Source organism: Kluyvera sp. Awk 3, assembly GCF_028069715.1.
Lineage (GTDB): Bacteria > Pseudomonadota > Gammaproteobacteria > Enterobacterales > Enterobacteriaceae > Kluyvera > Kluyvera georgiana_A.
This window is the reverse complement of sequence record NZ_JANEWH010000025.1, coordinates 1-45,114: the sequence shown is the minus strand read 5'-3', so window position 1 is coordinate 45,114 and position 45,114 is coordinate 1. Positions and strand designations below refer to the sequence as shown.

At 56.6% G+C, this 45,114-nt stretch carries 42 protein-coding genes and 1 pseudogene; 5 read left to right on the top strand and 38 right to left on the bottom strand.

What is annotated here, in order from left to right:
- Positions 1 to 272: 272 nt before the first annotated feature.
- The gene (locus NNN71_RS07825; RefSeq protein ID WP_271458238.1) at positions 273 to 1,154 is read left to right on the top strand and encodes a hypothetical protein; all 882 of its coding nucleotides are present in this window, start codon (positions 273 to 275) and stop codon (positions 1,152 to 1,154) included.
- A gap of 80 nt (positions 1,155 to 1,234) precedes the next feature.
- Positions 1,235 to 1,675, top strand: coding sequence for a GNAT family N-acetyltransferase (locus tag NNN71_RS07820; protein WP_167577254.1), 441 nt, complete (start codon positions 1,235 to 1,237; stop codon positions 1,673 to 1,675).
- Between the two features lie 197 nt (positions 1,676 to 1,872).
- On the opposite strand, the gene NNN71_RS07815 is transcribed toward NNN71_RS07820, so the two are convergent.
- The 20 genes and pseudogenes from NNN71_RS07815 to NNN71_RS07720 all read right to left on the bottom strand — a co-directional run bounded on the left by NNN71_RS07815 (position 1,873) and on the right by NNN71_RS07720 (position 19,764).
- Positions 1,873 to 2,238: a VOC family protein gene (locus tag NNN71_RS07815; protein ID WP_271458237.1), complete on the bottom strand. Its 366-nt coding sequence runs from the start codon at positions 2,236 to 2,238 to the stop codon at positions 1,873 to 1,875.
- A 184-nt stretch (positions 2,239 to 2,422) separates the two neighbouring features.
- Positions 2,423 to 2,905 (bottom strand): glutathione peroxidase, encoded by a 483-nt coding sequence (locus NNN71_RS07810; protein WP_163449056.1) that lies wholly within the window; start codon positions 2,903 to 2,905, stop codon positions 2,423 to 2,425.
- Positions 2,906 to 3,009: 104 nt separating this feature from the next.
- Entirely contained in the window at positions 3,010 to 4,254 is a 1,245-nt protein-coding gene (locus NNN71_RS07805; protein ID WP_271458236.1) for an MDR family MFS transporter, read from the bottom strand.
- 14 nt (positions 4,255 to 4,268) lie between these two features.
- Positions 4,269 to 5,030: an ABC transporter ATP-binding protein gene (locus NNN71_RS07800; protein WP_163449058.1), complete on the bottom strand. Its 762-nt coding sequence runs from the start codon at positions 5,028 to 5,030 to the stop codon at positions 4,269 to 4,271.
- The gene (locus NNN71_RS07795) at positions 5,030 to 6,067 is read right to left on the bottom strand and encodes a FecCD family ABC transporter permease (protein ID WP_163449059.1); all 1,038 of its coding nucleotides are present in this window, start codon (positions 6,065 to 6,067) and stop codon (positions 5,030 to 5,032) included. Before NNN71_RS07795 ends, NNN71_RS07800 begins: the two co-directional genes overlap by 1 nt.
- On the bottom strand, positions 6,067 to 7,065 hold the full coding sequence (locus tag NNN71_RS07790) for an ABC transporter substrate-binding protein (RefSeq protein WP_163449060.1): 999 nt from the start codon (positions 7,063 to 7,065) through the stop codon (positions 6,067 to 6,069). Before NNN71_RS07790 ends, NNN71_RS07795 begins: the two co-directional genes overlap by 1 nt.
- Positions 7,066 to 7,231: 166 nt before the next feature.
- Positions 7,232 to 7,576 (bottom strand): DUF1294 domain-containing protein, encoded by a 345-nt coding sequence (locus tag NNN71_RS07785; RefSeq protein WP_167575363.1) that lies wholly within the window; start codon positions 7,574 to 7,576, stop codon positions 7,232 to 7,234.
- Between the two features lie 91 nt (positions 7,577 to 7,667).
- On the bottom strand, positions 7,668 to 8,627 hold the full coding sequence (locus tag NNN71_RS07780; protein WP_271458235.1) for a YbgA family protein: 960 nt from the start codon (positions 8,625 to 8,627) through the stop codon (positions 7,668 to 7,670).
- A 13-nt stretch (positions 8,628 to 8,640) separates the two neighbouring features.
- Positions 8,641 to 9,171, bottom strand: coding sequence for a DUF3833 domain-containing protein (locus NNN71_RS07775; protein WP_167575361.1), 531 nt, complete (start codon positions 9,169 to 9,171; stop codon positions 8,641 to 8,643).
- Positions 9,168 to 9,695: a hypothetical protein gene (locus tag NNN71_RS07770; protein WP_223803040.1), complete on the bottom strand. Its 528-nt coding sequence runs from the start codon at positions 9,693 to 9,695 to the stop codon at positions 9,168 to 9,170. The genes NNN71_RS07775 and NNN71_RS07770 overlap by 4 nt, the downstream gene beginning before the upstream one ends.
- The gene (locus tag NNN71_RS07765) at positions 9,692 to 10,177 is read right to left on the bottom strand and encodes a DUF2878 domain-containing protein (protein ID WP_163449064.1); all 486 of its coding nucleotides are present in this window, start codon (positions 10,175 to 10,177) and stop codon (positions 9,692 to 9,694) included. Before NNN71_RS07765 ends, NNN71_RS07770 begins: the two co-directional genes overlap by 4 nt.
- A complete protein-coding gene (locus tag NNN71_RS07760) occupies positions 10,174 to 11,394 on the bottom strand; it encodes an SAM-dependent methyltransferase (RefSeq protein WP_223803041.1) in 1,221 nt (406 codons plus the stop codon). The genes NNN71_RS07765 and NNN71_RS07760 overlap by 4 nt, the downstream gene beginning before the upstream one ends.
- Positions 11,391 to 12,112, bottom strand: a pseudogene (locus NNN71_RS07755) (DUF1365 domain-containing protein). Before NNN71_RS07755 ends, NNN71_RS07760 begins: the two are co-directional and overlap by 4 nt.
- The gene (locus tag NNN71_RS07750; RefSeq protein WP_271458234.1) at positions 12,109 to 13,359 is read right to left on the bottom strand and encodes an NAD(P)/FAD-dependent oxidoreductase; all 1,251 of its coding nucleotides are present in this window, start codon (positions 13,357 to 13,359) and stop codon (positions 12,109 to 12,111) included. The pseudogene NNN71_RS07755 and the gene NNN71_RS07750 overlap by 4 nt, the downstream one beginning before the upstream one ends.
- A complete protein-coding gene (locus tag NNN71_RS07745) occupies positions 13,356 to 14,075 on the bottom strand; it encodes an SDR family NAD(P)-dependent oxidoreductase (RefSeq protein ID WP_271458233.1) in 720 nt (239 codons plus the stop codon). The genes NNN71_RS07750 and NNN71_RS07745 overlap by 4 nt, the downstream gene beginning before the upstream one ends.
- Positions 14,072 to 14,506 (bottom strand): nuclear transport factor 2 family protein, encoded by a 435-nt coding sequence (locus tag NNN71_RS07740; protein WP_163449069.1) that lies wholly within the window; start codon positions 14,504 to 14,506, stop codon positions 14,072 to 14,074. The genes NNN71_RS07745 and NNN71_RS07740 overlap by 4 nt, the downstream gene beginning before the upstream one ends.
- 215 nt (positions 14,507 to 14,721) lie before the next feature.
- Positions 14,722 to 15,450, bottom strand: coding sequence for a MerR family transcriptional regulator (locus NNN71_RS07735; protein ID WP_163449070.1), 729 nt, complete (start codon positions 15,448 to 15,450; stop codon positions 14,722 to 14,724).
- 193 nt (positions 15,451 to 15,643) lie between these two features.
- Positions 15,644 to 17,431 carry an aryl-sulfate sulfotransferase gene (locus NNN71_RS07730; protein ID WP_271458232.1) on the bottom strand — a complete coding sequence of 596 codons (1,788 nt, stop codon included), beginning with the start codon at positions 17,429 to 17,431 and terminating at the stop codon, positions 15,644 to 15,646.
- A gap of 24 nt (positions 17,432 to 17,455) precedes the next feature.
- Positions 17,456 to 18,199, bottom strand: coding sequence for an ABC transporter ATP-binding protein (locus NNN71_RS07725; protein WP_271458231.1), 744 nt, complete (start codon positions 18,197 to 18,199; stop codon positions 17,456 to 17,458).
- Positions 18,196 to 19,764: an ABC transporter permease gene (locus NNN71_RS07720; protein ID WP_271458230.1), complete on the bottom strand. Its 1,569-nt coding sequence runs from the start codon at positions 19,762 to 19,764 to the stop codon at positions 18,196 to 18,198. The genes NNN71_RS07725 and NNN71_RS07720 overlap by 4 nt, the downstream gene beginning before the upstream one ends.
- A 223-nt stretch (positions 19,765 to 19,987) precedes the next feature.
- On the opposite strand from NNN71_RS07720, the gene NNN71_RS07715 reads away from it, so the two are divergent.
- On the top strand, positions 19,988 to 21,055 hold the full coding sequence (locus NNN71_RS07715; RefSeq protein ID WP_167575353.1) for an ABC transporter substrate-binding protein: 1,068 nt from the start codon (positions 19,988 to 19,990) through the stop codon (positions 21,053 to 21,055).
- Here the strand turns inward: NNN71_RS07715 and NNN71_RS07710 are convergent.
- The 3 genes from NNN71_RS07710 to NNN71_RS07700 all read right to left on the bottom strand — a co-directional run bounded on the left by NNN71_RS07710 (position 21,052) and on the right by NNN71_RS07700 (position 25,070).
- A complete protein-coding gene (locus NNN71_RS07710) occupies positions 21,052 to 21,990 on the bottom strand; it encodes a LysR family transcriptional regulator (RefSeq protein ID WP_163449075.1) in 939 nt (312 codons plus the stop codon). The genes NNN71_RS07715 and NNN71_RS07710 overlap by 4 nt on opposite strands.
- 68 nt (positions 21,991 to 22,058) lie before the next feature.
- Positions 22,059 to 23,843, bottom strand: a complete 1,785-nt coding sequence (locus tag NNN71_RS07705) for a diguanylate cyclase (RefSeq protein ID WP_271458229.1) — start codon at positions 23,841 to 23,843, stop codon at positions 22,059 to 22,061.
- A 117-nt stretch (positions 23,844 to 23,960) separates the two neighbouring features.
- Positions 23,961 to 25,070: an AI-2E family transporter gene (locus tag NNN71_RS07700; RefSeq protein ID WP_064543904.1), complete on the bottom strand. Its 1,110-nt coding sequence runs from the start codon at positions 25,068 to 25,070 to the stop codon at positions 23,961 to 23,963.
- Between the two features lie 310 nt (positions 25,071 to 25,380).
- Between NNN71_RS07700 and NNN71_RS07695 the strand changes: the two genes are divergently transcribed.
- Positions 25,381 to 26,352 carry a DUF1852 domain-containing protein gene (locus NNN71_RS07695; RefSeq protein ID WP_271458228.1) on the top strand — a complete coding sequence of 324 codons (972 nt, stop codon included), beginning with the start codon at positions 25,381 to 25,383 and terminating at the stop codon, positions 26,350 to 26,352.
- Positions 26,353 to 26,379: 27 nt separating this feature from the next.
- Entirely contained in the window at positions 26,380 to 27,411 is a 1,032-nt protein-coding gene (locus NNN71_RS07690) for a methionine synthase (RefSeq protein WP_163449078.1), read from the top strand.
- Between the two features lie 47 nt (positions 27,412 to 27,458).
- On the opposite strand, the gene NNN71_RS07685 is transcribed toward NNN71_RS07690, so the two are convergent.
- From NNN71_RS07685 to lrhA, 15 genes are all read right to left on the bottom strand, one after another.
- Positions 27,459 to 27,854: a VOC family protein gene (locus NNN71_RS07685; protein WP_163449079.1), complete on the bottom strand. Its 396-nt coding sequence runs from the start codon at positions 27,852 to 27,854 to the stop codon at positions 27,459 to 27,461.
- 98 nt (positions 27,855 to 27,952) lie between these two features.
- On the bottom strand, positions 27,953 to 29,410 hold the full coding sequence (nuoN, locus tag NNN71_RS07680; RefSeq protein ID WP_163449080.1) for an NADH-quinone oxidoreductase subunit NuoN: 1,458 nt from the start codon (positions 29,408 to 29,410) through the stop codon (positions 27,953 to 27,955).
- Between the two features lie 6 nt (positions 29,411 to 29,416).
- On the bottom strand, positions 29,417 to 30,946 hold the full coding sequence (nuoM, locus tag NNN71_RS07675; protein WP_167575349.1) for an NADH-quinone oxidoreductase subunit M: 1,530 nt from the start codon (positions 30,944 to 30,946) through the stop codon (positions 29,417 to 29,419).
- Positions 30,947 to 31,047: 101 nt separating this feature from the next.
- Positions 31,048 to 32,889 carry an NADH-quinone oxidoreductase subunit L gene (gene nuoL / locus NNN71_RS07670; RefSeq protein ID WP_065355791.1) on the bottom strand — a complete coding sequence of 614 codons (1,842 nt, stop codon included), beginning with the start codon at positions 32,887 to 32,889 and terminating at the stop codon, positions 31,048 to 31,050.
- A complete protein-coding gene (nuoK, locus tag NNN71_RS07665) occupies positions 32,886 to 33,188 on the bottom strand; it encodes an NADH-quinone oxidoreductase subunit NuoK (protein WP_271458227.1) in 303 nt (100 codons plus the stop codon). The genes nuoL and nuoK overlap by 4 nt, the downstream gene beginning before the upstream one ends.
- Positions 33,185 to 33,739, bottom strand: a complete 555-nt coding sequence (gene nuoJ / locus NNN71_RS07660) for an NADH-quinone oxidoreductase subunit J (RefSeq protein WP_163449082.1) — start codon at positions 33,737 to 33,739, stop codon at positions 33,185 to 33,187. Before nuoJ ends, nuoK begins: the two co-directional genes overlap by 4 nt.
- An 11-nt stretch (positions 33,740 to 33,750) precedes the next feature.
- Complete coding sequence (gene nuoI / locus NNN71_RS07655; RefSeq protein WP_000172742.1) at positions 33,751 to 34,293, bottom strand: NADH-quinone oxidoreductase subunit NuoI; 543 nt, start codon at positions 34,291 to 34,293, stop codon at positions 33,751 to 33,753.
- A gap of 14 nt (positions 34,294 to 34,307) precedes the next feature.
- Positions 34,308 to 35,285 carry an NADH-quinone oxidoreductase subunit NuoH gene (gene nuoH, locus NNN71_RS07650; protein ID WP_064543888.1) on the bottom strand — a complete coding sequence of 326 codons (978 nt, stop codon included), beginning with the start codon at positions 35,283 to 35,285 and terminating at the stop codon, positions 34,308 to 34,310.
- On the bottom strand, positions 35,282 to 38,008 hold the full coding sequence (gene nuoG / locus NNN71_RS07645; protein WP_271458226.1) for an NADH-quinone oxidoreductase subunit NuoG: 2,727 nt from the start codon (positions 38,006 to 38,008) through the stop codon (positions 35,282 to 35,284). The genes nuoH and nuoG overlap by 4 nt, the downstream gene beginning before the upstream one ends.
- A gap of 32 nt (positions 38,009 to 38,040) precedes the next feature.
- Positions 38,041 to 39,378, bottom strand: coding sequence for an NADH-quinone oxidoreductase subunit NuoF (gene nuoF, locus NNN71_RS07640; protein ID WP_065355793.1), 1,338 nt, complete (start codon positions 39,376 to 39,378; stop codon positions 38,041 to 38,043).
- Positions 39,378 to 39,878 (bottom strand): NADH-quinone oxidoreductase subunit NuoE, encoded by a 501-nt coding sequence (gene nuoE / locus NNN71_RS07635; RefSeq protein WP_002913160.1) that lies wholly within the window; start codon positions 39,876 to 39,878, stop codon positions 39,378 to 39,380. The genes nuoF and nuoE overlap by 1 nt, the downstream gene beginning before the upstream one ends.
- A gap of 2 nt (positions 39,879 to 39,880) precedes the next feature.
- Positions 39,881 to 41,686 (bottom strand): NADH-quinone oxidoreductase subunit C/D, encoded by a 1,806-nt coding sequence (gene nuoC / locus NNN71_RS07630; RefSeq protein ID WP_163449085.1) that lies wholly within the window; start codon positions 41,684 to 41,686, stop codon positions 39,881 to 39,883.
- 91 nt (positions 41,687 to 41,777) lie between these two features.
- A complete protein-coding gene (gene nuoB / locus NNN71_RS07625) occupies positions 41,778 to 42,452 on the bottom strand; it encodes an NADH-quinone oxidoreductase subunit NuoB (protein WP_003861482.1) in 675 nt (224 codons plus the stop codon).
- Positions 42,453 to 42,467: 15 nt separating this feature from the next.
- Positions 42,468 to 42,914 carry an NADH-quinone oxidoreductase subunit NuoA gene (gene nuoA / locus NNN71_RS07620; protein ID WP_064543881.1) on the bottom strand — a complete coding sequence of 149 codons (447 nt, stop codon included), beginning with the start codon at positions 42,912 to 42,914 and terminating at the stop codon, positions 42,468 to 42,470.
- Between the two features lie 626 nt (positions 42,915 to 43,540).
- Positions 43,541 to 44,482, bottom strand: coding sequence for a transcriptional regulator LrhA (gene lrhA, locus NNN71_RS07615; protein ID WP_271458225.1), 942 nt, complete (start codon positions 44,480 to 44,482; stop codon positions 43,541 to 43,543).
- Between the last annotated feature and the right edge of the window lie 632 nt (positions 44,483 to 45,114).

Genomic DNA, 45,114 nt, shown 5'->3' with positions numbered 1-45,114 from the left:
AAAATCATCTGTACGCATCATTATCGGCAATCAGTCAATAAACATGATGCTCCAAAACAAAACGGTTCGCTTTTGGCACTGAGCGGACAAGCTAACAGAACTGAAGGTTCGCTATGAGCGAGGAGCAGACCTGATTGTACAAAGCATGTAGCCAGATTACGGTGAATTCACTGATTGACAAGTGAGTCAAATCTGACGAGCATCCAAGGAAACAAAACTGCGCTAACGTAACCAAATCTGAATAACTGATCGGTTCACGAGGACAACACATAGTGTCATTTAATAATAAAAACCTGTTTATTACTTTCTTATCCCTCTGCACATTTCAGGCTTATGCAGCACAATGCACTGGGGAAACCTTCGCTAAAAACAAACTGAACAACTTCATCCTTCTGAGCCAGCAGACAAGAACTGAAATTCCCAAATCTGTATCAATGACTATTGATAGTCCTGATGGGTATCTCCGCACATCGGTTCAAAGCAACTTCAGTCAATGCGGTGAGCTAATTGGCGGCCATATGAAAGAGGTCAAAACCTCAACAGGCCAGGAAACCGTTTTCACGGCAACCTCTGAAATTCAGTTGAATAAAACAGAATTTGGCTGGAGCATCCAGGGAGACTCAAACGGGGTCATAACCGATAAAAAAAGCCAGAAAACCACACAGGTATATCAGCAGACTTTTGAGGGAATGTACCAGCTTAACAATAAAGGAATTATCAGCCGCGCGATTAATCGATCAATTATCGCGGCCACAAAACCGGAAGATAAAGACAAAACCACAGTGAGCACAATCGACTACGCCTTCAATTCGTCAGGATTACTGGCAAGCGCAACAAGCAAAGGAAGTATGGTGATAGATAATAATACGATTGTATACAGTTATGATGACCATCATCGCCTGATCAAAACCCAGTCACCCTCAACCATAGAAGAGTATGGCTATGATAACCAGGGCCGCGAGTTGACCCTGAGCAAGACCCAAACCTATTTCACCATCGAAAAAAATCTGACCACCTGCGAGGAGTGGAACACACATGGAGAGTGCACTCATGCCAATATGGATATTACGATCACCCCAACCGATCGGACAGGTAAACAATATGTCGACAAACATAACGCCGTAATGACGGCGAAATATGAATACTGGAACTGACCATTTCACCTACTACTGTAAGTATCCCTACAAAAGAACCACCAACTTTTTCACTAAACGATTATGAAGGAGGTTATGGCATGGTCTTAATCAGGACGCCAAAGTTAAAAGATATACCCTCTCTAAGTAAGTTGTTTCTGCAACTGGGATATCAAACAGAGGGAGAACGCTTAGAAAAGCACATTGCGCAGGAGCATACCGGTCTTAGCATATTGGTTGCCGAATCAGAAAAAGAACTTTGCGGGGTTATTGTGATGAATTTTATCACGCCTCTGCATGAAAATAGCTTATGGGCATTAATTTCAGCTCTGGTCATAGATGAATCATTGCGAGGGGCAGGGATCGGGCGGAAGCTCCTCATCGCCGCTGAGCAAATCGCCCTGGAGAAAGGATGTTCTCAAATTGAGCTTTCAAGCAGTGAAAGACGAGTCAGGGCACACAAGTTTTATGAAGATAATGGTTATCAGGAAGTGAGGAAGCGTTTTGTTAAACACCTCGACGACGTTCCCGTTGTAAATTAACGCCCTCGCAAGGTTTGCATTGTTCGCTCCTGGCGCAAACTGCGAAGCATGGTATCCCGTAGCATCCGCCGTTTCCCGGATGCACAGTTTCTTTACCTGCCGGTATGAGGTAAACAGCCAGACGACGTTTACCCGACATTTTTCACAGACAAAAAATGCCCCTCCCCGTCCCAATCCCTCGGATAGCTGGCCTTTAATCATCCCGGCGCATGGCAGACCGCCTCAATATTATGGCCATCAGGGGCAATGACAAATGCCGCATAGTAGTTTTCGCCGTAGGAACGTAAGCCTGGCGCTCCGTTATCCTGGGCGCCCGCACGCAAAGCGGCATTGTAAAACTCATCAACTTGCTGCCGGGTTTTAGCGACAAACGCCAGATGCAGAGGAGCCGGTTTGTCATTCGTGTGGAACAGGCAAAGTGAAACATTGTCGGAACTCATTTCAACACCGTAGTCCGGTGTGCCTTCATCGATGAGAGTCACGCCAAGCGGCTGAAGCGCATTGAGGAAGAACGTCTTACTTTTTTCATAATCACTTACGCCGAATTTCACATGATCGAACATTATTTATTCCTCGGAAAAGATGAACAAATAAAGAGTATAGAAAGAGATTTAAGTTAAATTCATTTAAGAACGCGTCAATGTGATGAGCATCAATTTTAAAGATCGCGATATCGACAGCATCAGTCCTGTTTGTTTTTTTAAGCTCCGCCCGAGCATCCTGAAATAAAATCAAATAACAGGAAACTCAGATATCAAGCGCGGCCTTAATTGCAGCTTCCATTTTCTCCGGGGTCGTCAACGGCGCAAAACGTTTAAGCGGTTTGCCGTCGCGGCCAATCAGAAACTTGGTGAAGTTCCACTTGATTCGCCCACCCAGCACGCCGGGCAACGCATCCTTCAGATAACAAAACACCGGGTGCGCCGCCGCACCGTTGACTTCCACTTTCTCGAACATCGGGAAACTCACACCATAGTTGATGTGGCAGGTCTGCGCGATGTCATCTGCATTTCCGGGTTCCTGCTGACCAAACTGGTTGCAGGGAAAACCCAGCACCACCAGCCCCTGGTCGGCATACTTCTTGTAGAGCGCTTCAAGACCTGCATATTGCGGCGTGAAGCCACAATGGCTGGCGGTATTGACTACCAGAACCAGCTTACCGGCGTAGTCGGCCATCGGGATAAGCTGACCATCCAGACTCGTCGCGGTGAGTTGATAAAAACGATTCATATCGGGATCCTTATGGCAAAACATTGTCGTCATCGAAGCAATTCCGATTTCCCACCACGCAGCCGGTTAACAGCAATACACCTGCGAAGGCCTGGGCAGCTTCCTTAACCAAATCGGGTTTTGGTGAGCAACGGGCGGCAAATCAGCACCATCGCCACGGCGCTACACAGGGGAAACAGCGCCAGCAATAGCCAGGGATAGATGGCCTGCGTTGAAGGGGTCAGCGCCTCGTCAAGCAGCCCGCCAAACGCTGAATTCCCCGCCAGCACCGCGACGCCGCCGGCAGTGGCGAGCGCGCCATAGTGCGCACCAAGCGTCGACTCCTCAGCAAAACGGGGGATCAGATCCTTAGCCGACGGCACCAGCAGCATTTGCCCTAAGGTCAGCAGCGTCACAAAACATATCGATGGAATTAACCGCTGCCAGCCTTCTGCCGGCGGCGTCGAGGCGAACAGCGCCACGCTGGCGAAAGCGGCGGAGAGCAGTAAAAACCCCACCGGCAGGATCCGGACGGCCCCCACGCGATGGGCAAGCCGCGCCAGCGGCAGCTGCAACGCCACAATCAGCAGCGAGGCGAGCATAAACAGCGGCCCGAGATCCTTTTCACTGCCGCCCGCGCGCTGGATCTCAACGGGCAGCGCCAGATAGAGTTGGTTATAGCTTAGCAGCCACGAACTGTAGGCGATAATAAACGCCACGAAACGCGGCTGACGAAACGTCGTCCACCACGGCAGAATGTTGATCTTCTGCGTGCGTCGCGGCGCGGCGGGCAAAGCGAAGGAGAGTAGGATCAGCGCAACGATAAAAACCCCTGCCCCCGCCAGCGCAACCTGACGAAAACCAAAGCCCGTCAGCAGCGCGCCCAACGCGGGCCCCAGCACGGCACCAAGCTCACCGCAAACCGCAAACAGCGCGAACCACTCCGCGCGGCTGCGCTTGCCGCTCGCCTGACTTTGTGTTCCCGCTTTGGCCAGCAAGGCTTCAATGGAGGGTGAAAACAGCGCCCCGCCGATCCCCGTCAGGCAGGCTCCCAGAATAATCGGCCACAGCGATTGGCCCAGCGCCAACAGCAGATATCCCACAACCCGGATAACACAGCCAATCAGGATAATCGCACGCGCGCCAAACCGGTCGGAGAGCGCTCCACCGATAATAAACATCCCCTGCTGTGAGAAAGTACGCAGCCCCAGAATCAGGCCAATCAGCCCCCCGGAAAGCAGCATGTCGTCACGCAGAAATATCGCCAGAAACGGCACTACCGCATAGAAGCCGATATTAAAGACAAACTGGCTACCCAGTAATACCGGCGGCCAGAGCGTCCTGGCGGGGCGCAGGGGAAAACGCAGCATGCAATTATCCGGCCTTAAACAATAAAGTGGATATGTTTTTTACCATGGAAGCGGGAAATCTCAATTTTGGTCTTCACGCGAAAAACATCCCACAGCAGTTCCTCACTGAGAATATCCTGCGGCGTTCCGCTGGCGATAATTTGCCCTTTTTGCATCACAATCAGCGAATCGCAGAACATGGCGGCATGGTTAAGATCGTGAATAGCCACAATGCTGGTCACCGGCAGTTCGCTAATCAGCTGCATTAACTGCATCTGGTGATGAATATCGAGGTGGTTGGTCGGTTCATCAAGCAAAATCTCCGTCGGCGTCTGCGCCAAAGCACGGGCGATATGCACCCGCTGACGCTCCCCGCCGGACAAACTCAGCCACCCCTGCTCACTTTTATCCAGCATATCGACGCGCTGCAGCGCCGCGGTGACGGTTTCGTCATCGTGCGTGCTCCAGTTAGAAAACGGCGTATGATGCGGAATTCGCCCCAGTTTGACCACGTCGCGAACGCGCATATTGGCTTCGGTCATACCGTGCTGCTCAACAAACGCCACCCGGCGAGCAAGCTGCTTTTTCGCCATCTTCGCAATGTCTTTACCGTCGAGCGTCACGCAGCCCGCATCCGGGCGACGCAGGCCTGCAAGAATGCGCAGCAGCGACGATTTGCCGCAGCCGTTAGGGCCAAGCAGCCCCACGGTTTCACCGCGCGCAACCTGTAGCGAAACGTCGTTGACGATGACCTTTTTACCGACCTTCCAGGTAATATGTTCAGCGCAGATACTCATCACTTATTCCTTGAACGGTAGATAATGATGGCAAAGAATGGCACGCCGACCAGCGCCGTCACCACGCCTACCGGCAGGCTTTGCGGCGCAATCAGCAGGCGAGAGGCGATATCCGCCAGCACCATTAAAATCGCCCCGGCCAGCGCGCAGGCAATCAGCAACGTGCGGTGTAGCGGGCCAAAGAAGAAGCGCATCACGTGGGGCACCACCAGCCCAACGAAACCAATCGAGCCGGCCATGCTGACGATGGTCGCGGTGATAAGCGCGGTGGTGGTAAAGAGGATGAGGCGCACCCAGGGGACCGCGATCCCCAGCGAGGCGGCGGCATCGTCGCCAAAGGTGAATGCATCCAGCGCCCGGGAATAATACAAACAAACGGCCAGGCCAATCACCACCACCACCAGCACCAGCTGGAATTCCGGCCAGCGCACGCCGCTAAAACTGCCCAGCAGCCAGAACATCACGTCACGCGCCTGCTGCGCGCTGGCGGAGGTGCTGATGGTGTAAGCGGTAATAGCGTTGAACAACTGAGAAGCGGCAACGCCCGCCAGAATAGTGCGTTCGTTCCCCCCACGGGCGCCGTTGGTCAGAAAAGCCACGAAGGCAAAGGCGGCAAAGGCCCCGGCAAACGCCCCGGCGGACAGCGATACCGCGCCGGTGCCGATACCCAGCACGACCACGGAAACCGCCCCCGTCGACGCCCCGGCAGAAACGCCGAGGACATAGGGTTCCGCCAGCGCATTCTTCAGCAGGCTCTGTAACACCGCGCCGCAGATAGCCAGCCCCGCGCCACAGCAAGCCGCCACCAGCGCGCGGCTCAGGCGAAAGTCCCAAATCACGCTTTCATAGATACGATTAAGCGGAACGTCGGTCAGCCCCATCTTATTACCGATGGCGTAAAAGACGTTTTGCAGCGGGATGGCAAGCTCTCCCACGCTGACGCCAACCGCAATCACCAGCAATAACAAGATGATAGATAGCAGGCACGAGGTGGTCAGAAACAGCCCCTGTCGCGACGCAATAGCGGCAGCCGTCATCAGTTGAGCCCCAGTTTTCTGAGCTGTTCGCCCACCTGTTCAGCGCCGTAGAGGGTGCGGATGGTCGGGTTCATCGCCTGCCCGTCCATCACCACGATATGGCCTTTCTTCACCGCATCCAGCTGGCTGACCGCCGGATCGGTTTTCAGGAATTTGATTTTTTCTTCTGCGTTATCCAGCGCCCAGCGGTTACGGTCGAGGCTGGAGACCACAATCACATCCGGGTTTGCCGCGATAATGCTTTCCCAGCTTACCGTCGGCCATTCGGTTTCAGACGTAATGGCGTTATGGCCGCCCAGCACGTTGGCGATAAAGCCAGAGGCGCTATTTTTTCCCCCAACGTAGGCATCAGCTGAAGGCGATGCGCTGGAGAACCAGAAGACGAAGGAGAGATCTTTTTTATTCTTGCTGAACTCCGCGCGCAGCGCATTTTCACGCTTTTTGAAATCCGCCACCAGCGCGGTGCCCCGGTCCTGCACATTAAAAATGGTGGCGAAGTCTTCAATCTCTTTATACAGCCAGGTCATGTCCCAGAGCTGCTGGCGGCTGCCGTACATATCGCCCGTGCCTTTTTTGGTGGCGCACATGCCGGGTGAAACATAGCTGTTTACGCCGAGGGTCGCGAAGTCTTCGCGTTTAGCGACCTTACTTTCCGGGCCTAATAAGAGGGGGTTTTGTGACGGAACAAAATCAGGGTTTTGCGCCAGAATAGATTCAAGCGTAGGAATCTCCACCGTCAACAGTTTGATTTTTTCATTCTGCTTCGCCAGCTGCGGCAGCACCTTCGTTGGCCAGAAGGCGCTGGCGACCACGTTATTTTGCAGGCCGAGCAGCAGCAAAATCTCCACCGTATTTTGCCCCAGCGCCACAACGCGCTCCGGCGGTTTGCTGAACGTCTCTTGATAGCCGCAGTTTTCAATGGTCAGAGGATAGGTCGTGGCCATAGCCGAGCTGACCGACGCCAACACCAGGCCCAACGCGCAGAGGGTCTTTTTCATTTAAACGCTATCCTTCATCAAAAGGGTTATCGAAAACCGGGTGGTCTTTTTTTAATGTAAATGAAACTCATTACTGAGGCGGAGTTTTATACAATGACCCATTTAGGGTGTCAATGAGAGATAACGCCCGCGGGTTAGCATGACCGCGGGCAGAATGCGTTGAGGGTCAGAAAGCGCGAAACGGCGAGAAATAATAGATGGCGATGGTGGCAGAGATACTGACGATGACGCTGATCATAAAATAGGTTTTAAAGGGCTGCTTTTGGGTTTTATGGCGAAAAACTTGCTGCCCGATCATCGCGCCAACCCATCCCCCTACCACGCCAAAGAACAGCAACGTCGCTTCAGGCACTCTTCGCCAGTCCTTGCGTGCCGCCATCTTATCGACCCCGTAAATCACCAGCGTCAGCAGGTTCGCCAACAGCAGCCACATCATCACAGGATGCGCGGTAAACAGGCTCGCGATCGCCGCGAGGGCCAGCAGCAAATAACACCAGCGGTTGAGATTCATAGAATTAACGGCAGTCCTGTTTAAACGATTTCGACGCCGCATTATACGCAGTGTCGGCGGCGGGAAGATACCGACGCCGACTCTCCCAACGCTAATTCACCGCCAGACGCAGCGCCAGGTCTTGCGGATACGGGTCGAAATAATTCTGCGTCAACAGATAGCCATCCGGGTATTCCGCAAGATAGTGTTTCAGTAGCGTCATCGGCGCAAGAATGGGCAGCACCCCCGCACGATAATGAAGAATCACATCCCGCAGCTCCGTACGCTGCCGCGTGTTGAGCTGATTACGGAAGTAGCCCTGGATGTGCATCAACACGTTGGTATGGTTTTTACGCGAAGCCGGTTTCTTGAGGATGGCCATCAGCTTATCGCGATACGCCTCAAAGAATGCGTCCAGATCCTCCCACGTATGCAGTGAGGCGACAAACGGCCCGATCTCCCGATACCCGGCCTGGTGATGCGCCAGCAGCTGCAGTTTATAGCGACTATGAAAATCAAGCAGCGCCCGCCGCGTCAGGCCATTTTTACGCAGTTGCTGTAGCTCATGCAGCGCAAAGACCCGCTCAACAAAGTTTTCTCGCAGCAGCGGATCGTGCAGCCGCCCGTCTTCCTCAACCGGCAGCCACGGGTACTTCGCCATCAGCGCAGCGGTAAACAGACCCGTCCCCTCTTTACGTCCGCGATTGCCCTTCTCGTCATACAGCCGCACCCGCTCCATCCCGCAGCTGGGTGATTTGGCGCAGACGATAAAACCGGATAGCTCGCCTAATCCGGCCAGATACCCGGCGCTAAAGTCGGCCATTTTTTCACTGACGTCTTCGTGAGGCGCATGGCTGAACCGCATACGGATATCGCCTGCGGTGGTTTGCACCAGCCGCAGCGCCGGGCGGGGGGTCGGCAGGCCAATCGCCATTTCCGGGCAAATGGGCCGGAATGATACCCACTGCGCCAGCCGGTCCATCACAAAGTCCGTCCGTTTATGGCCGCCGTCGAAGCGCACGGCCGCGCCGGTTAAACAGCTGCTGATTCCAATCACCGGTTGCGTTTTCATGGCGTCCTCCTCGTTATGGCGCTTTACGGGAGAAGAACAGCGTCACCGTACCGACGGTGAAACCGAATTTCTTCATCTCGGTTTTATTAAACAGATGGTTGCCATCCTGCAGATACATCCAGTCGTCAAAATGCAGTAGCCAGGTTTTGCCGTTGGCTTTCACATTCATGCTGTAATGCCAGTTGAACGCGTTTCCCGCCGCCTGCCCTTTGGCGACCCCTTCGATGTCTCCGGCGGTTCCCTCATAACGATCGTCGCCAAGCCGCCTGATGTGCCACACCCGCTGCTGCTTCTCGCCATCGTCATAAACAAACCGTTCATTCAGGGTTAAGGTATTGCCCACCACGTCGCCATTGATAGCCACGTGGAAACGTCGCAGCTGTTTGCCGCTGCGATCCTGAACCATCCCCCATGCCTGAGTTTCCCCCTGGAAATACTGGAAAATATCCAGCCGAGGTTGCTGCTGGCGGTAGTCGGCGATGTCGGCGCTACAGCCCGTCAGTTGCATCATTAAGGGCAGACTTAAAGCCAGTAAACGTTTCATTTTTGACCTCCTGTGAGCTGCTGACGCAGCTCCGGGTATTGAGTACGCGGATCGAGCCAGATGGCGAGAAAGTTTTGGCTGAAATCCGCCGACTGTCGGGGCCCCAGCGGCATAAAGCGCGTTTGCGCCGCCGAGGCGCGGTACCAGAATTGCCCCTGTTTATCGTTCAGCACGAAGGCCAGCTGCGTACCCGGTTCGACGTCCGGCCATAATTCCGCCAGCATGCGCAGCCAGGCCTGGCTCTGTGCCTCACGCGCCAGAATCCCCTGCGCCTGCCACTGCTCGCGGGTGGCGTTAACCAGATCCTCCCGCTCAATATGCCGGGCGTAGGTGATGATCAGCGCCTGATCCTGGGTTAAACCATGATATTGCCCGTCCGGCGCGCGAAGCTGGGAGGTATAGACCGTGAACGGCCCCCAGGTCAGCGTCGCGTCGCCGACTTTCCGCCAGCTCAACCAGTCCGCGGCAACGGCCGATGGCGCAGCGACGGCCAGACACAACAGCATCAGTAGCGCAGATTTCATTGCCGTCTCCCCAACAGAATGTGAAATAACAGCATTAACACCAGCCAGCCTGTCGTCAGCGCGCCGACGACGACAATCGTCGGTTGCAAAAAGGTGATGGCGCCCAGACGTTGTCCCAGCCAGTAGGCGATCGGTCCGCCGCAAACCGCCATCAGCGCCAGTATCCATCCCGGCAGCGTGGTTGAACTGGCGAGCTGCGTCCAGACCGTCGCGAACATCAGCCATAGCGCAATCATCCAGAGCGGCAGTACGCCTTCGCCATGAAAATCAATCAGCCCCGTCAGCGCCCAGAGCGCATCCAGGCAGCTGCCCGCCACCGCCAGCAGTAACGCGTATAAACGGCGCGCGGTGGGCAGCAGCATCAGGGCCAGAATGGCTATCCCGAGCCACAACACCAGTCCTTGCTCCCGAAAGAACACCACCAGAAACCAGTAAAGGTCGAAGCCGACGGCTAACAGAAAAATCTGCAGATAGCGTTTCATACGCGCTCTGCCGTCAGTTGCACCACGCTTATCGTGCGGGCGTTGAAACCGGCCTCGCAGTAGCCGAAGTAGTACAGCCACATCCGGCGAAAGCGTTCGTCGAAGCCCAGTTTCTCGATATCCTGCCAGGCGTGGGTAAAACGCTGCCGCCAGTGCGCCAGCGTGCGGGCATAGTCCGGCCCCATATCAAACAGGTTGCGCACCACGAAATCGGTATGCCGCGTCATCAGTTCGCTCATCACCGTGATGCTGGGCAAAAAACCGCCGGGGAAGATATAACGCTGAATAAAATCAACGCTTTTGCTGTAGTCGCGATAGCGCTGATCCTGAATGGTGATCGCCTGAATCGCCATTTTTCCCCCCGGACGCAGGCGCGCCTGGCAGGTGCGGAAGAAGGTGGGTAGATAGCGTTGGCCGACGGCCTCAATCATCTCCACCGAGACCAGTTTGTCGAACTCCCCGGTGAGATCGCGATAGTCACACAGCAACACCTGCACCCGATCCTCAAGCCCGGCGCGGGCAATGCGCGCTTTCGCCCACAGGAACTGCTCCTGCGAAAGCGTGGTGGTGGTGACGCGGCAGCCATAATGTCGCGCGGCGTATTCCGCCATCGCGCCCCACCCCGTACCAATCTCCAGCAGATGATCGCTGGCGGTCAGCGCCAGCTGCTCGCAAAGACGCGCCATTTTGGCCTGCTGAGCCTGCGTCAACGCCTGCTCATCGTCAGTAAACAGCGCGCTGGAATAGAGCAGCTCTTCATCGAGAAAGTGCGCATAAAATTCATTACCGAGGTCGTAATGCGCGGCGATATTTTCTCGCGCCTGCTGGCGATGGTTGCGACGCGTCCAGTGGCGCAGGCGTTCGATGGGCCTGCCCAGCAGACGAAAGCCGTTCTCCAGCTTTCCTAGCGTGCTGCCGTTGAGCGCAAAGATCTCCAGCAATGACGTTAAGTCATGCGTTTGCCACTCGCCGTCAATCCAGGCTTCCGCCGCCGCCAGGCTTCCTCCGGTCAGCGCCCGCCAGTACACCCGGGGGGAGAGAATATGCACTTCGGCGCGCAATGCGGCAGACGCGTCGCCAAACTGAAAGGCTTGCGCCCCTTCCCGCACCGTCAGCGAGCCGTGGCGAATGCCGCTCAGCAGCCGGAAAAGCAACCAGCGCGCGATGCGGACGTTGCGCGGAATATCGGGTTCAAGCGCAAAGACGGGATCGGTCATGATCGTTTACTCCTGCTCACGGATGGGTGTATAGCGGCACGCGCTTGAGCCACAGCTTCAGCGCCTGCCAGTAAATAGCGAGTACGGTTTTCAGCGTCATCAACGGGATGCGCAGCAGCAGTGAACGCAGGTTTGTTCGCGTCAGCGGCTCGCGTTTCAGCGTCAAGGTGGCATCAAATATCTTCGCCGTCTGATGATTTTCGATGTGCATATGCAGCGTTTTGCCTGGCGGGTTAAACCGCCAGTGATAGATCATGTCCATCGGGTTAAACGGCGAGACATGGAAGGCTTTTTCCACCGGCCGCAGCGCCTGGGCGTCGACGGCATAGTAGTGGCGCTCATTCCACGGCGTATTACGGACTTCGGCAAGCACCCACCGCAGGCTGTCTGAACGGTCATAGCAGTAGTAAAAATTGACCGGATTAAAATGGAAGCCGAGGTAGCGCAACTGCGTCAGCAGCATAACGCGGCCGTCAGGCTGCTCGCCGGTCAGCAGGGCAAGCTGCTCCAGCACGCGCGCTTTTAACGGCGTTCCCAGCGGATAATCCGCATCATAGAACGCCGCCGCCGCGAAGCGATTGCGCTTCACCCCCACGCCGGGAAGCTGTGGCAGTTCATCCAGATCGAGCCAGGCCATAAACACGTGGTAGCAAAACTGGTGCGCTTTGGGTTGAAAACGACGATGGCGTAATACGCCCTGGTAAAGGCAACTGTTCATTTGAGCGCCCCTATTCCGTGCACGACATCCAGCGCGCTGCGAACCCCGTCCTCGTGAAAACCGTTATACCAGTAAGCGCCGCAGAACCAGCTGCGATGTAACCCGTTGATCTCGCTGCGACGCGCCTGCGCGCGCCAGCTTTCCGGGTTAAACAACGGGTGCTCGTAAACAAAGCGTCGCCAGACGTAGCGGTCGTCAATCGAGGCGTCGGGATTGAGCGTGACGCAGAACAGCGGGCTGCCTGCGGGCAACCCCTGCAGAATATTCATGTTGTAGGTGACACAGGCGCTGTCCCGCTCCTGTTCGCTCAGCCGATAGTTCCAGCTTGCCCAGGCGCGTTCACGCACCGGCAGCCAGCGGCGGTCGCCGTGTAACACCACTTCATTGCGTTGCCAGCCGATAGCGCCCAGAACGTCTCGCTCGGCAGGCGTGGGTTCCTCCAGCATCGCCAGCGCCTGTCGGGAGTGGCAGGCGAAAATCACCTGATCGAAGGCGTGGACGGCGTCTTCAAGCTGGATTTTCACCCCGCCCTCGTAGCGAATCACCTGCTGTACCGGCGCGTTGAGGCGCAGCGTCAGGCGAGCGCCTAGCTGTTCCAGCATCGCGCGAATGTACTCACGCGAGCCGCCGGGAACCACATACCACTGTGGGCGGTCACGGATATCCAGCAGACCGTGATGCTCAAAGAAGCGTAAAAACAGCGGCAACGGAAAACGGCGCATTTCGTGTAGCGATGATGACCAGATTGCCGCGCCCATCGGCAGAATGTAATGACGGGCAAAAAAGGCGTCAAAACGGTGCTCTTCGAGGAACATCTGTAAAGTGGCGCACGGGTCGGCATCGTTTAACGCCTGTTTGGCCAGACGATTAAAACGGACAATCTCCTTCAGTAGCCGCCAGAATGCCGGGTTCACGAGGTTACGCCGCTGGGCGAACAGCGAGGTGAGCGTGTGGCCGTTATATTCAAGGCCGCTTTGCGGGTTATGCACCGAGAAACTCATCTGCGTTTTCTGGCCGTGGATACCCAGTTCGCTCAGCAGCCCCATAAAACGCGGATAGGTGCGGTCGTTGTAGACGATAAAGCCGGTATCAATGGCGTAGTGTCCCTGCGGCGTAGCGACATCAACCGTCGCGGTATGGCCGCCCGGCGTCGCTTCCGCTTCAAAAACGGTGACCTGATGATGGCCGGCGAGCCGCCAGGCGCAGGTCAGCCCGGCGATGCCGCTGCCAATAATCGCGATCTTCATGAGCGCACCATCCTGCGTAACAATAAGCGCTGCAGACATGCGGGAAGCCCGGCCAACGCGCGTAGCGCGATGCCAAAAGCGGTCGGGAAGGCGATATGGTTTTTCCCTTTCGCAATCCCGCGGCGAATGGCTTTCACCGCATATTCCACGCTCACCTGAGCGGGCATGGGGAAATCGTTTTTGCGGGTCAGCGGCGTATCGACAAATCCCGGAGAAACCACGGTAACGGCAACGCCTTTCGGCTCCCAGTCCAGACGCAGACAGTCGGCAAACCAGCTTAACGCCGCTTTCGACGCGCCATAGGCTTCCGCCCGAGGGAAGTGCAGCCAGTGCGCCATTGAACTCACCAGCACCACGCGGCTGCCGCTAATCAGCTGCGACTGCAAGGCTTCCAGACAATTGACCGGCCCCATGAAGTTGGTGGTCATCACCCGCGCGACCCGCTCAGCGTCGATGACGCCGCGTTCGAGATACTCGCAGGTTCCGGCACAGAGAATGACCAGATCGGCGTAGCACCCCTGAAGCGCCTGGCGACAGGCATCCAGGTCGGTCATGTCGAACTGCAGCGCGGTGATGTTGGGGCTGTACAGGCGCAGCGTTTCCAGGCGCAGGGCATCGCGGCCGCAGGCAATGACGTGATAACCGTCATCGGCCCACGATTTTGCCAGCCCTGCGCCAATACCGGAGGTTGCGCCGGTGATGAGGACAGTCATCATGAGCGCACCCTCCGTTTGACGCCACGCACCGCCCAGCCCAGCACCGGCAGGTGTTCGTAGAGCATCTCGCCGGCATCGTAGTAATCGCGCTGGTGAACGATCCGGTCATCCTGAATCTTAACCATCGAGCACCCTTTCAGGGCCAGCGATGCGCCTGCGGCAATGCGGGGATGCGACCAGTGCATGGTCCACGCCACGGCACAACGCGGCGCGTCATACAGCGGCGTCTCAATGGCAAAGCGGCAGGCGTTGACGTTAGCCAGCAGGTGCGTGAAATAACGCTGGATCGTCAGCAACCCGCGATGGGTGCCGAAAGGATCGACAAGCGTGGCATCCGCATCATAGATCGCGGCAAGCGCCGAAGCGGGCTGGCTGTCCAGCCCGGAGTAGTAATCAACAAACCTGTCGATGACGGATGGCAATGCGCTCATAGATCCTACCTTGTCGTGCAACAACATCGTGTGATGGCATATTTAAAACTTACACAATTAATAATATTTGTCCAAGTTTTGGATGAAATAATTTTTTAATCCTTTTAAATTCAATTTGATAAAAAGCATTCTGTGATGGGTTTAAAATGACAAAAATCAGCCCTGCCACCTGAACAGCGGCAAGGAAAAACGTCAGGATGGTGGAGAGGGAGGTGTTACAGCGGGATCACATCAAGAGAATCGACCTGCTGCTGCCAGAGGTCTATCTGTTTTTTTCGCGCGACGGTGAGTTTGCCGGAAGTGACCAGCAGCCATTTGCGCTGCGGGAAAATCTCCGGGGCCAGCGCGGCGGGCGCCGCGGGAAGTACATCAATGCGATGCCCCTGCCCGGTACGTTTCAGCGCTTCAAGCCAGATTTCGCAAGGGTCGCTAAGGTGCCAGCCGGTAATCAGGTAATTATCACCCGGCGCGCGTTTATCCCCTTCCAGACAAAACGAGGTGTAGGAGATGATGATGCCGTCGAGAATTTCCCGCAGCGTCATCATTGCCGCGACGTTGGCCGAGACTTTACTGCGCAGCGGGCGCAGCACTTCCGTCACCAGTTCAGGACGGGGATATTCGCGACCGGCGTCGTAAATCAGCTGGCGCAGGGACTCAATTTTGCCTTCTTTCAGGCGTTGCAGCATGCTCTCCTGCAAGGTGAGCCAGTTATTGGTTTGCCGTGCCCCCGGGCGGGACAGCAACGGTTTCACCTGGCTGACCGGCACGCCCTTTTTCACCCAGTCGAGAATTTTGAGCGCCTGCTGGATATCATCATCGCTGTACTGACGGTGCCCGCCATCGGTGCGCTCTGGCTTGAGCAGGCCGTAGCGACGCTGCCAGGCGCGAAGCGTCGTGGCATTAATGCCGCAAAGCCGGGAAAATTCACCAATGGAGTAGGACATAAAGCGCACCTGATAACCAACAATACACTCAATATACTACGAATCACGGCGGGTTGAAGGAAGTGCGAAATTTAGGGTAAGGCTTTCAGGATGTGCGCGCCTGTTGTTGATGGCTATCAGAACGTCATTTACGTCGCCCTGCTGAGATAAAAACCACTTAGCGTAAATACGGGCTTCCCTGCCCTTATTCAACTCACGCCGCGTTCTCATCCAGCCATGCCAGCAGCCCTTCCAGAGAGAGCTGCGCAGGCCCGCGTGCCGTGGGCTGGTCCTGTTTCAGCACCAGTAACGTCGGCAAACCGCGTACGCCGAGGGCCGCGGCGAGTTCCTGATGCTGGTCCGCATCAAGATAGCGGCTGTCGAGCGCGGCAACCCGCTGGCTGAGTTTTTCATGCGCCAGCAGCTGCCAGAGTTTGCGGCAATGTACGCAGCGCTCCGCGCCCACGAACAGCAGAATCGGTCGTCCACTCTCCAGCTCGCTTGCCGTAGCGATGGGTCTGAAGGCACTTTCCACGACGCGGAACAGCTTCGGACTGCGGCGCAGCGTGTCATTATCCGTCGCCACGCACAGCGCGTCGGCGCTTTTGCTGTAGGGCTGCACGCCCGCCACCCGCACCACGCTCTGCGCGGGACCTGCCGCTGCCGCACCGGGCTGGCGCAAGGTGCGAACATCGACGGCGGCAATCGGCGTCTCCTGCGGCTGCGCCAGCTGTGGGATCCAGCCATACGGTATACGGTAAGCGCGGTAAACCATATTGTTATTCAGCGTCTTACCCCAGAACGGCGAAATGTATTCCCAGACGATTTCATGGTCACGGGTGACCTCGAAAATACGCCCGTTTGAGCCTTCGTTAATTAAGGTGTTGCCGTTTTCCAGACGCTGCATATTGCTGATGTACGGGCTGTAGAAACGGTAAGAATCGGTCGGCTGCGGCAGGTCCGCCTCATACGGCGAGTAGCGCCACTCGATATCAAGGGTAATCGGGTTAATCTCGAGGATCCGCGAATGATCGCGCCAGGCGTTTTTCACGCCGTCCGCCGACGCGGGGTTCGGTGCGCCATATCCGGCCCAGCCGCCGTTATCGAAAATCAGGATATTGCCCGCTCCCGGTAGCCCCTGCGGAATCATATGCGCGTGGTGCTGGCCGATAATCCAGCCGATATGCTTCAGCTCCGGCTTGCTGTAATCGGGCCCAAGCTGCCAGACAATCTTGCCGCTCTGTTTATCGATAATGGCGATAATATTCGATTCGCGGGCGTCCCAGATAATATTGTCCGGATGGAAGCGTTGATCGCCCGCGTCATACCATTTGTTCGGCCCCAGCGCCGACATAGAGTTGATATGCATCCAGTCGCCCATGCCGCCGCCGCTGGCGCGCATGTTCGGATTGTTATACAGCGCCGTACGCGCCGCGTCGTCAAACCCCAGCTCCTCAAAATGGTCGCTGCAGCGCCATTCCCATACCACGTTGCCCTGCCAGTCGACCTCAATAATGGTGTCGTCCAGCAGCAGCTTGTCGGAAATGGCCTCGTTCACCAGGTTGGTGTGGGCCAGAATCAGCGTATTGCCCCCTTCCACCTGCGGCTCCAGCCCCGGCGCATAGTAGCCTACCGGGTTACCCGCTCGCTGATAATCATGGTGCGCGCGCGCCATCCAGCGGGTTTCATTACCGGGATCGCTCACCTGTTCGTAGCGGTCGAATTTCCAGGTAACGTTACCTTCCCAGTCCACCTGAATCAGGTCGAGCATATCCTGCATGCCGTAGCGCGGGTCGCGCTCGCCGCTGTGGCCAAGAATCGCGCCGCCGGGCAGGATTTTATTGGGAAACCCGTGTAGTTCAGGCCATTCACGCACCACGTGGCCGTTCATATCCACCAGCACCGCACCGTGTTCGGTGGCCTGGAAAAGGGTGTAACCGCTCCACGCCCGCTGTGGATCGTAGAGGGTGGCGCCGGTTGGGTAGACGGAAGGATGTCCCATATATTTGCTCCTTAAAGAAAAGAATCAGGCTGAAGTAATCAATTGGCGAATATGCCGGCAGGCGGCGGTAAACGACGCGTCGTCGCGTAGACGCGGGTGCGGCAGCGCGAGGCTCACCACTTCGCGAATCCGTCCCGGGCGCGGTGAAAGCACCACCACCCGGTCGGCAAGCGCCACCGCCTCTTCCACATCGTGCGTCACCAACAGCGTGGTGGTGCCGGTGTTTTGGTGAATCTGTAACAGTTCCTGCTGGAGCGTGTGGCGCGTCAGGGCATCCAGCGCGCCGAACGGTTCGTCGAGCATCAGGATCTGCGGACGGGCAACCAGGCCGCGAGCAATCGCTACGCGCTGCGCCATACCGCCGGAAAGCTGGGCGGGCAGCGCGCTGGCGAACTCGGTCAACTGCACGCGCGCCAGCATCGCCTGCGCTCGCTGGCGCTTCTCGGCCCGGCTAAGTTTTTCATCCGCGAGGCCAAGCATCACGTTGTCGATAACGTTCAGCCACGGGAACAGGCGGGGTTCCTGAAAGACGATGCCGCGCTCTTTACCCACGCCGGTCACCCGCTCGCCGTTGATCCGAATCTCGCCCTGAGTGGTCGGCTCCAGGCCCACCAGCATTCGCAGCAGCGTCGATTTCCCGCAGCCGCTGCTGCCCACCAGCGCCACCAGCTCGCCGGCGGCAATATCCAGGCTAAAGTTCTGTAGCGCCGTCACCTGTTGCCAGGATTTACGCACATGCTGAAAAGAGACCAGCGTCGAAGAGGTCATAGTTGCTCCTGTTGGCGCCAACGGGTGGCGCGAATTTCCAGTAAACGCCCGGCTTTATCCAGCGCCGCGCCGGTAACACCGACCAGCACCATGCCGCACAGAATGGTCGGCATATCCAGCAACTGCTGGGCGTTGATCATCAGACTGCCGATACCCACGCCGGAGGACATGAAATACTCCGCGCCGATATTGCCAAGCCAGGCATAAATCAGCGCCAATCGCAGACCGGCGAAGATACCCGGCGCCGCGCCGGGGAGAATCAGAGAGCGCAAACGTGCGAAGCCACTTAAACGCAGGACGTCAGCGACCTCGTCCAGCTGCGGGCTGCGCTGGGTGACAGCCTGTAAAGTGCTGAAGAACATCGGGAAGAAGGAGGCCAGGGCGATAAAGACAATTTTGCCGCCGTTATCGTTACCCACCCATGCGGTCAGCAGCGGCAGCCAGGCGAACAGCGCAATATGGCGTAGAACGTTGAGCGTTGGCGTGAAGATGTGCCCCGCGCGCGGTCGTAGCGCTAACAGCAGCCCGCAAAGCAGGCCGCTCGCGATCCCCAGCGCGCCGCCGATCAGCGCGCGACCAAGGCTTGCCAGCATCGCCGCGGTTAGCTCACCGTTCACCATCCCCAACACAAAGCGATCGGCCACCGCCAGCGGCGAGGAGAACAACGCGCCGTCGATCCAGCCCCACTGGCTCGCCAGTTGCCACAACACCAGCAGCAGCGCCGGCAGCTGCAACGCGCGCCAGCTGGCCTGCGGTTTCCAGGCCAGGCGACCTGTCGCGGGCTGCGGCCAGAACACCAGCCGCGAGTAGGCGCGATTCGCCGCCCACTCCATCAGCATGCCGCTAATCCCCACCACGGCGATGGTGACGAAGACGATATCCAGTTGAAACAGCTGACGTCCCCAGACCATCAGGTAGCCAATGCCTTCCGAAGAAGCCAGCAGTTCGACAACAATCAGCGACACCCAGGCCTGTGAAAGCGCCAGCCGCAGGCCGGTAAACCAACCCGGCAGACTCGCCGGGATCACCAGCCAGCGCAGGCGCTGCCAGCGGGAAAAATTCATCACCCTGCCCGCTTCACTCAGCGTCAGCGGTACGCTGGTCACCGCCTGCTGGGTATTCAGCGTCATCGGCACGACGGTGGTTTTCACAATCACCGCCAGCTTCAAACCGTTATCAATGCCGAACAGCACCATAAACAGCGGGATCCAGCCCAGCGTGGGAATCTGCGCCAGCGCGTAAAACAGCGGCTCCACTCGCTGCGCCGCCGTAGGGACTAAACCAAACAGCGCGCCAAGCAGCGTTCCGGCCAGGGTGCCTAACAGCAGCCCCAGCGCCAGATGCTGGAGGCTGAATCCCCACTGCGCCAGCAGGTCGCCGCCGAATAACGACAGTGCGGTATCGGCAACCACCGACGGTGGCGGCAGGATCTGCTCCGGCATCCAGCCTTCGCGAGCGGCGATGAACCACAGGACAAACAGCAGCGCGGGCAACAGCCACGGCCAGCCGTTCAGCCGGAATATGGGCCTTCCGGGAAGGCGGGTTCTGATGAGTATCTGCGACATAGCGGTCCACTTTTCGTGAAGTTATGCCGCTATAAAAACGTGACTTTTCGCACGCCGCCATTGCGTTACGTGAATAATCCCGATGCAACAAATGCATTTCAGCCTGCCGGGTACGCGGCCTTTGCTTTAGCTTTTTTTTGCCTTTGCTTTGCCAATAAAAGTATTTAACAGCGGGGCGGGCGGCTCTTTAGGGTGAGAAAAAAACTCAGGGGAGCAAGACGTTATGATGAAAGCACTTTTTCGCCGCACCATACTGGCACTGACGGCAACGGTCGGTCTGATGACCAGCCTTCACGCCGAAGAGCTGCGTACCATTCGTATCGGCGTACCGGATCAAAGCGCGGGTAGTCAGCCGTTTATCGAGGGGCCGGTGGGGATGGCGTATATTCGCCATCAGCTTGAAGACGTGTTCAAGCCGCAGGGCGTCGAGGTTCAATGGCAGTTCTTTAAAGGCGCGGGCCCGGCGGTGAATGAAGCGCTGGCCAACCGACAGCTTGATTTCGTTTACCTTGGCGACCTGGCCGCCATTATTGGCAAGGCCAACGGTCTGCCGACGCGCCTGCTGTTAGGCAGCCGCGGTTCAGAATCGTACCTGGCCGCCACAAAAGCCTCGGGCATCAAAACGCTGGCCGACCTGAAGGGTAAGCGCGTGGCGGTCTATCGTGGCACGGCTGACCAGTTGGCCTTTGACCGCGCGTTACAAAGCGCAGGTTTGACCGAGCGTCAACTGCAGGTGATCAATCTCGACTGGAACGCGGGCAAAGCGGCGCTGGCCGCCGGACGCGTCGATGCGGTGTGGGGCGGCGTCTCGCTGCTGGCGCTGCGCGGCGATAAGATAGACGTGGTGGTGAAAAGCGGCGATTCCGGCCGTCAGAACACCACCCAGGCGGGCTTCCTGGGCACCCAGAGCTTTATCGAAGCCTGGCCGCAGGCCACCCAGCAGATTATCGACGTGCTGGTAAAAAATGCGGCGGAAATCAGCAACGAGGCCAATCGTGAAGCCTGGTCAGCGGAAATGGCCAGACAGAGCCAGATTCCGCAAGCCCTGTTCCTCGAAGAGCTCCAGCCGCAGGAGCTGAACTTTAGCACCTCACCGCGTATCGACCCGTTTCTGACCGAGAGCTTCAGCAGCAGCGTCGAACAGGCCAAAAATGGTCGACTGATTCGCAGCGCATTTGACGCGAAGCAATGGGTAGACGGCCAGTTTGTTGAACAGGCGTTGAAAAGTCAGAAGCTGGAGAAACACTGGCCGCAGTACAATCCTCAGGGCCAGCCGCTCAACGCCGGTTAAACGCTCACACCCTGCGTCAACGGCTGAAGCTGACGGTCGGCATGCAGGATAATCTCCATCAGCTTTTCTGCAAGCGGCGGCTGGGCTGCATGAACCGGGGAGATAATCGCAAACCGGGTCTGCATCAGCCGCCACTCGTCCGGCAGGTCGCTCAACTCCAGCTTAACCAACTGATGACTGTGCTGGCACAGCGCAAAACCATCTTCACTGGCGAAGCTTATCGCCTCGGTATGCGCCAGCGTCGACCACAGCGCATAGATATGGTCGCACTGGATCGCCGGGGTAAAGTCTTGCCGCTGGCTCAGCGTCGCTAACACTTTACGCACACCCGGCGGTAAATAGGGGGCGGCAAACGGATAGCGCAACATCTGTTGAATAGAAACAGGCCCCTGCTTTGCCAACGGATGGCTGGCGTGGCAGACGAAGAAACAGCGTTGCGGGCTGAGCGGCTGAACCCGCAGCTGTGGATCCAGCTCGGCCTGCCAGCTGTCGGCCACCACAAACGGGTATTGCTGCGAGGTCAGCGCATGGTGCAGGGCATACCAGTTGTCGATATGAAAACGCACCCTCGCCTGCGGCAGACGCCGGTGAAATTCACCGACCGCCGCCGGAATTAACCGCGCGCCGGGCGCCGGGCCGCAACCGAACGCTACTTCGCCGTTTTGCGCATCGTCCGCTTCACGCAGATGGCTGCTTAACTCGACGTTCAGCTCCTGAAAGCGACGCGCGTAGGGCAGCAAGGTTTGCCCATGCAGCGTCAGGGTCGGGAGCTTGCTCTGACGGTCAAAAAGCGGGTGGCCGACGCTCTGCTCCAGCGCCTGAATGCTGCGGCTGAACGCCGATTGCGACAGGCAGACCGCCTCCGCCGCGCGATTAAAACTGCCATATTCAACCAGCGCGACAAAGTTGCGCAGTTGGCGAAAATCGAGATGCATAGGCCCGCTTCACTTTCTGTTTACATTTAATCACAGTACTGGAAAGCGGCGGTCCAGCGCAATGCCGGTCATCCGGCCTCCAGCATGCCAAAGCTGACAATTCGCGCCCGCCCCAGCTCTTTCGCGCGATAGAGCGCCACGTCGGCAGCGCGCAGCAGGTTGTCACTTTGGACATGTTCCGGGTAGCTGGCGACGCCGATCGAGACGTCCACGTGGCCAATATCCGTCCCGGCAAAACGCAGCGCCATCTCGCGCACGCCGTTATAAATATCGGTGGCAACGCGGCTGGCGGCCTCTTCATCCATGCCGTTAAGCAGCACCAGGAACTCTTCACCGCCGTAGCGGAAAGCCGTGCCCTGATCGCGCACCACACGCTGAATAATCGCGGCGACGCTTTTAATCACCCCATCCCCCGCCTCGTGGCCAAACCGGTCGTTAATGTGTTTAAAGTGATCGATATCGATCATCAAGCAACTGAGCGGTTCTTTGCTGCGCATGGCCAGGTTCAACTGAGTGCCCAGCATATCTTCGAGGTGGTGGCGATTACGCAGCCCGGTCAGCGGGTCGTACAGCGCTTTTTCCAGCAGCGCGTCGCGCAGCCGCTGGTTGGCCAGGGCCAGCCCCAGCGCCTCCGCCATCAGCTCCAGATAGGCGCGTGTCGAGGCGGTTTGCTCATTGAGATTCTGGAATGAGAGCAGCCCAATCGCCTCGCCCTGGGCAATCAGCGGTACGCACAGGGAATGGCTGTGGCACGTCTCCGGCAGATGGTAGCAGCCGATATCCGGCTCGCCGTGCACCGGCGGATGGCTTTGGCCGCGACGTACCGCCCAACATTCATCCGGGTGGAAAGGACTCGCTTTCCCCTCCGGCGATAGCCACTCGGCAACACAGCGCATCTGCCAGGGATCGCGGTCGAGAACAAACAGCCGTCCGGCCACGCCGGGCGCAATGTTCGGCGCGAACAGCTCCGCGACGTTAATGACGTCGTCAAAATTCTCGCAGCCTTGTAGGCGCTGAGTCATCCGCGCCAGCAGTTCGCGTATCGCCCAGTTGGCATCGCGCTCTTTCTCCAGCTGCTGCCGGGCCAGGCCGTTTTCGCGGAAAATACGCACCGCCTGCGCCATATCGCCAATTTCATCAATTTGCTTGAAGTCGGGCGTTTCCACGGCATAATCCTGCGATGCCAGCCGGTGCACCACGTCGCTCAAACGCACGACCGGGCGCAGTACGCGGTGTTGTAAAATAAAGCCCAGCACGAATAAAAACAGCAGCGCCGTCAGCCCCACCATCACTTCCGACAGCGTGCGCAGCGTGCGGGACGCCCGCGTCGCATCGTCAATGGCATCGCGCGCGCGGTTATCCAGAAGCTGGCGGAAGTGATCGAGTCGTTCCTGCGCGCGGTCCAACTCCTGCTCATAAATTTTGCCGTAAAGCAGCGCCATCGCCTGTGCGGTTTCACCGCGCGCCATATTGGCCAGCGCCGCTTGCTGCTCGTCCTGCAGCGCATCGACAATCTGCACGCCCTCGTGCAACAGCGCCAGCTCCTCGCCCGTCGCCCCGACGTCGTTCAGTTTTGATAATCGGTGTTCAATCGATTTCAGCGCGGTTTCTTTCTGCCGGTATTCCTTCAGCACATCCGGGTCTCTGCCGACGACGTACAAGCGCGCCAGATCGGATAGCGCCCAGGCGTCGTTGTCGATCTCCTCAGTGAGCTGGTCGAACACCTGTCGCTGCGCCACCGCCTGACGTTCAGTATTGTCCGCGCTGGAGGCCATCAACATGACGATACCGGAGGCGATAGTCAGACAGACCGTCGCGCCGTAGGCCCAGTTTGTTATGGTCGCTATTCTCACCGATGGCTTCCTTCTGCGACGAATATTCAATAAGCATCATGGAAATTATAGGAAATGCCCATTTCCGCGTGACAATAAAAAAAGCGGCCGTAGCCGCCTTTTGTTATCGTCATGGCATTACGCATCTGGAGGATTTTTTCCTTCCGCCATAAACTCTTCGTCCAACCCTTCAACGTTCCCCGCGTGGTCACGCCCGGAGAACAGGTTCCAGCAGGCGAGGAACAGCGCCGCAATCAGCGGACCGATGACAAAGCCGTTGATGCCGTAAATTTCCATACCGCCAATGGTGGTAATCAGGATCAGGTAGTCAGGCATTTTGGTGTCTTTCCCCACCAGCAGCGGGCGCAGAATGTTGTCCACCAGCCCGACAATCACGATAAAGAAACCGACGATAAAGAGCCCTTGCCACAGCTGGTCGGTGGCGAAGAGAAATATCGCCGCCGGAACCCAGATAATCGCCGAACCCACGGCGGGTACCAGCGACAGAAACGCCATCAACGCCCCCCACAGCACGCTCCCGTCAATACCGACAATGGCAAACGCAATGCCGCCCAGCGTCCCCTGAACCACCGCCACCACCGCCGTGCCTTTGACCGTCGCCCGGGTGACGCCGACAAATTTGGCAAACAGATGCTGTTTCACAAAATCGGTCAGCGGCAGCGAGTCCAGAATCTGATTCACCAGATATGGGCCATCTTTTAGCAGGAAGAACAGCAGATACAGCATGATGCCGAAGCTAATGGCGAAACCGAAGGTGCCCTTACCTATCAGGAACGCGCTGCCGGCCAGGTACTGCCCCCCCGCCAGCGCGACATCAGAGAGTTTTTTCTGAATTTGCGCGACGTTATCCAGGTCGTGCTCTATCAGAAAACCGCGTGCCCAGTGTGGCAGATGCGAAAAAATGCTGGCAATGACCTGCGGAAAACGCGTGTTGTTCTCCTGCAGCTTGGTGTAAATCACGTTCAGCTCAAGCGCCAGCGATGACAGGATCGCCATCAGCGGAATAAACACAATCAGGCAAATAATGACAATCGTGATGAGCGATGCCAGCTCGTTGCGCTCGCCCAACGCGCTACGCAGCTTATTTTTCACCGGGTTGAACACCACGGTGAGAATAGCCGCCCACAGAATGGCGGAAAAATAGGGAGAAAGAACGTCGAAAAATGCCCAGGTGACGAGGGCGAGAATGAAAATAAAGAAACCTTTGGTCAGTCCGTTAAAGCGCATTGCTGAGTCCTGTTGCGGGAAATCTGTCACGACTATAGGTGCGTTTGGCGGGATTTACCAGGTCAGGGCGTTATGCGCCTCGTCGAGTGGCGCCGGGTGATGTTGAGAAAAACCGCCGTAGCGCTAGCGCATCATGAAGATGTCTCATGTTGCAATGAAATTAAGTCGCTTTCACTCCTCCAGAGGCTCTGGCATAAAATACACATTATTAACTTATTGGCAACATGAAGCCGCCGGATGCGTGAAGCAAAACACGCTGAATCATCAACAGGCTCGGTTTTCATTTCCCGACTCAGGAGGCAAGACTGCCATGAATAACGATTTTACTTTTACTATTAAGCACAGCCTTTTCGACGAAAATTATAATCCTTCTGAGAATACCCGTATCACGACTAATTTTGCCAATCTTGCACGCGGTGAAAACCGTCAGCAGAACTTACGTAATACGCTCAAGATGATTGATAATCGCTTCAATAACTTAGCGTACTGGGATAATCCGCAAGGCGATCGTTATTCCGTTGAGCTGGATATTATTTCCGTTGAAATGCATATTGCGGGCACCGCCTTTCCAGCCATTGAAATTCTGAAAACCAATATTATTGATAAAAAAACCAACGAACGAATTGAAGGGATTGTTGGCAATAACTTCTCATCTTACGTTCGCGATTATGACTTTAGCGTCCTGCTATTGGAGCATAATAAGCATCGCACTGAATTTACGATCCCGGAAAACTTTGGCGATTTGCATGGCAACATCTTTAAGCATTTCGTTAATTCAGCAGAATACAAAGCACAGTTTAAAAAACCGCCGGTCATCTGCCTTAGCGTATCCAATAAGAACGCCTATCAGCAGACCGGCAATCAGCATCCGGTTCTGGGGATTGAATACCAGCAGCACGGCACCTCGTTAACCGAACATTATTTCAGCAAGATGGGCCTGAAGGTGCGCTATTTCATGCCGAAAAACAGCGTCGCGCCGCTGGCCTTCTTCTTTACCGGCGATTTGCTGAGCGACTACAGCGACCTGGAACTGATCGGCACCATCAGCACGATGGAGACCTTCCAGAAAATTTATCGTCCGGAAATTTATAACGCTAACTCCGCGGCAGGTTTGCACTATCAGCCGAATCTGAGTCAGCAGGATCATTCATTAACCAAAATTGTTTACGACCGGGAAGAACGCAGCCGGCTCGCCATTGAGCAAGGCAAATTCACCGAAGAACACTTTATCAAACCGTACAAACATATTCTTGAGCAATGGTCAGCCGACTACGCGCTTTAATGAATTCACATTGAAAGGTTATCTATTATGAAAACATTGCTCCCGACATCAACGGCTGGCAGCTTACCAAAACCGTCCTGGCTCGCGCAGCCGGAAACGCTGTGGTCGCCGTGGAAATTACAGAATGAAGAGTTAATTCTGGGCAAACAGGATGCGCTGCGTTTGTCACTGGACGATCAGCTCCGGGCCGGAATTGATATTGTCAGCGACGGTGAGCAAACCCGTCAGCATTTTGTCACCACCTTTATTGAGCACCTCAGCGGCGTCGATTTTGAAAAACGCGAAGTGGTGAAAATTCGTAATCGCTACGATGCCAGCGTGCCGACCGTGGTCGGTGCCGTCGAGCGTAAAAAACCGGTCTTTGTGGACGACGCGCGTTATTTGCGCCAGCTCACCACACAGCCGATAAAATGGGCGCTGCCGGGGCCGATGACCATGATCGATACCCTGTACGATGCCCACTACAAAAGCCGCGAAAAGCTGGCCTGGGAATTTGCCAAAATCCTCAATCAGGAAGCGCGCGAGCTGGAAGCGGCGGGCGTGGACATTATCCAGTTTGACGAGCCGGCCTTTAACGTCTTCTTTGATGAAGTTAACGACTGGGGCATCGCCACGCTGGAGCGCGCGATTGAGGGGCTGAAATGCGAAACCGCCGTGCATATCTGTTATGGCTACGGTATTAAAGCCAATACCGACTGGAAAAAGACGCTGGGCAACGAGTGGCGTCAATATGAAGAAGCGTTTCCGAAGCTGCAGGCGTCGAATATCGATATCATCTCGCTGGAGTGCCATAACTCCCGCGTGCCGATGGACCTGCTGGAACTGATTCGCGGTAAAAAGGTGATGGTCGGGGCCATTGACGTCGCCAACCATACCGTCGAGACGGCGGAAGAAGTTGCCGATACCCTGCGCAAAGCCCTGCAGTTTGTGGATGCCGACAAACTGTATCCGTCAACTAACTGCGGCATGGCACCGCTGCCGCGCCACGTGGCCCAGGGCAAGCTCAACGCGCTGAGCGCGGGGGCGGAAATCATTCGTCGCGAGCTGGCGGCGAAGTAACCTCACAACACACAGGCGATCGCCAGGATCGCCTGTCATCACGCGGTCTACGCGTTCTGATAAAGATCCCAGCGGTTGCCATACAGATCTTCAAACACCACCACCGTACCGTACTCCTCCTCGCGCGGCGCTTCGCAGAAATGCACGCCTTTCGCCTTCATGGCATGGTAATCGCGCCAGAAATCATCGGTCTGTAGGAACAGAAAGACTCTTCCGCCGCATTGGTTACCGATAAAACCTTCCTGCCGTTCGTTGGACGCGCGCGCCAGCAGAAGATTGCAGTCGCTTTCCGGGTTGGGTGATACCACCACCCAGCGTTTACCCGGCTGTGGCGTATCTTCAATAAGCGTGAACCCCAGTTTGTCCGTGTAGTACTCAATCGCGCGGTCGTAGTCGTCGACCACAATGGCCACGTGTCCCAGACATCTTTTTTGCGTTCTCATTAGCGGCTCCATTCAGATTTATATGCGACTACCCTACACGCTTTCACGCATAAAAAAACCGCCGATAAATCGGCGGTTATTGACATCATCACGCTGGATTACATCAGCGGCATCGCCAGCTGAACGATGTTAATCAGCGGCTGCGGGTAGATACCCAGCACCAGCACCAGCAACGCGGAGATCAGCACCACGATACCACCCGCGCTGTACTGCCAGTTAGACGGCGCATCGCGGCCCGGCTGCTGAGGTGCGCTGAGGTACAGGCTCACGGCAACGCGCAGGTAGTAGTAGAGGCCAATCGCGGAGCCAACCACCACCGCGCCAACCAGCCACCACAGGTGCGCCTGGACGCCGACAGCCAGCACGTAGAACTTACCGATAAAGCCGAGGGTCATCGGGATACCGGCCAGCGACAGCATCATCACCGTCATCACCGCCGCCAGAATCGGACGGTTCCAGAACAGACCACGGTAGGAGTACAGGGAATCTGCATCCGGGCCACGGTACGGGCTGGACATCAGGCTGACGACGCCGAACGCGCCGAGGCTGCTGAACAGGTAACCGGCCAGGTAAACGCCAACGGTCTCCATCGACATCTCACCGCTATGCAGCGCAATCAGCGCCACCAGCAGGTAGCCGAGGTGGGAGATAGAGGAGTAACCCAGCAGACGTTTGATGTTGGTCTGGCTCAGCGCCATCAGGTTACCGAATATGATAGAGGCGAAGGCGATAATCCCCAGCACCACGCGTACCGCTTCGCTGTCGCCTACCGGCGCGTACAGGAACAGACGCATCACCACCCCGAAGATGGCAATCTTGCTGGCGGTCGCCAGGAAGGTGGAGACCGGCGCAGGCGCGCCCTGGTAAACGTCTGGCGTCCACAGGTGGAACGGCACCAGCGAAAGCTTGAAGCCCAGACCAACAATCATCATCCCAAGGCCTGCCAGCAGCAGCGGTTCGTGCAGCATGTTGTCGCTGAGGCTCTTACCGAGCGCCAGGAACGACAGGTCGCCAGACTGCGCGTACAGCAGCGCGATACCGAACAGCAGGAACGACGATGCGGCAGCGGACAGAATGGTGTATTTGATGCTCGCTTCCAGCGAACGTTTCTGGCGGAAAGCGTAGCCAATCAGACCGAACAGCGGCAGAGAGATAAGCTCAATCCCAAGGAACAGCGCCGCCAGATGGTTGGCGTTAGCCAGCAGAATGCCGCCCAGCGCGGCAATCAGCACCAGCAGATAGAACTCTTCCCGGTTATCGGTGTAGCCCTCAAGCCACGGATAGGCGAAAGTGCAGGTCGCCAGGCTCGCCAGCAGCACCAGCCCGGTGTAGAGCATCGCGTAACCGTCAACGCGCATCAGCGGGGTGACGTCCATCGCGCCCGCCTGGCCAACAAACCAGAGCGACACCAGCGCAGCGTTAAGCCCAATGACCGACAGCGTGGCATTGAGGAAGTGATTGCGTCGCCACGCAATGGAGAGCATCACAACCACCACCGTCAAGCCGACGATCAGCAGCGGTAACAGCGCGATCAGTTGTTGTGGAGTTATTGTCATGGCGAATTACGGCCTTGTAGTTGAAACAGAATTAACAAACCACTGCTGGATGTTGCCCATCGCAGAATGTGACGTGTCGAGAATCGGTTGCGGGTAGAAGCCCAGCAGAACCAGAAGCACGACCAGCAACAGCACGATGAACAGCTCGCGCAGCGACATCCCTGGCAGCTCTTTTGCCGCGATTTCGCTCTTCGCTTTGCCGAAGTACGCCCGGTGCAGCATCGCCAGTGAATACACTGAAGCGAAGACCAGACCAAAGGTGGAAATCACCGTAATCACCGGCACGATATGGTAGCTGCCGAACAGGATCATAAATTCGCCGACGAAGTTACCGGTACCCGGCATCCCCAACGTCGCGACGGCAAAGAACATTGACAGCGCCGGCAGCCACTTAATTTTGCTCCACAGACCGCCCATCTGACGCATGTCACGGGTATGAAGGCGCTCGTACAGCTGGCCACACAGAATGAACAGGCCGGCCGCGGACAGACCGTGCGCAATCATCTGAATCACCGCGCCCTGGTACGCCAGCTGGCTGCCGGTATAGATAGCAATCAGCACGAAGCCCATGTGGGAAACGGAGGTGTAAGCAATCAGACGTTTGATATCGTACTGGGTAAACGCCATCCACGCGCCGTAGAAGATACCGATGACACCCAGCCACATGGCGATAGGCGCGAACTCGGCGGAAGCATTCGGGAACAGCGGCAGCGCAAAGCGCAGCAGACCGTAGGCCGCGGTTTTCAGCAAGATACCGGCGAGGTCAACGGAACCGGCGGTAGGTGCCTGAGAGTGCGCGTCTGGCAGCCAGCCGTGCAGCGGAACCACCGGCATTTTCACCGCAAAAGCGATGAAGAAGCCGAGCATCAGCAGATATTCCACGCTGTGGGACATCGGGGTCTTCAGCAGATCCTGATAGTTGAAGGTCCATACGCCGGTCGCATCGTGGTGCACGAACACCAGCGCCAGGATGGCAATCAGCATCACCAGACCGCTTGCCTGGGTATAGATGAAGAACTTGGTGGCCGCCGTGATACGCGTTTTACCGTCGGAGGCTTTATGGCCCCAGAGCGCGATCAGGAAGTACATCGGCACCAGCATCATCTCCCAGAAGAAGAAGAACAGGAACATGTCGATGGCGAGGAACACGCCGATAACGCCGCCCAGGATCCACATCAGGTTGAGGTGGAAGAAGCCCTGGTATTTCTGGATTTCATTCCAGGAACAGAGCACCGCCAGCACACCCAGCAGACCGGTCAACACCACCATCAGCAGCGACAGGCCGTCGATAGCAAGGTGGATAGTGATCCCAAAACGCGGGATCCACGGCAGGATGAACTCAGACTGCCACTGCGGCAGACCGGCAGATTGCGTGAGTGAGTAGCCGCCCTGCAGCCACAGCTGCAGGCCAAGCGCCAGCGTCAGTCCCATGGTAATCAGCGCTATCCAGCGCGGCATCTTCACGCCAAAGCGTTCGGTCTGCCAGCAGAGGAAACCGCCAATAAAGGGAATCAGTATTAGCCAGGGTAATAACATGGCAATTCATTTCCTTATTCAACTATCCGGTGGCGACATCGCTCGCCGGAACAGGAAAACAGCACGACATTTTCATGGGGAGGAAAACCCTCCCCAACGAATTAACGCAATACCATCAACAGCGCCAGCACCACCACGGCACCAATGCTCATTGACGCAACATACCAGCGCAGATAACCGTTCGCGCTCAGCACCAGGCCTTTGCCAGCAAAGCGGGAAAGGATCGCCGGAATGTTCATCAGCGCGTTGAGCGGGTCGCTCTTCAGCAGCCAGGCGATGCCCAGGAATGGCTTAACGAACACTTTGTCGTACAGCCAGTCAAAGCCCCAGGCGTTGTACCACCAGGTACCCAGCAGACGGCCCGGCGCGCTGTTGGCGATAGAGGTCACCAGCGTACGTTGACCCAGCCACAGCCATGCGGCAATCAGGATACCGGCAATCGCCACGATGCCTGAGGTGATTTCCAGCGTCAGCACGCGGCCATGTTCCAGTTCGGTCGTCGCCGGCAGTACGCCGTGCAGCGGCGGCACAATCAGCGCGCCCACGAAGGTCGACAGCACCATCAGCACAATCAGCGGCAGGTGATGGGTAATCCCCTTCCCTGCGTGCGCATGAATCTGCTCTTTACCGTGGAAGACGATGAAGATCATACGGAAGGTGTACAGCGAGGTCATGAACGCACCGACCAGACCCGCCACCATCAGATTGATATGACCGTTAGCCATCGCCCCGGCAAGGATTTCGTCTTTACTGAAGAAGCCCGCGGTAATCAGCGGCAGCGCAGAGAGCGCGGCGCCACCGACCAGGAAGCAGGCATACACCAGCGGAATCGACTTACGCAGGCCGCCCATCTTGAAGATGTTCTGTTCGTGATGACAGGCCAGAATCACCGAGCCGGACGCCAGGAACAGCAGCGCTTTGAAGAACGCGTGGGTCATCAGATGGAAAATGGCCGCATCCCACGCCTGCACGCCCAGCGCCAGGAACATGTAGCCAATCTGGCTCATGGTGGAGTACGCGAGTACACGTTTGATGTCGGTCTGCACCAGCGCGGCAAAGCCTGCCAGCACCAGCGTAATCGCTCCAACGATACCCACCAGATGCAGCACTTCCGGCGTCATCAGGAACAGGCCGTGGGTACGGGCAATCAGGTAGACACCCGCGGTGACCATGGTGGCGGCGTGGATCAGCGCGGAGACCGGCGTCGGGCCGGCCATCGCGTCCGCAAGCCAGGTCTGCAACGGCAGCTGCGCGGATTTACCGACGGCACCACCCAGCAGCATCAGCGTTGCCCACATCAGCATGTTATTGCCTGCGGCAAAGTGCGCCGGCGCCAGTTCCACCATTTCGCGGAAGTTCAGCGTGCCCAGCTCGTTGTAGAGAATGAACAGCGCGAACGCGAGGAACACGTCACCCACACGAGTTACCACGAAGGCTTTCATCGCCGCCGCGCCGTTCTTCGGATCGGTATAGTAGAAACCGATCAGCAGATAGGAGCACAGGCCCACGCCTTCCCAGCCCAGATACATCAGCAGCAGGTTATCGGCCAGTACCAGAACCACCATGCTGGCGATAAACAGGTTGGTGTAGGCGAAGAAGCGGGAGTAACCCTCTTCACCGCGCATGTACCAGGAGGCGAACATGTGGATCAGGAAGCCGACCCCGGTTACTACCGAGAGCATGGTCAGCGACAGGCCGTCCAGCACCAGGTTGAAACCGATATTGAAATCACCGACGGACATCCACGTCCACAGCGGCTGGCTGAACGCCTGTTTGCCGTTAGCGAAGAAGTCGATGCCGACGTACGCCGTGACCAGCGCGGACAGACCAATCGAGCCAATCCCCACGGTGGCGGACAGGTTTTCTGACCAGCGCCCGCGGGAGAAGGCCAGCAGGACAAAGCCAATTAACGGGAAAATAATGGTTAAGGCAAGCATGTTCATCCGCGCAACTCACATACTGAATCGATGTTCAGGTTCTGGCGGCGACGATGGAGCTGCAGCAGCAGCGCCAGGCCAATACTTGCTTCCGCAGCCGCAAGGGTAATGGCGAGGATATACATCACCTGACCGTCGGTCTGGCCCCAGTAGCTGCCGGCGACCACAAAGGCCAGCGCGGCGGCGTTAATCATGATTTCCAGCCCAATCAGCATAAACAGCAGGTTACGGCGGATAACCAGGCCGGTTAAACCCAGCACGAATAAAATCGCGGCGAGGATCAGCCCATGTTGTAAAGGAATCATGCGTGTTCCTCCGTTTTCCTTTTCGCGCTATCGCCGGAACGGTTGCTCAGCACTTCGCCCGGACGGTCTTCACGGCCAATGTGGAAGGCCACCACCAGCCCGGCCAGCAGCAGCATCGACGCCAGTTCTACCGCCAGAACGTACGGCCCGAACAGTGCGATACCGACTTCTTTCGCGCTGATGGCGTTTCCGTCGATGCCCTGGTCATTCAGGCCGATGATGGCGTAAACCATCACCGCCAGCAGCACGGCGGACAAAATCGCCGGGCCAATCCAGATTTGCGGCTTCAACCACTCACGTTCCTGAGCGATTTCAGCGCCGCCCAGGTTCAGCATCATCACCACGAAGACGAACAGCACCATGATGGCGCCCGCGTACACGATGATCTCCAGCGCACCGGCGAAATACGCGCCCAGCGAGAAGAACACCCCGGCAATTGCCAGCAGCGAGATAATCAGATACAGCAGCGCATGTACCGGGTTAGTGTGCGTAATCACTCGCAGCGTCGCGAGGACAGCAATCAGGCCACAGATATAAAAAGCGAATTCCATTGCCCCTCTCCTTACGGTAACAGGCTCTTGACGTCGATAGGCTTAGCTTCGTTCTCTGCTTCGCCCTTATCTTTGCCGTCGATTGCCATACCCGCCATCCGGTAGAAGTTATATTCCGGGTATTTACCCGGACCGGAAATCAGCAGATCCTCTTTTTCGTACACCAGATCCTGACGTTTGTATTCGCCCAGCTCGAAGTCCGGGGTCAACTGAATCGCCGTGGTCGGGCACGCTTCTTCACACAGGCCGCAGAAAATGCAGCGCGAGAAGTTAATGCGGAAAAACTCCGGATACCAGCGGCCATCTTTGGTCTCTGCTTTCTGCAGAGAGATACAGCCGACCGGGCAGGCTACCGCGCACAGGTTACAGGCCACGCAGCGCTCTTCGCCGTCCGGGTCGCGCGTCAGCACGATACGGCCACGATAGCGCGGCGGCAGGTAAACCGGCTCTTCCGGGTACATTTGCGTTTCGCGTTTGGCGAACGCATGCAGGCCAATCATCCAGATACTGCGTACCTGGGTGCCGAAGCCTACGAGTAATTCTTTTAAGGTCATGGTCTATTCGCCCCTTATTGCGCCTGCCACAGAATGACAGCCGCCGTTACCAGCAAGTTGATCAGCGTCAGCGGCAGGCACACTTTCCAGCCGAAGGACATTACCTGGTCATAACGCGGACGCGGTAATGAGGCGCGAATCAAAATGAACATCATCATGAAGAACGCGGTTTTCAGCGCGAACCAGATGAACGGCGGTAAGAACGGGCCTTGCCAGCCACCGAAGAACAGCGTCACGATCATCGCCGATACGGTAACGATACCGATGTATTCCCCCACGAAGAACAGACCGAATTTCATGCCGGAATATTCAATGTGGTAACCATCAGCCAGTTCCTGCTCGGCTTCCGGTTGGTCAAACGGGTGACGGTGACACACCGCTACGCCCGCAATCGCAAAGGTAATGAAGCCGAAGAACTGCGGAATCACGTTCCACAGGTGAGCCTGGTTATTAACGATGTCGGTCATATTGAATGAACCGGCTTGTGCCACCACGCCCATCAGGGACAGACCGAGGAACACCTCGTAGCTCAGGGTCTGCGCAGACGCACGCATCGCCCCCAGCAGGGAGTATTTGTTGTTACTCGACCAGCCGGCGAACAGCACCGCGTACACCGCGAGGCCTGCCAGCATCAGGAAGAACAGGACGCCAATATTGAGGTCGGCGACCACCCAGCTTGGGCTGACCGGCACAATGGCGAAGGCCAGCAGCAGCGAGGTAAAGGCGATCATCGGTGCCAGCGTAAAGATGACGCGGTCCGAGAATTTCGGTACCCAGTCTTCTTTAAAGAACATCTTGATCATGTCCGCAACCAGCTGGAGCGAACCGCCCCAGCCCACGCGGTTCGGCCCGTAGCGGTTCTGGAACAGACCCAGCAGGCGACGTTCGCCGAAGCTCATGAACGCCCCGCAGGTGACCACCACCAGCAGGATGACCACGGCTTTAACAATGCTGAGGAGGATCTCAATCAGATCCGGCGTTAACCAACTCATGCTTTTGCCTCCTGCAGATTATCAAGGCGCGCACCCGCCAGCACCGGCGCAATGCCCGGCAAGCCCATCGGTAAGCCCACCTGCCCTGCCGCCAGCCCTTCAGAGATGAGCAGCGGGAGAACGATGGTCTGGCCGTCGTAGCTAAAGGCGATATTCGCGCCCGCGTTAACGCCAAGCTTCGCGGCATCTGCCGGGTTCAGCTTGATGTACGGCTGCGGCATACGGCTCTGGAACACCGGAGAGCGCTGGGACATTTCGTCGCTACCGAACAGATGGTAGTACGGCGCAATACGCCAGTTGCCTTCCTGCGCCTGGAAGCTTGCCGGAACGGTGGTAAAGAATTCCAGACCGCTTTCCGATGCTTCAATCAAACGCACGCCCGGATCGCCGTGGCGCAGTTTGCCGCCCACTTCGGCCTGGAACTTGTTCCATGCCTGCGGGGAGTTCCAGCCCGGCGCCCAGGCGAACGGGATTTGCGAACGTGGCGCTGACGGCTGGTTGTTCCCTTCCATCGAGAAGGCAAACATGGTGTCTTTATCCTGCGGCTGACGCGGCTCGTGCACGCTGATGTTGGCGCGCATCGCCGTACGACCGCTGTAGCGGTGCGGTTCACGCGACAGTTTCTGACCGCGGATACGGAAGCTGGCGTCCGGCGCGGCATTTTTAATGCCCGCCAGCTGCGGCAGCTTCTCGATAGCCGCATCAATAACGTGATCGAGCTGCGTCCAGTCCACTTCACGGCTCTGCACGGTGCTGTGCAGCGAGTGCAGCCAGCGCCAGCTTTCGAGCATCACGGTGTTGCTGTCGTAGTACGCCGGGTCATACACCTGGAAGAAGCGCTGTGCGCGGCCTTCGTTGTTGATAACCGTTCCGTCGCTTTCGGCGAAGCTTGCCGCAGAGAGGACCAGATGCGCTTTGTCCATAATCGCGGTGCGCTGATGGTCAATCACCATCACCAGCGGCGCTTTGGCGAGCGCGGCGTCAACGCGTGCCGCAGAAGCGTGGCGATGCAGGTCGTTTTCCAGCACCACGACCGCGTCTGCCGCGCCGGATTCCAGCTCGCTTAACGCCGCTTCCAGAGAACCGCCGCCAATCATGCCCAAACCGATACTGTTCACCGCACGCGCGATCATGGTTACGCCAACGTCGGCGCCACGGCCCTTCAGGGCTTTCGCCACGTTGGCTGCCGCCTGAATAATCTCCGCGCTACCGGCGTTGGTGCCGGAAACGATCAGCGGTTTCTTCGCCCCGGCCAGCGCCTGGACGATCACATCGATCTTGTTTTGCAGGTCGCGATCCAGGCCTTCAACGGCCGGCGCGCTATTGTCCAGCGCATGCGCGATAGCAAAACCAAGGCGTGCCTGATCTTCCACCGGCGCGCGGTAGGTCCAGGCCGCGATGTCGTCAAGACGGGTATCGTCGACGTTGGTGACAAACAGCGGATGCTTCGCGCGCTGGCCGATGTTGAGGATCGCCGCAATCTGCCAGTCAGCCACTTTCTGCGCCGCCGCCATTTCACGCGCTTTGCCTTTCACCGCCTGACGTACCGCCAGAGCCGCGCGCGCGCCGGTTTGCGTCAGGTCTTCACCCAACACCAGCACCGCATCATAGGATTCAATTTCGCGCAGCGCTGGGGTATGAATACCGCCTTCACGCAGCACTTTCAGCACCAGTTGCAGACGTTCCTGCTCGCCCTCGGCGATACCGGTGTAGAAGTTTTCCGCCCCAACCAGCTCGCGCAGCGCGAAGTTGCTTTCGATGCTGGCGCGCGGGGAGCCGATACCAATAACCTTCTTAGACTGGCGCAGAATATCTGCCGCGCCCTGCATCGCCTGTTCGGCGTTCAGCGCGATCAGGTCATCGCCACGGCGCTGAACCGGCTGACGCGGACGGTCTTTCAGGTTCACATAGCCATAGCCGAAACGACCGCGGTCGCAGAGGAAGTAGTGGTTTACGGTACCGTTGTAACGGTTTTCGATACGACGCAGTTCGCCGTAACGTTCACCCGGGCTGGTGTTACAGCCCAGCGAACATTGCTGGCAGATGCTTGGCGCAAACTGCATATCCCACTTACGGTTGTAGCGCTCGGAATGCGTTTTGTCGGTAAACACGCCGGTCGGGCAAATTTCGACCAGGTTACCGGAGAATTCGCTTTCCAGGGTACCGTCTTCCGGACGACCGAAGTAGACGTTATCGTGCGCGCCGTACACACCCAGGTCGGTGCCGTCAGCGTAATCTTTGTAGTAACGCACGCAGCGATAGCAGGCGATGCAGCGGTTCATTTCGTGAGAGATGAACGGCCCCAGGTCCTGATTACGGTGGGTACGTTTAGTAAAGCGATAGCGACGGAAGCTATGGCCGGTCATCACGGTCATATCCTGAAGGTGGCAGTTGCCGCCTTCTTCACAGACCGGGCAGTCGTGCGGGTGGTTGGTCATGAGCCACTCCACCACGCTCTCGCGGAACTGCTTCGCTTCTGCGTCGTCGATAGAAATAAAGGTGCCGTCGGATGCCGGAGTCATACAGGACATCACCAGGCGACCACGCGTGTCTTCCGCGTTCTGATATTGCTTCACCGCACACTGGCGGCAAGCACCGACGCTCCCAAGCGCCGGGTGCCAGCAAAAGTACGGAATATCAAGGCCCATAGAGAGACATGCCTGTAGCAGGTTGTCCGCTCCATTAACCTCGTATTCTTTGCCGTCTACATGAATCGTAGCCATTAGCGTGCTTCCAAAATAAATAAATCTTTAGATTACCAGCGCGTCTTAAGCAGGTTCGGCTGAATCCCATGAATTGCATGAGTGTTGCTGAACTGCTGCTTAATGCCTGCCTCGAATTCGTCGCGGAAATATTTAATGGCGCTCTGCAGCGGTTCAACCGCGCCAGGCGCATGCGCGCAGAAGGTTTTCCCCGGGCCTAAGAATCGACACAGTTGCTCAAGTGTCTCGATATCGCCAGGCTGCCCTTCCCCTTTTTCAAGGGCGCGCAGAATTTTCACGCTCCACGGCAGACCGTCGCGGCACGGCGTACACCAGCCGCACGACTCGCGGGCGAAGAACTCTTCCAGGTTACGCACCAGCGATACCATGCCAATCTCGTGGTCGACGGCCATCGCCAGCGCCGTACCCAGACGGCTGCCCGCTTTACCGATGCTTTCGAATTCCATCGGCAGATCAAGGTGCGCTTCGGTCAGGAAGTCAGTGCCCGCGCCGCCCGGCTGCCAGGCCTTGAATTTCAGGCCATCACGCATGCCGCCAGCGTAGTCTTCAAGGATTTCACGCGCAGTGGTGCCAAACGGCAGCTCCCACAGGCCCGGGTTTTTCACGCGGCCAGAGAAGCCCATCAGCTTGGTACCCGCATCTTTGCTCTTCGAGATGTTCTGGTACCACTCGACGCCGTTCGCCAGGATAGCCGGGACGTTACACAGCGTTTCCACGTTGTTGACGCAGGTCGGTTTACCCCACACGCCGGAGCTCGCCGGGAACGGCGGCTTGGAGCGCGGGTTAGCACGACGGCCTTCGAGGGAGTTAATCAGCGCCGTTTCTTCGCCGCAGATGTAGCGCCCTGCCCCGGTGTGCACGAACAGCTCAAAATCAAAACCGGTGCCAAGGATATTTTTCCCAAGCAGCCCCGCTTCGGTCGCTTCGGCAATGGCGCGACGCAGATGCTGTGCCGCTTCAATATATTCGCCGCGCAGGAAGATGTAGCCGCGGTACGCCTTCAGGGCGAACGCGGAAATCAGCATGCCTTCCACCAGCAGGTGCGGCAGCTGTTCCATCAGCAGGCGGTCTTTATAGGTGCCCGGCTCCATTTCATCGGCATTACACAGCAGGTAACGGATGTTCATGGATTCGTCTTTCGGCATCAGGCTCCACTTCAGGCCGGTAGAAAAGCCCGCGCCGCCGCGCCCTTTCAGGCCAGCGTCTTTGACCTGGTTGACGATTTCGTCCGGCGCCATGCCGCCGAGCGCTTTACGCGCGCCGGCATAACCGTTTTTCGCCTGATACTCTTCCAGCCACACCGGCTGCTTGTCGTCGCGAAGACGCCAGGTCAGCGGATGGGTTTCGGGAGTCAGAATAATATTTTTCATTATTTATACTGCTCCAGTAGGTCAGGAATGGCTTCCGGCGTCAGATGGCTGTGAGTATCCTCATCAATCATCATGGTCGGCCCCTTGTCGCAGTTGCCCAGGCAGCAGGTCGGCAGCAGAGTGAAACGGCCATCAAAGGTGGTTTGACCCGGTTTGATGTTCAGCTTCTTCTCAATGGCGGCCTGAATACCCTGATAACCCGTAATGTGGCACACCACGCTGTCGCAGTAGCGAATGACGTGGCGTCCCACCGGCTGGCGGAAAATCTGGCTATAGAAGGTCGCGACGCCTTCTACGTCGCTTGCCGGGATACCCAGCACATCAGCGATAGCGTAAATCGCGCCGTCCGGTACCCAGCCGCGCTGCTTCTGAACGATTTTCAGCGCTTCAATGGACGCCGCACGCGGGTCTTCGTAGTGGTGCTTCTCGTGCTCAATAGCTTCACGCTCTGCCGCACTCAGCTCAAAAGCCTCGGTTTGTGGTTGTTGATTCTCGTGCATAATTAGCGGTCCACGTCTGACATAACAAAATCGATACTACCCAGATAGACAATCAGGTCGGATACCAGGCTGCCGCGAATCGCCGCCGGAATCTGCTGCAGGTGCGCATAGCTCGGGGTACGGATTCGGGTACGATAGCTCATGGTGCTGCCGTCGCTGGTCAGGTAGTAACTGTTGATACCCTTGGTGGCTTCCACCATCTGGAAAGATTCCTGCGCCGGCATCACCGGGCCCCAGGAAACCTGCAGGAAGTGGGTAATCAGGGTTTCGATGTGTTGCAGCGTGCGCTCTTTTGGCGGCGGCGTGGTCAGCGGATGATCCGCCTTGAACGGCCCTTCCGGCATATTGTCGAGGCACTGCTGAAGAATACGCAGGCTCTGGCGCAGCTCTTCCACTTTCAGCATCACGCGGGTGTAGCAGTCAGAAACGCCACCGCCGGTCGGGATTTCGAAGTCGAAGTTTTCGTAACCAGAGTATGGACGCCATTTACGCACGTCGAAGCCAATACCGGTTGCACGCAGGCCGGCACCGGTAGTGCCCCACTCCAGCGCTTCTTTCGCGGTATAGGCGGCAACGCCGACGGAGCGGCCTTTCAGAATGGTGTTACGCAGCGCCGCTTTCTCGTAGGAATCAAGACGCTTCGGCATCCACTCAAGGAATTCACGCAGCAGGCGATCCCAGCCGCGCGGCAGGTCGTGCGCGACGCCGCCAATACGGAACCAGGCCGGGTGCATACGGAAACCGGTAATCGCTTCCACCAGGTCATAGATTTTCTGGCGGTCGGTGAAGGCGAAGAAGACCGGGGTCATCGCGCCGACGTCCTGAATGAACGTTGAGATGTACAGCAGATGGCTGTTGATGCGGAACAGTTCAGAGAGCATCACACGAATCACGTTGACGCGATCCGGCACGGTAATCCCCGCCAGTTTCTCCACCGCCAGCACGTACGGCATTTCGTTCACGCAGCCGCCGAGGTACTCGATACGGTCAGTGTACGGAATGTAGCTGTGCCAGGACTGACGCTCGCCCATCTTCTCAGCGCCACGGTGGTGGTAGCCGATGTCCGGTACGCAGTCGACAATCTCTTCGCCATCAAGCTGCAAAATAATACGGAATGCACCGTGCGCAGACGGGTGGTTTGGGCCGAGGTTAAGGAACATAAAGTCCTCGTTTTCGGTCCCACGCTTCATCCCCCACTCTTCCGGTTTGAAGGTCAGCGCTTCCATTTCCAGATCCTGCTTGGCTTTAGTCAGCTCAAACGGATCGAATTCAGTGGCGCGCGCCGGGTAGTCTTTACGCAGCGGGTGGCCTTCCCAGGTCGGCGGCATCATGATGCGACGCAGGTTCGGGTGACCGTTAAAGGTGATGCCGAACATTTCCCAGGTTTCACGCTCATACCAGTTGGCGTTCGGGAAAAGTTTGGTCAGCGTCGGTATGTTCAGATCGTTTTCAGACAGCGCTACCTTGAGCATGATGTCGCGGTTGCGGTCGATGGAGATCAGGTGGTAGAAAACGGAAAAATCCGCGGCCGGTAAACCGTCGCGGTGAGTACGCAGGCGTTCGTCCATACCGTGCAGGTCGAACAGCATGACGTAAGGTTTCGGCAACTTCTTCAGGAAATCGACAATTTCCAGCAGCTGTTCACGCTTAACCCAAACGACAGGAACCCCGGTGCGGGTGGCCTGAACGGTAAATGCATCCGGCCCAAAACGGTTGCGCAGTTCGCCGATGACCGGATCATCAAGGTGATCGCGGGTTTGCCATGCGGCCGCTTCTTGCGCGGTTAAATCGGTCATATTGTTCACCATTGCAAAAGGTCCGTGGTGACTGCCGGGAGTGGCCTTCGCGCTGTTGTATGTTGATTTGCGAAGTCAAAATGCCACCGCCCGCAGGCGCAAATTAAATCTCGTCAGGCGTGCGCAGATTGGTCACTGCAATGCGTTCGCCGCGTTTACGCTCGCGTTCCGACTGCATATTGGCGCGGTAAACGCCCTGATCGCCAACCACCCACGACAGCGGGCGACGCTCTTTACCAATCGATTCCTGCAGCAGCATCAGCGCCTGCATGTAGGCTTCCGGACGGGGTGGGCAGCCAGGGATATACACATCGACAGGAATAAACTTATCGACGCCCTGCACCACGGAGTAGATGTCGTACATGCCGCCGGAGTTGGCGCAGGCACCCATCGAGATAACCCATTTCGGCTCCAGCATCTGGTCATACAGGCGCTGTATTACCGGGGCCATTTTGGTGAAGCAGGTTCCGGCCACCACCATCAGGTCTGCCTGACGCGGGGAGGCACGCAGAACTTCCGCACCAAAACGCGCAACGTCATGCACCGCAGTGAATGACGTCACCATTTCAACGTAGCAGCAAGAAAGGCCGAAGTTGTATGGCCAGATTGAGTTCTTACGACCCCAGTTGACCATATCGTGCATCGCGTGTTCGAGTTTCCCCATATACACGCTTTTGTTCACCTCTTGCTCCAGGGGATCGGTGACAATCTCCTGCTTTTGCAGAGGGTAACGGTCGTTCTCACCGTTAGGATCTATGCGGGTGAGCGTATAATCCATCTTATTGCCTCGCTTTTACTGCGTATTACGGTTAGTGACGCTGTCGGTTTCCGGGTTAACCAGCGTGCGGCGAGAACGTGCTGGCGTCCAATCCAGCGCGCCAATGCGAACGAGGTAAACCAGGCCGGCGAGCAGCACAAATATGAAAATGGCGGCTTCGATAAAGCCAACCCAACCGCTTTCACGGATGGACGTTGACCAGGCGTACAGGTAGAGCGCTTCCACGTCGAAGATGACGAAGAACATCGCGACCAGATAAAACTTGGCCGACAGGCGCAAACGTGCGGAGCCAACGGAGTCGATACCCGATTCAAACGGGGTGTTTTTGCTTCGCGCGCGCGCGCGACCGCCAAGGTACCAGCCGCCGATTAACATCAGGCAACACAGGCCAATGGCAATGATCAGAAAGATAGCGAATGCCCAGTGATGAGCGATGATTTCAGTGGATGTTGACATACGCAAAGCTTTACCAAATAAGTAGCACGACCTGCTCTGCTCTTACCGGCAGATGGACGCTACATCGATTCATGGGGAGGATTAAAAAACCTACAAACAGCCCAATTGGAAACGTAGACCGCAAAATGTTGAGGTTTTTTACTCCTTTCTATAACCTTTTGTCAACTTTAACAAAAGTTTCCTCACATTAATTTACATCAAAGGTATTTCATTAACATTACGTGCCCTTTGATTCGATTCGCTTCAGAAGACCTTACGGTTTACCTGTTGTTGAATCGTGTCCGTATTGTAGCATTAACCGGAATTACCCCTCTATTTTGACAGGATTTTCTGATGATTCATCCCCCCAAAGAGAGGTATTTTCTTGATCTAAGACACGCTTTTGTTAATTCGCCCTGTAAAACGGCAACAATCTATCCGTTTTTTTAACATTAGCAGGTGATATGACATCGCGTTTGGTGAAGGGGGAATTGATGGATGAAATATTTCTAATTACATGATTATTATCACATTATTAGATTCATTTTTTCTTCGGTATCGCAAAAGCACAAAAAAAGAACCGCAAACTCGTTTTTTATCGTCTACGATTCTTTTTTGCACTTACATTTTGTTACCACTTTTCAACCGGAATGTTAATCAATGTCCCTTTCAAACATGATGGTATTTTCTCCGTCTTCCGGGGTATACATTCCCGCTGAGGGCCAGGGATTGTGGCGCGGTTCCTGAGACTGGAAGATCATCTGCGTCAGCTCGTTTTCACTCTGCGCATCATAACTCAGCATATATTCGGTTTCCGGCAGCTCCGGCATCCCCTCGCCTTTACCCAACGCACGCAGATCCGGACTCATCATTTCCACCGGACGCGCAGTGACGCCAAGCCCTGCCTTCACCGCCGCGCGAACGGCTGAGAGCGTCGAGGCGACATAGGCCAATCGCCATGGCATGCCTGCGGCATCCAGCGTTTTAATAATCGTATCGCGGAACGGGCTCGGATCGTCAAGCAGCACCAGCGGCAGCGGCTCTTCAGGACGCAGCATAAATTCGGACGCACAGTACCAAAGCGTAGGTGAGGTACGCAGCACCGTCGAGGTAAAGCCTTCCAGCGGATGCGTGGTCAGCGCCAGGTCGACCTCTTTGTTCCGCAACATATCGCCCATAACGCTATGACGCTTCACGCGCACGTCAAGAGCCAGCTTCGGATAGGCCGAGCTAATTCGGTTTAGTAAAAAAGGAAGAATGGTGTCCGCCGATTCATCAGATGAGCCCAGCGTCAGTTGCCCCTGAAGCGGGCTAAACATTAGCGATGTGCATGCTTCATCATTAAATCGCAGAATTTTTCGCGCATAGCCCAACAGCTGGATTCCATGCTCCGTCAGCAGCTTATTTCGCCCATGACGGGCGAAGAGCTCCTTTCCCACCAGCTGCTCCAGACGCTGCATCTGCTGGCTCACGGCGGATTGGGTTCGACATACCGCAGCGGCGGCGGCGGCAAAGGTACTCAGATCGGCAACAGCAACAAACGTTCTCAGCAGATCGAGATCGAGGTTCAGTATCGGACGATTGGCATTTATCATATTAATCCACTTACAGGTTCGGAGACCGGCCTGCCTTATTGATGCTGCACTCAAAAATTTCAGGCTAATCCTTTAATCATCTTTCACCAATCGCTGACGAATGACTGCCTGACGAGTGTCAGTATTAAAATTGTCTGTTGCCAGAGTCAGCAACAGTTCCTTTTAACAATATATCCTTTAGCCTGTAGCTATTTATCGGACTCCCCCCGAGCGAAGCCTTGCGTAGGAAGTGGCAAGAAGCGTCGTCACGATAATGCGCCAGGAAGATTGCTGTACGTTTTAAAATAAGCCAGTAAACATGATGAATAACAGTGAGTTATAAAAACAATCATTGATAATCATCAACGAAACTAACTCTTAAGGGTCTTACTAACCATAACATATTAACCGAAAACCATAAGATTTATAAGCCTAAATAAGCTGTATCTCAAAGGGAAAAAAGGTTCAGAATCAAAACAATTTAAGAAATCTAACAAATCACATTCATTACATTTCAAAATATAAAAAAATATTAATCTTTATCCGATGCCGCCATTAACATCAACTTCACAAAAGTAGGTATCATTACTAATCCTTATTTGTTGGGATTTTATTTTAAATTAAAATGGTTGAAGCAGGCTTAAAGTATATCC

Bases quoted from the DNA above. Each gene is read 5' to 3' on its own strand.
- NNN71_RS07820 (WP_167577254.1), top strand. From the start codon at position 1,235: ATGGTCTTAATCAGGACGCCAAAGTTAAAAGATATACCCTCTCTAAGT.
- NNN71_RS07815 (WP_271458237.1), bottom strand. From the start codon at position 2,238: ATGTTCGATCATGTGAAATTCGGCGTAAGTGATTATGAAAAAAGTAAG.
- NNN71_RS07810 (WP_163449056.1), bottom strand. From the start codon at position 2,905: ATGAATCGTTTTTATCAACTCACCGCGACGAGTCTGGATGGTCAGCTT.
- NNN71_RS07805 (WP_271458236.1), bottom strand. From the start codon at position 4,254: ATGCTGCGTTTTCCCCTGCGCCCCGCCAGGACGCTCTGGCCGCCGGTA.
- NNN71_RS07800 (WP_163449058.1), bottom strand. From the start codon at position 5,030: ATGAGTATCTGCGCTGAACATATTACCTGGAAGGTCGGTAAAAAGGTC.
- NNN71_RS07795 (WP_163449059.1), bottom strand. From the start codon at position 6,067: ATGACGGCTGCCGCTATTGCGTCGCGACAGGGGCTGTTTCTGACCACC.
- NNN71_RS07790 (WP_163449060.1), bottom strand. From the start codon at position 7,065: ATGAAAAAGACCCTCTGCGCGTTGGGCCTGGTGTTGGCGTCGGTCAGC.
- NNN71_RS07785 (WP_167575363.1), bottom strand. From the start codon at position 7,576: ATGAATCTCAACCGCTGGTGTTATTTGCTGCTGGCCCTCGCGGCGATC.
- NNN71_RS07780 (WP_271458235.1), bottom strand. From the start codon at position 8,627: ATGAAAACGCAACCGGTGATTGGAATCAGCAGCTGTTTAACCGGCGCG.
- NNN71_RS07775 (WP_167575361.1), bottom strand. From the start codon at position 9,171: ATGAAACGTTTACTGGCTTTAAGTCTGCCCTTAATGATGCAACTGACG.
- NNN71_RS07770 (WP_223803040.1), bottom strand. From the start codon at position 9,695: ATGAAATCTGCGCTACTGATGCTGTTGTGTCTGGCCGTCGCTGCGCCA.
- NNN71_RS07765 (WP_163449064.1), bottom strand. From the start codon at position 10,177: ATGAAACGCTATCTGCAGATTTTTCTGTTAGCCGTCGGCTTCGACCTT.
- NNN71_RS07760 (WP_223803041.1), bottom strand. From the start codon at position 11,394: ATGACCGATCCCGTCTTTGCGCTTGAACCCGATATTCCGCGCAACGTC.
- NNN71_RS07750 (WP_271458234.1), bottom strand. From the start codon at position 13,359: ATGAAGATCGCGATTATTGGCAGCGGCATCGCCGGGCTGACCTGCGCC.
- NNN71_RS07745 (WP_271458233.1), bottom strand. From the start codon at position 14,075: ATGATGACTGTCCTCATCACCGGCGCAACCTCCGGTATTGGCGCAGGG.
- NNN71_RS07740 (WP_163449069.1), bottom strand. From the start codon at position 14,506: ATGAGCGCATTGCCATCCGTCATCGACAGGTTTGTTGATTACTACTCC.
- NNN71_RS07735 (WP_163449070.1), bottom strand. From the start codon at position 15,450: ATGTCCTACTCCATTGGTGAATTTTCCCGGCTTTGCGGCATTAATGCC.
- NNN71_RS07730 (WP_271458232.1), bottom strand. From the start codon at position 17,431: ATGGGACATCCTTCCGTCTACCCAACCGGCGCCACCCTCTACGATCCA.
- NNN71_RS07725 (WP_271458231.1), bottom strand. From the start codon at position 18,199: ATGACCTCTTCGACGCTGGTCTCTTTTCAGCATGTGCGTAAATCCTGG.
- NNN71_RS07720 (WP_271458230.1), bottom strand. From the start codon at position 19,764: ATGTCGCAGATACTCATCAGAACCCGCCTTCCCGGAAGGCCCATATTC.
- NNN71_RS07715 (WP_167575353.1), top strand. From the start codon at position 19,988: ATGATGAAAGCACTTTTTCGCCGCACCATACTGGCACTGACGGCAACG.
- NNN71_RS07710 (WP_163449075.1), bottom strand. From the start codon at position 21,990: ATGCATCTCGATTTTCGCCAACTGCGCAACTTTGTCGCGCTGGTTGAA.
- NNN71_RS07700 (WP_064543904.1), bottom strand. From the start codon at position 25,070: ATGCGCTTTAACGGACTGACCAAAGGTTTCTTTATTTTCATTCTCGCC.
- NNN71_RS07695 (WP_271458228.1), top strand. From the start codon at position 25,381: ATGAATAACGATTTTACTTTTACTATTAAGCACAGCCTTTTCGACGAA.
- NNN71_RS07690 (WP_163449078.1), top strand. From the start codon at position 26,380: ATGAAAACATTGCTCCCGACATCAACGGCTGGCAGCTTACCAAAACCG.
- NNN71_RS07685 (WP_163449079.1), bottom strand. From the start codon at position 27,854: ATGAGAACGCAAAAAAGATGTCTGGGACACGTGGCCATTGTGGTCGAC.
- nuoN (WP_163449080.1), bottom strand. From the start codon at position 29,410: ATGACAATAACTCCACAACAACTGATCGCGCTGTTACCGCTGCTGATC.
- nuoM (WP_167575349.1), bottom strand. From the start codon at position 30,946: ATGTTATTACCCTGGCTAATACTGATTCCCTTTATTGGCGGTTTCCTC.
- nuoL (WP_065355791.1), bottom strand. From the start codon at position 32,889: ATGAACATGCTTGCCTTAACCATTATTTTCCCGTTAATTGGCTTTGTC.
- nuoK (WP_271458227.1), bottom strand. From the start codon at position 33,188: ATGATTCCTTTACAACATGGGCTGATCCTCGCCGCGATTTTATTCGTG.
- nuoJ (WP_163449082.1), bottom strand. From the start codon at position 33,739: ATGGAATTCGCTTTTTATATCTGTGGCCTGATTGCTGTCCTCGCGACG.
- nuoI (WP_000172742.1), bottom strand. From the start codon at position 34,293: ATGACCTTAAAAGAATTACTCGTAGGCTTCGGCACCCAGGTACGCAGT.
- nuoH (WP_064543888.1), bottom strand. From the start codon at position 35,285: ATGAGTTGGTTAACGCCGGATCTGATTGAGATCCTCCTCAGCATTGTT.
- nuoG (WP_271458226.1), bottom strand. From the start codon at position 38,008: ATGGCTACGATTCATGTAGACGGCAAAGAATACGAGGTTAATGGAGCG.
- nuoF (WP_065355793.1), bottom strand. From the start codon at position 39,378: ATGAAAAATATTATTCTGACTCCCGAAACCCATCCGCTGACCTGGCGT.
- nuoE (WP_002913160.1), bottom strand. From the start codon at position 39,878: ATGCACGAGAATCAACAACCACAAACCGAGGCTTTTGAGCTGAGTGCG.
- nuoC (WP_163449085.1), bottom strand. From the start codon at position 41,686: ATGGTGAACAATATGACCGATTTAACCGCGCAAGAAGCGGCCGCATGG.
- nuoB (WP_003861482.1), bottom strand. From the start codon at position 42,452: ATGGATTATACGCTCACCCGCATAGATCCTAACGGTGAGAACGACCGT.
- lrhA (WP_271458225.1), bottom strand. From the start codon at position 44,482: ATGATAAATGCCAATCGTCCGATACTGAACCTCGATCTCGATCTGCTG.